50 protein-coding genes and 3 pseudogenes (2 of these 53 running past the window's edge) are annotated in these 57671 nt (G+C 59.4%); 33 read left to right on the top strand and 20 right to left on the bottom strand.

From position 1 onward, the window contains the following. The 3 genes from dgcA to ACUN0G_RS15605 all read right to left on the bottom strand — a co-directional run. Window positions 1–1045, bottom strand: the 5' portion of a protein-coding gene (gene dgcA, locus ACUN0G_RS15615) for a dimethylglycine demethylation protein DgcA (RefSeq protein WP_258342549.1). Its footprint begins 1016 nt before the window's first position; only the first 1045 of its 2061 coding nucleotides appear in the window; it begins with the start codon at window positions 1043–1045; its stop codon lies beyond the left edge, outside the window. 15 nt (window positions 1046–1060) lie between these two features. Continuing rightward, window positions 1061–1591 (bottom strand): DUF5943 domain-containing protein, encoded by a 531-nt coding sequence (locus ACUN0G_RS15610; protein WP_445573777.1) that lies wholly within the window; start codon window positions 1589–1591, stop codon window positions 1061–1063. Between the two features lie 76 nt (window positions 1592–1667). Continuing rightward, complete coding sequence (locus tag ACUN0G_RS15605) at window positions 1668–2645, bottom strand: dipeptidase (RefSeq protein WP_003216932.1); 978 nt, start codon at window positions 2643–2645, stop codon at window positions 1668–1670. A gap of 219 nt (window positions 2646–2864) precedes the next feature. Here ACUN0G_RS15605 and ACUN0G_RS15600 point away from each other — a divergent pair, with 219 nt between their 5' ends. Continuing rightward, window positions 2865–3266 carry a lysozyme inhibitor LprI family protein gene (locus ACUN0G_RS15600; RefSeq protein ID WP_258342550.1) on the top strand — a complete coding sequence of 134 codons (402 nt, stop codon included), beginning with the start codon at window positions 2865–2867 and terminating at the stop codon, window positions 3264–3266. A gap of 42 nt (window positions 3267–3308) precedes the next feature. Further along, complete coding sequence (locus tag ACUN0G_RS15595; RefSeq protein WP_445573776.1) at window positions 3309–3725, top strand: DUF3010 family protein; 417 nt, start codon at window positions 3309–3311, stop codon at window positions 3723–3725. A gap of 137 nt (window positions 3726–3862) precedes the next feature. On the opposite strand, the gene ACUN0G_RS15590 is transcribed toward ACUN0G_RS15595, so the two are convergent. Next, a complete protein-coding gene (locus ACUN0G_RS15590; protein ID WP_003216927.1) occupies window positions 3863–4807 on the bottom strand; it encodes a GlxA family transcriptional regulator in 945 nt (314 codons plus the stop codon). 193 nt (window positions 4808–5000) lie between these two features. Here ACUN0G_RS15590 and ACUN0G_RS15585 point away from each other — a divergent pair, with 193 nt between their 5' ends. The 6 genes from ACUN0G_RS15585 to ACUN0G_RS15560 all read left to right on the top strand — a co-directional run bounded on the left by ACUN0G_RS15585 (window position 5001) and on the right by ACUN0G_RS15560 (window position 10468). Further along, window positions 5001–5945, top strand: coding sequence for a choline ABC transporter substrate-binding protein (locus ACUN0G_RS15585; protein WP_063026634.1), 945 nt, complete (start codon window positions 5001–5003; stop codon window positions 5943–5945). Between the two features lie 87 nt (window positions 5946–6032). Then, a complete protein-coding gene (locus ACUN0G_RS15580; protein ID WP_003216924.1) occupies window positions 6033–6920 on the top strand; it encodes a BKACE family enzyme in 888 nt (295 codons plus the stop codon). A gap of 177 nt (window positions 6921–7097) precedes the next feature. Further along, window positions 7098–8063, top strand: a complete 966-nt coding sequence (locus ACUN0G_RS15575) for an L-carnitine dehydrogenase (protein ID WP_017476440.1) — start codon at window positions 7098–7100, stop codon at window positions 8061–8063. A gap of 135 nt (window positions 8064–8198) precedes the next feature. Beyond that, window positions 8199–8675 (top strand): thioesterase family protein, encoded by a 477-nt coding sequence (locus ACUN0G_RS15570; RefSeq protein WP_421526018.1) that lies wholly within the window; start codon window positions 8199–8201, stop codon window positions 8673–8675. A gap of 9 nt (window positions 8676–8684) precedes the next feature. Beyond that, complete coding sequence (locus ACUN0G_RS15565; RefSeq protein ID WP_445573775.1) at window positions 8685–9845, top strand: gamma-butyrobetaine dioxygenase; 1161 nt, start codon at window positions 8685–8687, stop codon at window positions 9843–9845. A gap of 359 nt (window positions 9846–10204) precedes the next feature. After that, a complete protein-coding gene (locus tag ACUN0G_RS15560; RefSeq protein ID WP_017476443.1) occupies window positions 10205–10468 on the top strand; it encodes a hypothetical protein in 264 nt (87 codons plus the stop codon). Window positions 10469–10588: 120 nt separating this feature from the next. Here ACUN0G_RS15560 and ACUN0G_RS15555 read toward each other — a convergent pair whose 3' ends face one another. Both ACUN0G_RS15555 and ACUN0G_RS15550 read right to left on the bottom strand, forming a co-directional pair. Continuing rightward, the gene (locus ACUN0G_RS15555; RefSeq protein ID WP_258342559.1) at window positions 10589–11692 is read right to left on the bottom strand and encodes a choline metabolism transcriptional regulator GbdR; all 1104 of its coding nucleotides are present in this window, start codon (window positions 11690–11692) and stop codon (window positions 10589–10591) included. Window positions 11693–12222: 530 nt separating this feature from the next. After that, complete coding sequence (locus tag ACUN0G_RS15550; RefSeq protein ID WP_258342560.1) at window positions 12223–13599, bottom strand: L-serine ammonia-lyase; 1377 nt, start codon at window positions 13597–13599, stop codon at window positions 12223–12225. 436 nt (window positions 13600–14035) lie between these two features. Between ACUN0G_RS15550 and ACUN0G_RS15545 the strand changes: the two genes are divergently transcribed. From ACUN0G_RS15545 to choV, 3 genes are all read left to right on the top strand, one after another. Then, window positions 14036–14983, top strand: coding sequence for a choline ABC transporter substrate-binding protein (locus ACUN0G_RS15545; protein ID WP_017476446.1), 948 nt, complete (start codon window positions 14036–14038; stop codon window positions 14981–14983). A gap of 67 nt (window positions 14984–15050) precedes the next feature. Continuing rightward, window positions 15051–15896, top strand: a complete 846-nt coding sequence (gene choW, locus ACUN0G_RS15540) for a choline ABC transporter permease subunit (protein ID WP_003216909.1) — start codon at window positions 15051–15053, stop codon at window positions 15894–15896. Beyond that, window positions 15893–17071: a choline ABC transporter ATP-binding protein gene (gene choV, locus ACUN0G_RS15535; protein ID WP_258342561.1), complete on the top strand. Its 1179-nt coding sequence runs from the start codon at window positions 15893–15895 to the stop codon at window positions 17069–17071. Before choW ends, choV begins: the two co-directional genes overlap by 4 nt. A gap of 274 nt (window positions 17072–17345) precedes the next feature. Here the strand turns inward: choV and ACUN0G_RS15530 are convergent, their stop codons facing one another. Continuing rightward, window positions 17346–19280, bottom strand: coding sequence for a BCCT family transporter (locus tag ACUN0G_RS15530; RefSeq protein WP_421526023.1), 1935 nt, complete (start codon window positions 19278–19280; stop codon window positions 17346–17348). A 375-nt stretch (window positions 19281–19655) separates the two neighbouring features. Between ACUN0G_RS15530 and betI the strand changes: the two genes are divergently transcribed. The 10 genes from betI (at window position 19656) to yccS (ending at window position 34531) form a co-directional block, all read left to right on the top strand. Beyond that, the gene (gene betI / locus ACUN0G_RS15525; protein ID WP_177043168.1) at window positions 19656–20249 is read left to right on the top strand and encodes a transcriptional regulator BetI; all 594 of its coding nucleotides are present in this window, start codon (window positions 19656–19658) and stop codon (window positions 20247–20249) included. Between the two features lie 61 nt (window positions 20250–20310). Beyond that, window positions 20311–21783 carry a betaine-aldehyde dehydrogenase gene (betB, locus tag ACUN0G_RS15520; RefSeq protein WP_076017806.1) on the top strand — a complete coding sequence of 491 codons (1473 nt, stop codon included), beginning with the start codon at window positions 20311–20313 and terminating at the stop codon, window positions 21781–21783. Window positions 21784–21940: 157 nt separating this feature from the next. After that, entirely contained in the window at window positions 21941–23644 is a 1704-nt protein-coding gene (gene betA / locus ACUN0G_RS15515; RefSeq protein ID WP_017476450.1) for a choline dehydrogenase, read from the top strand. A gap of 215 nt (window positions 23645–23859) precedes the next feature. Continuing rightward, entirely contained in the window at window positions 23860–25302 is a 1443-nt protein-coding gene (locus ACUN0G_RS15510) for a TldD/PmbA family protein (protein ID WP_421526021.1), read from the top strand. Further along, complete coding sequence (locus ACUN0G_RS15505) at window positions 25302–26618, top strand: TldD/PmbA family protein (protein WP_445573774.1); 1317 nt, start codon at window positions 25302–25304, stop codon at window positions 26616–26618. Before ACUN0G_RS15510 ends, ACUN0G_RS15505 begins: the two co-directional genes overlap by 1 nt. 329 nt (window positions 26619–26947) lie before the next feature. Continuing rightward, on the top strand, window positions 26948–27838 hold the full coding sequence (locus ACUN0G_RS15500; RefSeq protein WP_445573773.1) for an alpha/beta fold hydrolase: 891 nt from the start codon (window positions 26948–26950) through the stop codon (window positions 27836–27838). A gap of 36 nt (window positions 27839–27874) precedes the next feature. Continuing rightward, window positions 27875–29302 carry a multidrug transporter subunit MdtD gene (gene mdtD / locus ACUN0G_RS15495; protein WP_177035277.1) on the top strand — a complete coding sequence of 476 codons (1428 nt, stop codon included), beginning with the start codon at window positions 27875–27877 and terminating at the stop codon, window positions 29300–29302. A gap of 130 nt (window positions 29303–29432) precedes the next feature. Beyond that, entirely contained in the window at window positions 29433–30770 is a 1338-nt protein-coding gene (dbpA, locus tag ACUN0G_RS15490; protein ID WP_236260841.1) for an ATP-dependent RNA helicase DbpA, read from the top strand. 160 nt (window positions 30771–30930) lie between these two features. Then, window positions 30931–32109 carry a BaiN/RdsA family NAD(P)/FAD-dependent oxidoreductase gene (locus tag ACUN0G_RS15485; RefSeq protein WP_218263017.1) on the top strand — a complete coding sequence of 393 codons (1179 nt, stop codon included), beginning with the start codon at window positions 30931–30933 and terminating at the stop codon, window positions 32107–32109. A gap of 238 nt (window positions 32110–32347) precedes the next feature. Beyond that, complete coding sequence (gene yccS, locus ACUN0G_RS15480; protein WP_177025585.1) at window positions 32348–34531, top strand: YccS family putative transporter; 2184 nt, start codon at window positions 32348–32350, stop codon at window positions 34529–34531. A gap of 88 nt (window positions 34532–34619) precedes the next feature. Here the strand turns inward: yccS and ACUN0G_RS15475 are convergent, their stop codons facing one another. Further along, on the bottom strand, window positions 34620–35357 hold the full coding sequence (locus tag ACUN0G_RS15475; RefSeq protein WP_445573772.1) for a substrate-binding periplasmic protein: 738 nt from the start codon (window positions 35355–35357) through the stop codon (window positions 34620–34622). A 221-nt stretch (window positions 35358–35578) separates the two neighbouring features. Between ACUN0G_RS15475 and ACUN0G_RS15470 the strand changes: the two genes are divergently transcribed. Then, complete coding sequence (locus tag ACUN0G_RS15470; protein WP_258342572.1) at window positions 35579–36031, top strand: GNAT family N-acetyltransferase; 453 nt, start codon at window positions 35579–35581, stop codon at window positions 36029–36031. A 132-nt stretch (window positions 36032–36163) separates the two neighbouring features. On the opposite strand, the gene ACUN0G_RS15465 is transcribed toward ACUN0G_RS15470, so the two are convergent. From ACUN0G_RS15465 to ACUN0G_RS15455, 3 genes are read right to left on the bottom strand one after another with little or no spacing between them, the layout of a single operon-like run. Further along, window positions 36164–36460: a winged helix-turn-helix domain-containing protein gene (locus tag ACUN0G_RS15465; RefSeq protein ID WP_008434063.1), complete on the bottom strand. Its 297-nt coding sequence runs from the start codon at window positions 36458–36460 to the stop codon at window positions 36164–36166. A gap of 19 nt (window positions 36461–36479) precedes the next feature. Then, window positions 36480–36980: a M48 metallopeptidase family protein gene (locus ACUN0G_RS15460; protein ID WP_010167569.1), complete on the bottom strand. Its 501-nt coding sequence runs from the start codon at window positions 36978–36980 to the stop codon at window positions 36480–36482. Between the two features lie 43 nt (window positions 36981–37023). After that, a complete protein-coding gene (locus tag ACUN0G_RS15455; protein ID WP_258342577.1) occupies window positions 37024–39135 on the bottom strand; it encodes a putative bifunctional diguanylate cyclase/phosphodiesterase in 2112 nt (703 codons plus the stop codon). 308 nt (window positions 39136–39443) lie between these two features. Here ACUN0G_RS15455 and ACUN0G_RS15450 point away from each other — a divergent pair, with 308 nt between their 5' ends. Both ACUN0G_RS15450 and ACUN0G_RS15445 read left to right on the top strand, forming a co-directional pair. Beyond that, complete coding sequence (locus tag ACUN0G_RS15450) at window positions 39444–40109, top strand: polysaccharide lyase family 7 protein (RefSeq protein ID WP_258342578.1); 666 nt, start codon at window positions 39444–39446, stop codon at window positions 40107–40109. 484 nt (window positions 40110–40593) lie between these two features. Then, window positions 40594–40887: a fructose-bisphosphate aldolase gene (locus ACUN0G_RS15445; protein ID WP_445573771.1), complete on the top strand. Its 294-nt coding sequence runs from the start codon at window positions 40594–40596 to the stop codon at window positions 40885–40887. Window positions 40888–41010: 123 nt separating this feature from the next. On the opposite strand, the gene ACUN0G_RS15440 is transcribed toward ACUN0G_RS15445, so the two are convergent. Both ACUN0G_RS15440 and ACUN0G_RS15435 read right to left on the bottom strand, forming a co-directional pair. Further along, window positions 41011–41346, bottom strand: coding sequence for a hypothetical protein (locus tag ACUN0G_RS15440; protein WP_445573770.1), 336 nt, complete (start codon window positions 41344–41346; stop codon window positions 41011–41013). Between the two features lie 220 nt (window positions 41347–41566). Beyond that, entirely contained in the window at window positions 41567–41902 is a 336-nt protein-coding gene (locus ACUN0G_RS15435; RefSeq protein ID WP_445573769.1) for a hypothetical protein, read from the bottom strand. 181 nt (window positions 41903–42083) lie between these two features. On the opposite strand from ACUN0G_RS15435, the pseudogene ACUN0G_RS15430 reads away from it, so the two are divergent. The 4 genes and pseudogenes from ACUN0G_RS15430 to ACUN0G_RS15415 form a co-directional block, all read left to right on the top strand. Continuing rightward, window positions 42084–42206, top strand: a pseudogene (locus tag ACUN0G_RS15430) (transposase); the annotation flags it as partial. A gap of 282 nt (window positions 42207–42488) precedes the next feature. After that, complete coding sequence (locus ACUN0G_RS15425) at window positions 42489–43010, top strand: hypothetical protein (protein ID WP_445573768.1); 522 nt, start codon at window positions 42489–42491, stop codon at window positions 43008–43010. A gap of 505 nt (window positions 43011–43515) precedes the next feature. Further along, complete coding sequence (locus ACUN0G_RS15420; RefSeq protein WP_445573767.1) at window positions 43516–44193, top strand: transposase; 678 nt, start codon at window positions 43516–43518, stop codon at window positions 44191–44193. Window positions 44194–44401: 208 nt separating this feature from the next. After that, window positions 44402–44962, top strand: a complete 561-nt coding sequence (locus ACUN0G_RS15415; RefSeq protein ID WP_445573766.1) for a hypothetical protein — start codon at window positions 44402–44404, stop codon at window positions 44960–44962. A gap of 209 nt (window positions 44963–45171) precedes the next feature. On the opposite strand, the gene ACUN0G_RS15410 is transcribed toward ACUN0G_RS15415, so the two are convergent. Then, complete coding sequence (locus tag ACUN0G_RS15410) at window positions 45172–45255, bottom strand: hypothetical protein (protein WP_445575558.1); 84 nt, start codon at window positions 45253–45255, stop codon at window positions 45172–45174. A 95-nt stretch (window positions 45256–45350) separates the two neighbouring features. Between ACUN0G_RS15410 and ACUN0G_RS15405 the strand changes: the two are divergent. Next, a pseudogene (locus ACUN0G_RS15405) lies at window positions 45351–46582 on the top strand (IS1182 family transposase); the annotation flags it as partial. A gap of 135 nt (window positions 46583–46717) precedes the next feature. Here ACUN0G_RS15405 and fba read toward each other — a convergent pair. The 6 genes from fba to tkt all read right to left on the bottom strand — a co-directional run bounded on the left by fba (window position 46718) and on the right by tkt (window position 52961). Beyond that, complete coding sequence (gene fba / locus ACUN0G_RS15400; RefSeq protein ID WP_003177554.1) at window positions 46718–47782, bottom strand: class II fructose-bisphosphate aldolase; 1065 nt, start codon at window positions 47780–47782, stop codon at window positions 46718–46720. A gap of 125 nt (window positions 47783–47907) precedes the next feature. After that, entirely contained in the window at window positions 47908–48243 is a 336-nt protein-coding gene (locus tag ACUN0G_RS15395) for an MliC family protein (RefSeq protein WP_017476464.1), read from the bottom strand. A 60-nt stretch (window positions 48244–48303) separates the two neighbouring features. After that, window positions 48304–48531, bottom strand: coding sequence for a hypothetical protein (locus ACUN0G_RS15390; RefSeq protein ID WP_445573765.1), 228 nt, complete (start codon window positions 48529–48531; stop codon window positions 48304–48306). A gap of 29 nt (window positions 48532–48560) precedes the next feature. Then, window positions 48561–49724 carry a phosphoglycerate kinase gene (locus tag ACUN0G_RS15385; protein WP_102605030.1) on the bottom strand — a complete coding sequence of 388 codons (1164 nt, stop codon included), beginning with the start codon at window positions 49722–49724 and terminating at the stop codon, window positions 48561–48563. A 19-nt stretch (window positions 49725–49743) separates the two neighbouring features. Beyond that, window positions 49744–50793: an erythrose-4-phosphate dehydrogenase gene (epd, locus tag ACUN0G_RS15380; protein ID WP_063026588.1), complete on the bottom strand. Its 1050-nt coding sequence runs from the start codon at window positions 50791–50793 to the stop codon at window positions 49744–49746. Between the two features lie 170 nt (window positions 50794–50963). Beyond that, window positions 50964–52961, bottom strand: a complete 1998-nt coding sequence (tkt, locus tag ACUN0G_RS15375) for a transketolase (RefSeq protein WP_421551480.1) — start codon at window positions 52959–52961, stop codon at window positions 50964–50966. Window positions 52962–53210: 249 nt separating this feature from the next. Here tkt and ACUN0G_RS15370 point away from each other — a divergent pair. The 4 genes and pseudogenes from ACUN0G_RS15370 to ACUN0G_RS15355 all read left to right on the top strand — a co-directional run. After that, a pseudogene (locus ACUN0G_RS15370) lies at window positions 53211–54205 on the top strand (ArsR/SmtB family transcription factor). Between the two features lie 19 nt (window positions 54206–54224). After that, a complete protein-coding gene (gene metK / locus ACUN0G_RS15365; RefSeq protein ID WP_017476470.1) occupies window positions 54225–55415 on the top strand; it encodes a methionine adenosyltransferase in 1191 nt (396 codons plus the stop codon). 156 nt (window positions 55416–55571) lie between these two features. After that, entirely contained in the window at window positions 55572–57245 is a 1674-nt protein-coding gene (gene ligB, locus ACUN0G_RS15360; protein WP_445575557.1) for an NAD-dependent DNA ligase LigB, read from the top strand. Window positions 57246–57326: 81 nt separating this feature from the next. Beyond that, window positions 57327–57671, top strand: partial view of a DUF1090 domain-containing protein gene (locus tag ACUN0G_RS15355; RefSeq protein WP_445573764.1) — the 5' portion only. 51 nt of this gene lie beyond the right edge of the window; the window shows 345 of its 396 coding nt (coding positions 1–345); it begins with the start codon at window positions 57327–57329; its stop codon lies off the right edge, out of view.

The following is a 57671-nucleotide window of genomic DNA, read 5'->3' as shown; positions in this document are numbered from 1 at the left end:
CGCACTGTTTGATCTGGTCGATCTGGCCCATCTTGATCTTGGCGATCAGGTGCGGGTCGGCGATGTGGGCGCGGGTCATGCCGACCATGTCCACGTAGCCGCCTTCAAGGATGCGTGTGGCCTGGTTCGGGTCCTTGATGTTCTGTGCGTGCAGCACCGGGACCTTGACCACTTCCTTGATACCGGCCGCCAGGTGCAGGAACGGCTCCGGTGGATAACTCATGTTGGGGATAACGTTGGCCAGGGTATTGTGGGTGTCGCAGCCCGAGCCGACGACGCCGATGAAATCGAGCATGCCGGTGTCGTCGTAGTACTTGGCAATCTGCTTCATGTCCTCGTGGGACAGGCCGTCCGGATGGAACTCATCGCCGCACAGGCGCATGCCCACGCAGAAGTCGTCACCGACCTCGGCGCGCACCGCTTTCAACACTTCCAGGCCGAACTTCATGCGGCCTTCGAAGGTACCACCCCATTCGTCGGTACGTTTGTTGACCCGTGGGCTCCAGAACTGGTCGATCATGTGCTGGTGCACGGCGGACAGCTCCACACCGTCCAGGCCACCCGCCTTGGCGCGCTTGGCGGCGCTGGCGTAGTTGCCGATCACACGCCAGATCTCTTCTGGCTCGATGGTCTTGCAGGTGGCACGGTGCACCGGTTCACGCACGCCGGACGGCGACATCAGGGTCGGCCAGTTAAAGCCATCCCAACGCGAACGACGGCCCATGTGGGTAATCTGGATCATGATCTTGGCGCCATGCTTGTGCATGGCGTCGGCCAGGTTCTGGAAGTGCGGGATGATGCGGTCGGTGGACAGGTTCACCGAACTCCACCATTCCTGGGGGCTGTCGATGGCGACCACCGAGGAACCGCCACAGATCGCCAGGCCAATGCCGCCCTTGGCTTTCTCTTCGTAGTACTTCACATAGCGGTCGGTGGTCATCCCGCCGTCGGTGGCATACACCTCGGCGTGGGCGGTACTGAGCACGCGGTTGCGGATGGTCAGTTTGCCGATCTGGATCGGCGCAAACATTGCTTCGAAAGCCATGGCTGGGTCCTCGACTTACAACGGCTTGACGGTGAACAGGCCGTCGTCGTGGCCCTCTTCGGAGCCGCCGTAGACCTGTTGCGCAATGGTGCGGATCTTGCTGCCGCGGGCTTCGAGAATCTGGTCCATCGCACCGGCAAACCAGCCGGTGAACATGTAGTCGACCTTGCGCCCGACCTTGCCGTACACGTAGACGAATGCCGAGTGCTCGAGCTTGACGCTGGCCGTGCCTTTATCGAGGTCGATGTCCTGGATCTTGAACAGGCCCCAACCGCGCTGCGACAGGCGCTTCATGTAGTGCTCGAACACCGCGACGCCTTCCAGGCCGTGGCATTCAGCTTCTTTTTCACACCAGTGCCAGGCGGATTTGTAGCCGGCCTTGTAGAGGATCTCGGCGTAGGCGTCGGCGCCCAGGACTTCTTCGATCCCCATGTGGTTGTTGACGAAGAAATGGCGCGGCACGTACAGCATCGGCAAGGCGTCGGACGTCCAGACACCGGTTTCGCTGTCGACTTCGATAGGCAATTGAGGGGCGATCTTGGCCATGGAAACTTAACTCCGGAAAATTCTTTGGTAAGCCCCCGACGCATAAGGTTGGGGGAAAAGATGCGTGAGTGGTGGCTTATTCGCCCCAAACGTCCTTCAAGACGTTGACCCAGTTCTCGCCCATGATCTTGCGCACCACGCGCTCGGGATGGCCGCGCTTGAGCAGGGTCTCGGTCAGGTTGGGGAACTCGCCCACGGTGCGGATGCCCAGCGGGTTGATGATCTTGCCGAAGCTGGTCAGGCGGCGGGCGTAGCCCTTGTCGTGGGTCAGCATTTCGAAGAAATCCTGGCCATGGCCCTGGGTGAAGTCGGTGCCGATGCCGATGGCGTCTTCGCCCACGATGTTCATGGTGTATTCGATGGCTTCGGCGTAGTCGTCGATGGTCGAGTCGATGCCCTTGGCGAGGAACGGCGCAAACATGGTCACGCCGACAAAGCCGCCGTGGTCGGCGATGAACTTCAGCTCTTCATCGGACTTGTTACGCGGGTGCTCTTTCAGGCCCGACGGCAGGCAGTGGGAGTAGCACACCGGCTTTTTCGATTCGAGGATGACTTCTTCGCTGGTTTTGGAGCCGACGTGGGACAGGTCGCACATGATGCCGACGCGGTTCATCTCGGCGACGACCTCGCGACCGAAGCCCGACAGGCCGCCGTCACGCTCATAGCAGCCGGTGCCCACCAGGTTCTGGGTGTTGTAGCACATCTGCACCACGCCAACCCCGAGCTGCTTGAAGATCTCGACGTAGCCGAGCTGGTCTTCAAAGGCGTGGGCGTTCTGGAAGCCGAAGATGATGCCGGTCTTGCCTTGCTCCTTGGCGCGACGGATATCGGCGGTGGTTTTCACCGGGATCACCAGGTCGCTGTTTTCGCGAATCAGGGTCTGGCTGGCCACGATATTGTTAATGGTGGCCTGGAACCCTTCCCATACCGACACCGTGCAGTTGGCCGCTGTGAGGCCACCCTTGCGCATGTCTTCGAACAGGTCGCGGTTCCACTTGGCAATGATCAGCCCGTCGATAACGATGCTGTCGGCGTGCAATTCGGCTGGGCTCATCAGGCGTCCCCTTATTGGCGATTCATGCGCCGAATCGTCTGCCGGCGCTTTGGGGCCAGCATATGCCCCGGGGCAGAAGGAGCCGGGTGCAAAAACGACAAGGGAATTGCCGAAAGCGTCAATCCGCGACAAAGGCCAACATGACATCTCTGACGGGTGTCTGTTCTTTGTCTTACGCTTAAGCCAGAATTTGCTTATCAACTGATATGAGACGGCGCAATGAAATCGATTTTCCTGGCTTTGGCACTCATCGCAACCGGCGTACACGCGGCTGAAGACACCGATAACACGCCTTGCGATGGCATCGAGAACGACAAGCAAACCCTGGAATGCGCCACCTATAACAAAACCACCGCCGAGCAACTGCTCAAGGATAACTACCAGGGCTTGCTGGAACGCATGGGTTCGACCTATGGCAGCAACAAGACGCAGCTGGCGGACATTACCGCTCGTCTGAAGGATGCCCAGCAGAAGTGGGAAAAGTTACGTGATGCGGATTGCGCTGTAGATACCTTCCCGGCAGTGGCGGGCAGCAAGGCATATGCGATCCAGCAGAATGATTGCCTGGCGCGGATGAGTGATGAACGGTCGGAGTTTTTGGAGTCGATTGGCCAGGAATAAGCGACAATCCCGTCCACTCTTTACTCAGCACCAAGGCTATTCATGACAATCTGCGGCATCGAAATCAAAGGCAGCGAAGCCATTATCGCTGTCGCCTCGCTCGACGGTCAGGCATTGGGCCACGTTGCCCTGGCCACCAAGAAAATCGCCCTTGAAGACGATGATGAGGCGGCCAATGTCAAAGCCTTTGCCGCTCAGGTGAGTGCGTTTGTGCAGGAAAACGCGATCACTCGGATCGCGATCAAGAAGCGCAGCAAGAAAGGCGAATTCGCCGGTGGCCCGACCACGTTCAAGATTGAAGGTGTTTTTCAGTTGCTGGAGGGCGTTGAAGTGACGCTGCTGTCGCCGCAGACCATCAATGCGCAGAACAAGAAACACGACTTTGCCCTGCCGGCGACGCTGAACAAGTATCAGCATGAGGCTTACAAGGCCGCGTGTTCAGCCCTGATGAAGAAGTAAGCCACACCACATATCTACTGTGGGAGCTGGCTTGCCTGCGATAGCGGTGTATCAGACAGTACATTCGGCACTGAAAGACCGCTATCGCAGGCAAGCCAGCTCCCACATTTGATCTCTGTTGTTCTCGGGAGCGGTGTTCATACCGCTTCCCGCCGCCGATCCTCCCTTGGGCACTTGGCAAACCTTGCCCGGTAACTGCGGGTGAAATACGACGGCGACTCAAACCCGCACGCAATACTCACTTCCAGCACACTCAGGTCGCTCTGGCGCAATAGCTGCCGGGCCTTCTCCAGGCGCAAGCCCAGGTAGAAATTGCTCGGCGTGTCGTTCAGGTGCAGCCGAAACAGTCGCTCCAACTGCCGCCGCGTGACCTTGATCGCCTCCGCCAGCGCCAAGGTGCTCAGCGGCGGCTCGGTGTGCTGTTCCATCTCGCCAATCACCTGCACCAACTTCTTGTTGTTGATGCCGTAGCGCGTGGCGATTTGCATGCGTTGGTGATCTTTGCGCGGGCGGATGCGGCCGAGCACGAACTGTTCGGACACCTGGATCGCCAATTCGGGCCCGTGGGCCTGGCTGATCAGGTCCAGCATCAGGTCGATGGAGGCGGTGCCGCCCGCCGAGGTGATGCGCCGGCGGTCGATCTCGAACAGCTCCTGGGTCACTGTCAGCTGTGGATAAGACTCCTTGAAGGCGTCGATGGCTTCCCAGTGCAAGGTCAGGCGGTGGCCGTCGAGCAGGCCGGCTTCTGCGAGGACGCAAGCCCCGGTGTCGATGGCGCCGAGGGTCACGCCGTCGTGATCGAGTCGGCGCAGCCAGTGCTCCAGTGCCGGCGTGGCGAACTTCAGCGGTTCGAAGCCGGCCACCACCAATAAGGTCGAGCCTTTCTTCAGCGGCTCCAGCGCGGCGTCGGCGTTGACCGACATGCCATTGCTCGCCAGCACCGCGCCGCCGTCGGCGCTCAAGACGTGCCAGCGGTACAGCTCGCCACGAAAACGATTGGCGACACGTAAAGGTTCGATCGCGGAAATAAAGCCGATGGCGGAGAAGCCCGGCATCAGCAGAAAGTAGAAATCCTGGGACATGGAGCGCTCTCGTAGGACGGACAGCGTGGTCACTGTGATACGCCAGTTCATTCGGTCATTCAAGGGGGCAGGTCGCTGCAGTGCAAGAGCTGGTCGCCGCCGTGCGTTTTGTCGCACTGCAAGCTGCGTAACTTGATCGCACGGTGCACAAAGACGCCGGAACCCACAATAACAACCTGCCGAGGGAACCACCATGAACCGACTGATCAGCCGCTGCGTGCTCGCACTCAGCGCCAGCGCCATTTTGAGCACCAACGTCATGGCAGCCGATGCGGCTTCTTGCCAGAACGTGCGCATGGGCGTGGTGAACTGGACCGACGTAATCGCCACCAGCGCCATGACTCAAGTGTTGCTCGATGGCCTCGGCTACAAGACCAAACAGACCAGCGCGTCCCAGCAAATCATCTTTGCCGGGATCCGCGACCAGCGCCTGGACATGTTCCTGGGCTACTGGAACCCGTTGATGACCCAGACCATCACCCCGTTTGTCGAGGCCAAGCAGGTCAAGGTGCTCGACAAACCGTCGCTGGAAGACGCCCGCGCTACGTTGGCGGTGCCGACTTACCTGGCCGACAAGGGCCTGAAGACCTTCGCCGACATCGCCAAGTTTGAAAAAGAACTGGGCGGCAAGATCTACGGCATTGAACCAGGCTCGGGCGCCAACACCCAGATCAAGGCGATGATCGCCAAGAATCAGTTCGGTCTCGGCAAGTTCCAACTGGTGGAATCCAGCGAGGCCGGCATGCTCGCCGCCGTCGACCGCGCCGTGCGCCGCAAGGAAGCCGTGGTGTTCTTCGGCTGGGCGCCGCACCCGATGAACGTCAACGTGGCGATGACTTATCTCACCGGCAGCGATGATGCTCTGGGCCCGAACGAAGGCATGGCCACCGTGTGGTCCGTCACCTCGCCGACCTACGCCGAGCAATGCCCCAACGTGCACAAGTTGCTCAGCAACCTGACCTTCACCGCCGCCGACGAGAGCCGGATGATGCAGCCGCTGCTGGATCACAAGGACGCTTTCGAATCGGCCAAGCAATGGCTCAAGGATCACCCGCAAGACCAGCAGCGCTGGCTGGAAGGCGTGACCACCTTCGACGGCAAACCCGCCGCGGCCAACCTGCAATTGACCAGCAAATAACCTGTCTTGAATCACCGTTTCGCAGCCACTCCTGGCTGCGAACGGTATGACTACGCCTGAAAATCACGCCTGTAAGGAACCTGCCCCATGAACCACGACGTCATCATCACCTGCGCACTCACCGGTGCTGGCGACACGACCGCCAGAAGCCCTCACGTGCCGGTCACCCCCAAACAAATCGCCGCCGCCGCAGTAGAAGCTGCCAAGGCCGGTGCCACCGTGGTGCATTGCCACGTACGTGACCCCGAAACCGGCAAGTTCAGCCGCGACGTCGCGCTGTACCGCGAAGTGATGGAGCGCATCCGCGAGGCGGACGTCGACATCATCGTCAACCTCACCGCCGGCATGGGTGGCGACCTGGAAATCGGTGGCGGCGAGAACCCCATGGAGTTCGGCCCCAACACCGACCTGGTGGGCCCGCTGACCCGCCTGGCCCACGTGGAAGAGCTACTGCCGGAAATCTGCACCCTCGATTGCGGCACCCTGAACTTCGGCGATGGCGACACCATTTACGTCTCCACCCCGGCCCAGCTGCGGGCTGGCGCTAAACGTATTCAAGAGCTGGGCGTAAAAGCCGAGCTGGAAATTTTCGACACCGGTCACCTGTGGTTCGCCAAGCAGATGATCAAGGAAGGCTTGCTCGACAACCCGCTGTTCCAGCTGTGCCTGGGCATCCCGTGGGGCGCCCCGGCCGACACCACCACCATGAAGGCGATGGTCGACAACCTGCCGGCAGACGCGGTGTGGGCCGGTTTCGGGATTGGTCGCATGCAGATGCCGATGGCGGCCCAAGCGGTACTGCTGGGCGGCAACGTGCGGGTCGGCCTGGAAGACAACCTGTGGCTGGACAAGGGCGTGCTGGCGACCAACGGCCAACTGGTGGAACGCGCCAGCGAAATCCTCAGCCGCCTGGGTGCGCGGGTCATGACCCCGGCTGAAGGCCGCGTGAAGATGGGCCTGACCAAGCGCGGCTAAGGCGCACCGCACGACTCCCAGCAGGAACCGAATCAAATGTGGGAGCGGGCTTGCTCGCGAAAGAGGTGTGTCAGTTGATGCATTCGGTGGCTGATCCACCGCTTTCGCGAGCAAGCCCGCTCCCACATTTTGATCTTGGCTCTCACACAGAATCACCGAACTCTTTAGGAATTTGCCATGAGCTTTATCACTGAAATCAAAACCTTCGCAGCGCTGGGCAGCGGCGTTATCGGCAGCGGCTGGGTATCCCGCGCCCTGGCTCACGGCCTGGATGTGGTGGCCTGGGACCCGGCGCCTGGTGCCGAGGCGGCCCTGCGCAAACGTGTCGCGAATGCCTGGGGCGCACTCGAGAAACAAGGCCTTGCACCCGGCGCCTCCCAAGATCGCCTGCGCTTCGTGGCAACGATTGAAGAGTGCGTGAAAGACGCCGACTTCATCCAGGAAAGTGCCCCGGAACGCCTGGAATTGAAGCTGGAATTGCACAGCAAGATCAGCGCGGCGGCCAAGCCGAATGCCTTGATTGGCTCGAGTACTTCGGGGCTGTTGCCGAGCGAATTTTATGAAGGTTCCACGCACCCGGAACGCTGCGTGGTTGGCCATCCATTCAACCCGGTTTACCTGTTGCCATTGGTTGAGGTGGTTGGCGGAAAGAACACCGCACCAGAAGCCATTCAGGCAGCGATCAAGGTGTATGAATCCCTCGGCATGCGCCCGTTGCATGTGCGTAAGGAAGTGCCTGGGTTTATCGCTGACCGACTGCTGGAAGCCTTGTGGCGTGAGGCGTTGCACCTGGTGAATGATGGCGTGGCAACCACCGGCGAAATTGACGACGCGATTCGCTTTGGCGCCGGTTTGCGCTGGTCGTTCATGGGGACGTTCCTGACCTATACGCTGGCCGGCGGTGATGCCGGGATGCGGCACTTCATGGCGCAGTTCGGCCCGGCGTTGCAGTTGCCGTGGACCTATTTGCCGGCCCCGGAACTGACCGACAAGTTGATTGACGACGTGGTGGACGGCACCAGCGATCAGTTGGGCAAACACAGCATTTCGGCCCTGGAGCGCTATCGTGATGATTGCCTGCTGGCGGTGCTGGAGGCGGTGAAGACGACCAAGGAAAAACACGGTATGACCTTCGCCGAATAACCGCTGTAAAGATCGTTCCCACGCTCTGCGTGGGAATGCAGCCCAGGACGCTCTGCGTCCCAACGCGTGACGCAGAGCGTCACAGGAGGCGTTCCCACGCAGAGCGTGGGAACGATCACCACTGGAAAATCAACCATGCCCGCACTCACTGGCTACACCACCAAAATCCTCCCCGAGTGGGTCGACTACAACGGCCACCTGCGCGATGCGTTCTACCTGCTGATCTTCAGCTACGCCACCGATGCGCTGATGGACACCCTGGGCCTGGACAGCGAAAACCGCGAAGCCAGCGGCAACTCGCTGTTCACCCTGGAGTTGCACCTCAACTACCTGCACGAAGTGAAGCTGGGCGCCGAGGTCGAAGTGCGCACCCAGCTCATTGCCCACGACCGCAAGCGCCTGCACCTGTATCACAGCCTGCATCTGGTGGGCGACGAAAAGGAGCTGGCCGGCAACGAGCAAATGTTGCTCCACGTCGACCTCGCCGGCCCGCATTCGGCGCCGTTCAGCGAGGCGGTGCTGGGCAAGCTTGCAAGCATCAGTGCCGAACAGACCGACCTGCCGAAGCCCGCCCTGCTCGGCCGCGTGATTGGACTGCCACCCCAAAAATAAGGAATCGCCATGCAAACCGCCGCTGCTGTTGCCGACTTCCGTACTTACCCACTGATCAGCGACCTGGCCGAGGTTCAGGTGCACAACGACCACCTCAGTGTGCAATGGGCCGATGGGCGGGTCAGCCCGTTCCATCACCAGTGGCTGCGGGACAACTGCCCCTGCCCGATCTGCGTCTACAGCGTGACCCGTGAGCAGGTGCTGGAAATCGTCGATGTGGACGAAAACCTCACGGCTGTCAGCGCGCGTATCGACCAGGGTTTGCTGACGGTTGAATGGAGTGGCGGGCATCGCAGCAAGTACGATCCCGGCTGGCTGCGTGCGCACGCCTACGACGATGAGTCCCGCGCTGAACGCCGGGCGGCCAAGCCGAAATCCAGACTGTGGGACCGTAGTTTCGAGCTGCCCGTCTTCGACTATGCGGCTCTGATGGAAGACCCGAAAGCCCTGCTGCAATGGTTGCTGGCCCTGCGTGACAGCGGCCTTACGCAAGTGCGTGGCGTGCCCACCGAACCTGGCTCCCTGGCACTGATCGCCAAGCGCATTTCGTTCATTCGCGAGAGCAACTTCGGCGTGTTGTTCAACGTGCAATCCAAGGCCGATGCCGACAGCAACGCCTACACCGCTTTCAACCTGCCGCTGCACAGCGACTTGCCCACTCGCGAGCTGCAACCGGGACTGCAATTTTTGCATTGCCTGGTGAACGACGCCGACGGTGGCGAGAGTATTTTTGTCGATGGTTTTGCCATCGCCCGGGCATTGCGCGATGAAGACCCCGAAGCCTTTCGCGCGCTGTGCGAGATCCCCGTGGAATTTCGCAACAAGGACCGTCACAGCGACTATCGCCGGCTGGCGCCGATCATTGCGCTGGATGCTCTGGGTGAAGTCGCCGAGATTCGCATGGCCAACTTTCTGCGCGGGCCGTTTGAGGCGCCGGCAGAGCAGATGCCCTTGCTGTATCGCGCCTATCGGCGGTTTATTGCGATGACCCGGGAGGAGCGTTTTCGGCTGGTCAAACGCCTGAATCCGGGCGAGCTGTGGTGCTTCGATAACCGCCGCACCTTGCATGCGCGCAATGCGTTTGATCCGGCGTCCGGTGCCCGGCATTTCCAGGGCTGCTATGTCGATAGGGATGAGTTGTTGTCCCGGATACTGGTGTTGCAGCGGTAGACCGCTATCGCAGGCAAGCCAGCTCCCACATTTTGATTTGTGAACACTTTCAAGGTGGGAGCTGGCTTGCCTGCGATGAGGCCAGTTGCAACCCCACAAAACCCAGCCAAAAAAAAGCCCCGATCAAGCCGTGACAGGATCGGGGCAGAGTGCTTTGTGTGAGCTGCGCATCCCGAGGGTGACCAAACCTTCAAGCTGCTGGCTGGATTCCAGTGTGCACACTCCCCTCTCTTGCGAGTTAGCCGAAAACGACCTGTTCATAGGTGTGCCGGACATTCGCGAATTCAGGCCTTGCCGACTCGGTGATGGCCTACCAGAATCGACCTCAATCCCCCGCTCCACTAACAAGGATAAACGTCATGATGCACGCGGATTTGATTGACCAGGATGACCTGCTGGGCCAACTGCGGTCGTTGGGTTTCGAAGTGTCCAGCGGCGCTACCGCCGAGCAGGCGTGTGAGTGTGCGGTGCGCGGTTTGAGTGAAGCGCGGGCCAAGGCGCTGAAGAACATGGTTGAGCAGATGTACACCGGCAGCGCGACGATCTTGCCGGCGGTGAGGCAGGCGATCGATAAGCAGTTGTTGCCGGCTTTGGTGCAGTTTCGGCAGAACTCTGGCGCCTGAACACATACCTTGTGGCGAGGGAGCTTGCTCCCGCTGGAGTGCGAAGCGCTCCCAAAGATTTTGGGGCCGCTGCGCAGCCCAGCGGGAGCAAGCTCCCTCGCCACAAAAGCTCTGGTGGTGTTAGAGCCTTACACTGGCGAAAGTCGACTCATTCCTGGCCTGGCTCAACGCCGACAACGGCCCGGACAACGGTGACAACACCAGCGCTTGCGGAATCGGCATCATCGCCACCTGCTGCGTGGTGTTGGAACCCACACGCTCATCCCGCGGCGGAATGCCGAAGTATTCGCGGTAGCACTTGGAGAAGTGCGGCGTGGAAACAAAACCGCACACCGACGCCACTTCGATGATCGACATCGGCGTTTGCTTGAGCAACTGCCGCGCACGGATCAGGCGCAGCTTGAGGTAGTAGCGCGACGGCGAACAGTGCAGGTATTTCTGGAACAGCCGCTCCAGCTGACGCCGGGAAACCGCGACGTACACCGCCAGTTCATCGAGGTCGATCGGCTCTTCCAGGTTGGCTTCCATCAGCGCGACGATTTCCTGCAGTTTCGGCTGGTTGGTGCCGAGCATGTGCTTGAGCGGCACACGCTGGTGATCCTGTTCGTTGCGGATGCGTTCGTACACAAACATCTCGGAGATCGCCGCCGACAATTCACGGCCGTGGTCGCGGCTGATCAGGTGCAGCATCATGTCCAGCGGCGCGGTGCCGCCGGAGCTGGTGAAGCGGTTGCGGTCGAGGGTGAACAGGCGCGTGCTCATGGCCACGCGAGGGAAAGCTTCCTGCATCGACGCCAGGCATTCCCAGTGCACGCTGCAATCAAAACCGTCCAGCAGGCCGGCGCAGGCCAGGGCCCAGCTGCCGGTGCACACGGCGCCAAGGCGACGGGACTGGCGCGCCTGGCTTTGCAGCCACGACACGTGTTCACGGGTCACGGTGCGCTGAATACCCACACCGCCGCAGACGATCACAGTGTCCAGGGCCGGGGCTTTGTGCATGGAGGCATCGGGGGTGATTTGCAGACCGTCGCTGGCCCACACCTGGTTTCCGTCCACACTCAACGTCGTCCAGCGATACAGCTCGCGGCCGGAGAGTTGGTTGGCCATGCGCAGGGGTTCGACTGCGGAGGCCAGGGAAATCAGCGTGAAATTGTCCAGCAGCAAAAAGCCGATGGATTGAGGCGCACGGTTCTGGGTTTGAGCCCCTGAGTTGAACGACGTCATCGCGGTATCTCCTCACACAAAGCGGGTGATGGCCTCAGGCGAGGCTCTTGTTATTGCGCTCATCGCCTTAAGGAAATTCCTATGGCGAGAGGCTTTGTATTGATAGAGCAAATGCCATGCCTAAAATTGAATACGTATTCAATAACTCCTGAAAACGACCTCCTGACGCGTCTATATAAGCCCGAGCGTGCAGGGGAAATATGACCCGAAAAAGGCGTTAAAGGACGCAGGCTCAATGTGTGTGAGCAGTTCGGTAGCACTTGTGGGAAGGGAGAGAATCGACGTAGGAAAAGTCTGTCACCACACGCACGGGTGACAGAGGGTCATGGCGGGAAATCGTTCGGGAGCTACTTATCTAATTACGACGCGCTAAAAGGTGGCGTGAAGAGTTGGTGATGCTCAATGTAGGAGCGAGGGGGACGCCTAGTTCTTGCTCGCGAAAAACCTGAGAGCGCCGCGCTGATTCAGGATGAGCGCGTTATCGTTCACGACCTTCGCGAGCAAGCTCGCTCCTACAGGGGGGACTTACTTCAACACTCCACCGCACTCACCGCCAACCCACCCCGCGATGTTTCCTTGTACTTGTCATGCATATCCGCCCCGGTATCCCGCATGGTGCGGATCACCCGGTCCAGGGAGATGAAGTGCTGGCCATCACCCCGCAGCGCCATCTGTGCCGCGTTGATCGCCTTCACCGCTGCAATCGCATTACGCTCGATGCACGGCACCTGCACCAGGCCGCCTACCGGGTCGCAGGTCAGGCCGAGGTTGTGTTCCAGGCCGATCTCCGCCGCGTTGCACAATTGCTCCGGTGTAGCACCGAGGATTTCCGCCAGCCCCGCCGCCGCCATGGCGCACGCCGAACCGACTTCACCCTGGCAACCGACTTCGGCACCCGAAATCGACGCGTTCTTTTTACACAGGATGCCCACCGCCGCCGCGCCGAGGAAATAGTCGACGACGTTGGCCTCGGTCACCTCTTCGCTGAACTTCATGAAGTAGTGCAGCACCGCCGGGATGATCCCCGCCGCACCGTTGGTCGGTGCCGTGACCATGCGCCCGCCGGCGGCGTTTTCTTCATTCACCGCCAGGGCGAACAGGTTGACCCATTCCATCGCGCTCAAGGTCGAGCCGATCACATTCGGCTTGCCCAGCTCCTGCAAGCTGCGGTGCAACTTGGCTGCACGCCGCCTTACATTGAGGCCGCCGGGAAGAATGCCTTCGTGCTTGAGGCCTTGCTCCACGCAATCCTGCATGGCACGCCACAGCTTCATCAGGCCGCTGCGGATCTCGTCTTCCGAGCGCCAGGTTTTTTCGTTCGCCAACATCAATTCAGCGACCCGCAGGTTGTGGGTCTTGCACAGCTGCAGCAACTCCACCGCACTGGAAAAATCATAGGGCAATTCGGTGCGGTCCATGTCCGCCACGCCGCTGGTGGCCTGGGCTTCATCCACCACAAATCCGCCGCCCACCGAGTAGTAGGTGTCGCGGTGCAGCTCGCCGTTATCACCGAACACCACCAGGGTCATGGCATTGGGGTGGAACGGCAGGTTTTCGTCGATCAGGCGCATGTCCCGTGCCCATAAGAAAGGCACCGGCAAATGTCCGTCCAGCAGCAGTGTGTGGGTCTCGCGCAGGGTTTCGATGCGGATGCCGATCTGCGACGGATCGATCGCGTCGGGCCACTCGCCCATCAGGCCCATGATCACGGCGTTATCACTGCCGTGGCCGATGCCGGTGGCCGATAAGGAGCCAAACAGCTGAACTTCGACGCGCCTGACTTGTTCCAACACATCACGTTCACGTAATCCTTGAACGAACAACGCCGCGGCGCGCATGGGGCCGACGGTGTGAGAACTCGAAGGCCCAATGCCGATCTTGAACAGGTCGAAAACGCTGATAGCCATTGACGTGAAACTCCTCGATGAGCACAGGCCAGGCGCACATAACGCCTGGTGACGGAGCTGCTACGCTCATGTCGCAATCCGCCCAGATGCGGCCATCATCAAGCTTTTGTTGGCGCTCACGGCGTCTCACACCGACGTACCCATGCTCATCAGCGCCGCTGTTGTGGAAGGCGACGTTTTGGCCGTTTTTTGCGGTTCAGATCGGTAAAAAGTGCAGTTTTGCCGTTGAAAAAATCTGTAAGCGACGTCACCGACACTGGATACGACCATCCCTGTACTGGATACGACGCCCCCTGTAGGCGTCAGATTTTCACTGGTACATGATCAGTCTCGACTCGTTTGCACAGTTGCGTGGCAGAGCTGTGCCGCACGCCCAACCGCAACACCTATAAGCGCGGTGTTATTGCCGCCAGAAAAACACCAGGAGTCCACCCCCATGAAAGGTTCACCGTCGTTGTTGTTGGCCGCCATGCTGAGTCTGCCAGTCCTGGCTCACGCTGCAGAACCGGCGCAATGCCAGACCGTCAACTTCTCCGATGTCGGCTGGACCGACATCACCGTCACCACCGCCACCACCAGCGAAGTTCTCAAGGGCCTCGGCTACAAACCCCGCACCACGATGATTTCCGTACCAGTGACCTACAAGTCCCTGGCCGATGGCAAGAACATGGACATCTTCCTCGGCAACTGGATGCCGACCATGGAAAACGACATCAAGCAGTACCGTGATGCCGGCACCGTGGAAACCGTGCGCGCCAACCTGGAAAACGCCAAGTACACCCTGGCCGTACCGGAAGCGCTGTACAACAAGGGCCTGAAAGACTTCGCCGACATCGTCAAATTCAAGGACGAGCTGGGCGGCAAGATCTACGGCATCGAGCCGGGCAACGACGGCAACCGCACCATCCAGACCCTTATCGACAAAGACGCTTTCGGCCTGAAAACCGCAGGTTTCAAAGTGGTTGAATCCAGCGAAGCCGGAATGCTCTCTCAGGTGGAACGCGCCACCAAACGCGACCAGGCCATCGTGTTCCTCGGCTGGGAACCGCACCCGATGAACACCCGCTTCAAGATGAAGTACCTGACCGGGGGTGATGATTCATTCGGCCCCAACTACGGCCAGGCCACCATCTACACCAACGTCCGCAAGGGCTACACCCAGGAATGCAGCAACGTAGGCCAGTTGCTGAAAAACCTGTCGTTCACCCTGAACATGGAAAGCACCCTGATGGGTAACGTCCTGGACGACAAAATGAAGCCTGACGCCGCCGCCAAGGCGTGGCTGAAGAAGAACCCGCAAGTGCTCGACACCTGGCTCGCCGGTGTCACCACGGTCGATGGCAAACCAGGATTGGAGGCCGTCAAAGCTTACCTCGCCAAGTAACCGCTGACCCCGGGCCGGTACGCTGGCCCGGGATGTTTTTCCTCTTCGCATGTGGACATTCACTACCATGCTGACTGAACATAAAATCCCGCTAGGCCAGTACATCGCTGCCTTCGTTGAATGGTTGACCCAACACGGGGCCGCCTACTTCGACGCAATCGCATCGACCCTGGAAACGATGATCCACGGCGTGACGTTCGCGCTGACCTGGTTCAATCCACTGGCATTGATCGGTCTGATTGCGCTGCTCGCTCACTTCATTCAACGCAAATGGGGCCTGACGGTGTTTGTCATCGCCTCCTTCCTGCTGATCCTGAATCTTGGGTACTGGCAGGAAACCATGGAGACCCTGGCGCAGGTGCTGTTCGCCACCCTGGTCTGCGTGGTGATCGGCGTGCCGCTGGGCATCGTTGCCGCGCACAAACCGATGTTCTACACCCTGATGCGGCCGGTGCTCGATCTGATGCAGACCGTACCGACCTTCGTCTACCTCATCCCTACCCTGACCCTCTTCGGGCTGGGTGTGGTGCCCGGGCTGATTTCCACGGTGGTGTTTGCGATTGCCGCGCCTATCCGTCTGACTTACCTGGGTATCCGTGATGTCCCGCAAGAATTGATGGACGCTGGCAAGGCCTTTGGCTGCTCGCGCCGTCAGTTGCTCTCGCGGATTGAACTGCCCCACGCCATGCCGAGCATCGCCGCCGGCATTACCCAATGCATCATGCTGTCGTTGTCGATGGTGGTTATCGCAGCCCTGGTGGGCGCCGACGGCCTCGGCAAGCCGGTGGTCAACGCACTGAACACCGCCGACATCGCCCTGGGCTTTGAAGCGGGCCTGGCGATCGTACTGCTGGCCATCATGCTCGACCGCATCTGCAAACAACCCGACGCCAAAGTAGGGGGTGATGCATGAGCATTATCCGATTCGAAAATGTCGACGTGATCTTCTCCAAAGACCCACGCGAGGCGCTCAAGCTGCTGGACCAGGGCATGACGCGCAACGAGATCCTGAAAAAGACCGGGCAGATTGTCGGCGTTGAAAACGCCAGCCTGGATGTCGAGAAAGGCGAGATCTGCGTGCTGATGGGCCTGTCCGGCTCGGGCAAGTCGAGCTTGCTGCGCTGCATCAATGGCTTGAACACCGTCAGCCGCGGCAAGCTGTTTGTGGAGCATGAAGGTCGGCAGATCGACATCGCGTCCTGCACCCCCGCCGAGCTGAAAATGATGCGCACCCAGCGCATCGCCATGGTCTTCCAGAAATTCGCCCTGATGCCTTGGCTGACGGTGCGCGAAAACATCAGCTTCGGCCTGGAGATGCAGGGCCGCCCGGAGAAAGAGCGGCGCAAGCTGGTGGACGACAAGCTGGAACTGGTGGGCCTGTCGCAGTGGCGCAACAAGAAGCCCGACGAGCTTTCCGGCGGCATGCAGCAACGTGTCGGCCTCGCCCGCGCGTTGGCGATGGACGCCGATATCCTGCTGATGGACGAACCCTTCTCCGCACTCGACCCGCTGATCCGCCAGGGTTTGCAGGATGAGTTGCTGGAGCTGCAACGCAAGCTGAGCAAGACCATCGTATTTGTGAGCCACGACCTGGATGAGGCGCTGAAACTCGGCAGCCGCATCGCGATCATGAAAGACGGGCGGATCATCCAGTACAGCGTGCCGGAAGAGATCGTGCTGAACCCGGCGGATGACTATGTGCGGACCTTCGTGGCCCACACCAACCCGCTGAATGTACTGTGTGGCCGCAGCCTGATGCGCACGGTGGACAACTGCACCCACGTCAACGGCTCCATCAGCCTGGACCCGGGTGGTGACTCGTGGCTGGACCTGGCGGAAGGCAACACCATCAAGGGTGCGCGGCAGAACGGCGCGGTGCTGAACTTGCAGAACTGGGCACCGGGGCAAGCGGTGGAAGGTTTGGGGCGGATGCCGACGCTGGTGGATTCCAATATCGGAATGCGCGATGCGTTGCAGATTCGGTACCAGACAGGCAACAAGCTGGTGCTGCAGGACGACAACAAGGTGGTGGGGATTCTGGGTGACAGCGAGCTCTATCATGCGCTGCTAGGCAAGAACCTGGGGTGACCCCTTCTGAAGGAACTGGGTCAATGTGGGAGCTGGCTTGCCTGCGATAGCTGCAGTGAATTCACCACTGCTATCGCAGGCAAGCCAGCTCCCACATTTGACCCCATTCCAACTTTGGAACAGCGGCGCCAGTAAAGGCGCCGCATTGATCGTTCCCACGCTCTGCGTGGGAACGCCGCAATGGACGCTCTGCGTCCGCTCTTGAAATCGTGACGCGGAGCGTCACAGGATGCGTTCCCACGCGGAGCGTGGGAACGATCATCACCACCCACTCTTAGCTATAGACACGGCCAAGGAGCTGCCGATGGCTTTCAAACTGATCGAGCACGTCCCGGGTGATCTGTTCCTGGGTGAAGCCCATCAGGTCGTACTCTTGAGGCCCGTTGTGCAGGTAAACCTCGGCGCGGTAGTAACGCGTGCGCTCTTCCTCGGGCAAGTCGCTCGGTGCCGACGAATAAGCATCCAGGCTCACCTCGTAGACAAACGGATTACCCTCTTCCATCTCGATGCGCACACCAATGCAGCGCTTGGATTTACCCAGCAGGGTCTGCACTTCCAGCCCCTGATCACGCAACGCAGTCGCCGCTTCTTCCAGCGCCGGCGTGACGTGCTTGTCCATAAAGCGCTGCACGGTACCCTGGCTCGGTTGCAGGTCCAGGGCAGTCAAACGCTCGCTGAAACCACGCCGACCACGTTCAGCCAATTGCGCCTGCTCCAGCTCGATCGCCACGTCCTGGCGCATTGCCTTGTGCAGGCCGAACATGAACAGGATCAGCACCACCGAGAACGGCAGGCCGGCCAGCACCACCATGGTTTGCATGGCTTCAAAGTTACCGGCGAACAGCAGGCCGATGGTCACCAGCGTGATGACGACCGACCAGAAAATCCGCAGCCAGTGCGGCGCATCTTCGTCAACGTTGCCGCCCTTGCAGGACAGGTTCGCCATCATCACCGCGCCGGAATCCGCCGGGGTCAGGAACAGTACGAAGCCGACAAAGATCGACACACCGATGACGATTTTCGACGCCGGGTAATGCTCAAGCAGCTGGTAGATCGCCATGGACGGCTGTTCCAGTGCGGTCTTGCCCAACTCCACCGCACCATGGTTCAACACCAGGTCCAGGGCCGAGTTGCCGAAGATCGACAACCACGCCAGGGTGAAGCCCAGCGGGATCAGCAGCACACCGGCCACCAGTTCACGCACGGTACGACCACGGGAAATACGTGCGATGAACATGCCCACGAATGGCGCCCAGGAAATCCACCAGGCCCAGTAGAACAGGGTCCACAGGCCCATCCAGCGTTCGGTCTTGCCGGCGTCGCCTTCATACACGTACAGGTCGAAGGTTTTCAGCACGATACCGTTCAGGTAGTCGCCGGTGTTTTGCACCAGGCCGTTGAGCAAGTGCAGGGTCGGGCCAAACAGCAGCACGAAAATCAGCAGGCCGCTGAACAGCACGATGTTCAGGTTGGACAGGCGGCGAATGCCGTTTTCCACACCCGACACTGCAGCAATAGTCGCCACGGTGCTCATCACGATGATCACGATCAGCAGGTTGGTGTTGCTGTGTTCCATGCCGAACAGGTTTTCCAACCCGGAGGACACTTGCATCGAACCAATCCCCAGGTTCGTCACCAGGCCCAGCAGCGTTACGAACATGCCGAAGCCGTCTACCGCGTGACCGGCCGCGCCTTTGACCCAACGCTCGCCCACCAGCGGGTACAGCGCCGAGCGCAAGGCCAGCGGCTGGTTATGACGGTAGGCAAAGTACGCCACGGCCAGGCCGACCAGTGCGTAGATCGCCCAGCCGTGCAGGCCCCAGTGCAGGAACGTCAACTGCAACGCCTGACGCGCAGCGTCGCCAGTGGCCGATGCGCCTTCAGGCGGGTTGAAGTAGTGGTCCAGCGGCTCGGACGCGCCGAAGTACAACAGCGAGATGCCGATACCCGACGAAAAGAGCATGCCGGCCCAGGCGCCGTAGCTGAAGTCCGGGGTGTCGTCCTTGCTGCCCAGTTTCAATTTGCCGTAGGACGAAAACGCCAGGCCCACCACAAACACCAGGTAGGCGGCGATCACAACCATGTAGTACCAGCCAAAGCTTTTCGACAACCAGGCTTGGGCCACACCGAGCATCCTGCCGGCTTCCTGCGGGGCGATGATCAAAATCGCGGTCAACAACAGAATCAGCGCGGTGGAGGTGTAGAACACCCAACCGTTGACCCGCACCTTTTCCGGCGGGGTCTTTATAAGAGAGGCAGAACTCATGGCACAGATGCTCCGGGCAGTGCAGAGAAACACAAGGCAACGCATGACCCGAGCCATCGATTTTTCGGCAGTCGACGGACGGGTGTATAAAGACACCCCGAAAAACCATGAACCCCGGCGAACCGCTGTGCCGGGCTGTTTCATGGGGTTTCCCGATGTCAGGTGGTGCCACTTGCACGTAGGAAATACCTGTAGGCAGCGACCATTTGTCGCAGATCTTATTCTTTGTTGATTGAACGTTCAATCAAAACAAAATAGACTGGCCCACAAGCCGACGGACGTTTATCGCCCGTTGGCAGGCCTAAGGAGAGGTTCACGATGCCCAAGGTCGGTATGCAACCCATACGCCGCCAGCAGTTGATCGAAGCCACATTGACTGCGGTCGATCAGGTCGGAATGGGGGATGCCAGCATTGCGCTGATCGCCCGTCTGGCCGGTGTCTCGAACGGCATCATCAGTCACTATTTTCAGGACAAGAATGGCCTGATCGCCGCCACGATGCGGTACCTGATGAACGTGCTGATCGAGAACGTCACCGAGCGCCGGTTGGCGCTGAAAGATGACAGCCCGCGGGCTCATCTTCAGGTGATCATCGAAGGCAACTTCGACGCCAGCCAAGTCAACGGCCCGGCGATGAAAACCTGGCTGGCCTTCTGGGCCACCAGCATGCACCACCCGTCATTGCACAGGTTGCAGCGGATCAACGATCACCGTCTGTATTCCAACCTGTGTTGCCAGTTCCGCCGAGCGTTGCCGTTGTCCGACGCACGCAGCGCAGCCCGAGGCCTGGCGGCCCTGATCGACGGTTTGTGGTTGCGCGGCGCCCTGTCGGGAGACGCTTTCGACACGGAGCAGGCGCAACGGATCGCTTACGAATACATGGATTTCCAATTGGCCAAGCAGGTGAGTTAGAGCACACATAACCGCTCAACTCCCGAACCGCGCCAACCACTTATGCACTTGCGAGGACTTTATGGCCCGTTTCGAACTGCAAAAACTCTACATTGACGGCGGCTACTCCGACGCTGGCAGCGATGCCACTTTCGAAGCCATCAACCCGGCTAACGGTGAAGTTCTCGCCAATGTGCAACGCGCCACCAAAGAAGACGTTGAGCGCGCTGTAGTCAGCGCCGAAAAAGGCCAGAAAATCTGGGCCGCCATGACCGCCATGGAGCGTTCGCGCATCCTGCGTCGCGCCGTCGACATCCTGCGCGAGCGCAACGATGAGCTGGCCGCCCTGGAAACCCTGGACACCGGCAAGCCGTACTCCGAAACCCAATACGTCGACATCGTCACCGGCGCCGACGTGCTGGAATACTACGCAGGCCTGGTGCCCGCCATCGAAGGCGAGCAGATCCCGCTGCGTGACACTTCTTTCGTCTACACCCGTCGCGAGCCGCTGGGCGTCGTGGCCGGTATCGGCGCATGGAACTACCCGATCCAGATCGCCCTGTGGAAATCCGCACCTGCCCTGGCGGCCGGTAACGCGATGATCTTCAAGCCAAGCGAAGTCACCTCGCTGACCACCCTGAAACTGGCTGAAATCTACACCGCAGCCGGCGTTCCGGACGGTGTGTTCAACGTTCTGACCGGCAGCGGCCGTGAAGTCGGCACCTGGCTGACCGAGCACCCGCGCATCGAGAAAGTCTCCTTCACCGGCGGCACCGACACCGGCAAGAAAGTCATGGCCAGCGCTTCGAGCTCCTCGCTCAAAGAAGTCACCATGGAACTGGGCGGCAAATCCCCGCTGATCATTTTCGACGACGCCGACCTCGACCGCGCCGCCGACATCGCGATGATGGCCAACTTCTACAGCTCGGGCCAGGTCTGCACCAACGGCACTCGCGTATTCGTTCCGACCGCCCTCAAAGGTGCGTTCGAAGCCAAGATCGCCGAGCGCGTTGCCCGCATCCGCATCGGCAACCCGGAAGATGAAAACACCAACTTCGGCCCGCTGGTCAGCTTCGCCCACATGGAAAGCGTGCTCGGCTACATCGCCAAAGGTAAAGAGCAAGGCGCGCGCCTGCTGTGCGGCGGCGACCGCCTGACCGACGGCGAATTCGCCAAGGGTGCCTACGTGGCCCCGACCGTGTTCACCGACTGCACCGACGAAATGACCATCGTCCGTGAAGAAATCTTCGGCCCGGTGATGAGCATCCTCACCTACGACACCGAAGAAGAAGTGATCCGTCGCGCCAACGACACCGACTTCGGCCTGGCCGCTGGCCTGGTGACCAAAGACCTGAACCGCGCGCACCGCGTGATTCATCAGCTGGAAGCCGGTATCTGCTGGATCAACGCCTGGGGCGAGTCCGACGCGAAGATGCCGGTGGGCGGCTACAAGCAGTCGGGCGTTGGCCGTGAAAACGGGATCAGCTCGCTGAACAACTTCACTCGCATCAAATCGGTACAGGTTGAGCTGGGCGACTACGCCTCGGTGTTCTAACCCCTGGGTTTTGTATTGCCCGCGAGGCCGCCATCGCGGGCAAGCCCGGCTCCCACATATTGACCGTGTGAACCCGATCAACTGTGGGAGCTGGCTTGCCTGCGATGAGTGCGAAGCACTCGCCTGACCTGACCATATCTAAATGAGGGTGCATTTAATGTCCCAAGAATACGACTACATCATTGTGGGTGCCGGCTCCGCCGGTAACACCCTGGCGACCCGTCTGACCGAAGACGAAGGCGTCACCGTCCTGCTGCTGGAAGCCGGCGGCCCGGACTACCGTCTCGATTTCCGTACCCAAATGCCAGCCGCCCTGGCGTTCCCGCTGCAAGGCCGCCGCTACAACTGGGCCTACGAAACCGATCCAGAGCCACACATGGACGGTCGCCGGATGGAATGCGGTCGCGGCAAAGGCCTCGGCGGTTCTTCGCTGATCAACGGCATGTGCTACATCCGCGGCAACGCGATGGACTACGACAACTGGTCGAAACTGCCGGGCCTGGAAGACTGGACCTACCTGGACTGCCTGCCGTATTTCCGTAAAGCCGAAACCCGCGACATCGGCCCGAACGACTACCACGGTGGCGACGGCCCGGTCAGCGTGACCACGCCAAAAGCCGGCAACAACCCGCTGTTCCACGCGATGGTTGAAGCAGGCGTACAGGCCGGTTACCCACGCACCGAAGACTTGAACGGCTACCAGCAGGAAGGCTTCGGCCCGATGGACCGTACCGTGACGCCAAACGGTCGTCGCGCCAGCACCGCTCGCGGTTACCTGGACACGGCCAAGAAGCGCTCGACGCTGACCATCGTCACCCACGCCCTGACCGACAAAGTCCTGTTCGAAGGCAAGCGTGCCGTCGGCGTGCGTTACCTGATCGGTGCTGCCGAAGAGCGCGTTGAAGCCCGTGCCCGCAAGGAAGTCCTGGTGTGCAGCGGCGCAATCGCTTCGCCGCAACTGCTGCAACGTTCCGGCGTCGGCCCGGCGAAACTGCTGGAAAGCCTCGACATCCCGGTGGTCCACGACCTGCCAGGCGTCGGCGAAAACCTGCAGGATCACCTCGAGCTGTACCTGCAATACGCCTGCACCCAACCGGTCTCGCTGTACCCGTCGCTGCTCTGGTACAACCAGCCGGCCATTGGTGCCGAGTGGCTGTTCAACGGCACCGGCATCGGCGCCAGCAACCAGTTCGAAGCGGGCGGTTTCATCCGTACCCGTGAAGACTTCGATTGGCCGAACATCCAGTACCACTTCCTGCCGGTGGCGATTAACTACAACGGCAGCAACGGTGTGAAAGAGCACGGTTTCCAGGCACACATGGGCTCCATGCGTTCGCCGAGCCGTGGTCGCGTGCAGTTGAAGTCGAAGAACCCGCGGGAATACCCGAGCATCCTCTTCAACTACATGTCTACCGAGCAGGACTGGCAGGAATTCCGCGACGGCATCCGCCTGACCCGTGAAATCATGCAGCAGCCGGCACTGGATCAATACCGTGGCCGCGAAATCAGCCCGGGCATTGACGTACAGACCGACGAGCAACTGGACAAGTTTATCCGTGAGCACGCCGAGACCGCGTTCCACCCGTCCTGCTCGTGCAAGATGGGCACCGACGAGATGGCCGTGGTTGACGCCGAAGGCCGTGTGCATGGCATGCAAGGTCTGCGCGTGGTTGACGCGTCGATCATGCCGATCATCACCACCGGTAACCTGAACGCGCCGACGATCATGATCGCCGAGAAAATCGCCGACAAGATCCGTGGCCGCCAGCCACTGCCGCGCAGCACTGCGGATTACTACGTAGCGGGCGATGCGCCGGTGCGTGGCAAGCCGATGCGTGAAGTAGGTCCTACTGCGCAGTAACTGATAGACCGCGGCGCCTGCATCGCAGGCAAGCCAGCTCCCACATTTGACCTCGTTCGCCAGAACAACTCGGTCAAATGTGGGAGCCGGGCTTGCCCGCGATGAGGCCCGACCAGACACTGCAAAACCCCTCCCCTACACTTTCCTTGATCAGCTCCCAGCCCAGGCCTACTCTATTTGCCTGCCCGCGCCGAGCCGCCCACAAGGAAGGCCCCATGTTCGACCACCACGCCACACTCAAAAAGCACTTCGGTGCCCTGCGCACCACCGCCGAATTCTTTTCCCTGCGCTATGTCCGCGAGTCCGGCCAGTACCTGTCGGTACGCAAGAACGTCGCCGAGCCGCCACACCTCAGCCAGGACGAAGGCGCGATGCTCACCGTGCGCCTCAACGGCGTCGAAGCCTACGCCGCCACTCACGACATTTCCCTGCCCGGCCTGCAAGCCGCCCTTGAGCGTGCCGAACAGCAAGCCCGGCTCATCAAGCCTCACGCCCTGCTCGACCTGCGCGACCAGCCGGTGTCCAGCGACATTGCCGACTACCTGTCGCCGAACCTCGACCAGCCCTTCCCGTCCCTGAGCGACTGCTACCAACTGCTCGGCGCCGAATCGGCCGCCGTGCCCAAGGACGAGCGCCTGGTGAACTGGGAAGTCAGCCTGGGCACCACCCACGTCGAACAGATCTACCTCAACAGCGCCGGCGCCGAACTGCGCCAGGCCCAGCGGTTTGTGTTCCCGGGCGTCAACGTCACGGCCTACGACGGCAATGACAGCCAGACCCGCACCCTCGGCGGCACCAACTTCGGCCAGCAAGGCGGCTTTGACGTGATCAGCCGCTTCGGCCTGGTGGGCGCGGCCCCAAAAGTCGCAGACAGTGCCCTGCAATTACTGTTGGCGCCAAACACGCCCAACGGCAAACGCGACCTGCTGCTGACGCCCGACCAGATGATCCTGCAGATCCACGAATCCATCGGCCACCCGCTGGAACTGGACCGCATCCTCGGCGACGAGCGCAATTACGCCGGCACCAGCTTCGTCAAGGCCAGCGATTTCGGCCATTTGCAATATGGCTCCAACCTGTTGAACGTGACCTTTGACCCGGACATTCCCGAGCAGCTTGCCAGCTATGGCCATGATGACGACGGTACCAAAGCCAGCAAGCAATTCCTGATCCGTGAGGGTCTGCTGCTCAAACCGTTGGGCGGGGCGCTGTCTCAATACCGTTCTGGCATGGACGGCGTGGCCAACAGCCGTGCCTGCAGCTGGAATCGCGCGCCGATCGACCGCATGGCCAACCTCAACATCGAGCCCGGCAACAAAAGCATGGCGCAGCTGATTGGCGGTATCGAGAACGGCATCCTGATGTCCACCAACCGTTCGTGGTCGATTGACGACGCGCGCAACAAATTCCAGTTCGGTTGCGAATGGGGCCAGTTGATTGAAAACGGTGAACTCAAAGGCGTGGTAAAGAACCCCAACTACCGGGCGATCTCCGCACAGTTCTGGCGCAACCTCAGCGCTGTAGGCGACGCCGGCACCTCCAGGGTCCTGGGTACGCCAAACTGTGGCAAGGGCGAACCGAACCAGGTGATCCGCGTCGGCCATGCATCGCCGGCCTGTGTGTTCAGCAATATTGATGTATTTGGGGGAGATGCCTGATGAACAACTTCAAGGCATTGGTCGATTGGCTCAAGCAGGCCATCACCGAGACAGAACAATTCCACCTCGGCTACGCCGACGAGTCCTCCGAGTTTGTGCGTTTCAACCACGGCAAAGTGCGCCAGGCCGGCCAGGTGCAACAGGCCAGCCTGAACCTGAAGCTGATCAACGACGGGCGCCACGCCGACCTCGGTATCACCCTGGCGGGCGAGCCTGAACTGGATCGTCAGCGCCTGGCCAACGGCCTGCAACAACTGCGCGAGACCTTGCCGTTGCTGCCGCAGGATCCGTACCTGCTGCTCAACCACAACGCTTGGCAAAACAAGGACCAGCAGGACCGACCACTGCCGGACCTGGCCCAGGTGCTGGAAGCAATCAGCGCGGCCGCCGAGGGCGTGGACATGGTCGGCTTCTACGCCGCCGGCCCTATCAGCCGCGGTTTCGCCAGTTCATCAGGCGCCTTCGGCTGGCACCAGGCCAACAGTTTCAACTTCGACTTCAGCCTGTTCCACGCCAACGGCGAAGCGGTGAAAGCCAGCTACGCCGGCAACGATTGGGACAGCGCGGCCTTCGCCCAACGTTTCCAGCAGGCCCGCGAGCAACTGGAATTCCTCGGCCGCCCGCTGCACCCGCTGGCACCGGGGCAATACCGCGCCTACCTGGCCCCGGCGGCCATGGAAGAGATCATCAGCATGCTGACCTGGGGCGGGTTTTCCGCCCAGTCCATCGCCAGCAAGGGCAGCCCGTTGCAACGCTTGTACAACGGTGATCAAACCTTGAGCCCGCTGGTGACCCTGGACGAACAGGTCAGCGGCTCCCTGAGCTCGGCGTTTTCCCGTGACGGCTATCCACGCAGCGACGTGAAGCTGATCAGTGCCGGCAAGGCTGAAGGCCAACTGGTCAACTCCCGCAGCGCGGCCGAATATGGCTTGAGCACCAACGGCGCCAGCGCCGATGAATCGCCCAGCGCCTTGCAGATGGCCGCTGGCAACCTGGCCCAGGCCGATATCCTCAAGCAATTGGGCACCGGCTTGTACATCAGCAACCTGTGGTACTTGAACTACTCCGACCAGCCCGCCGCGCGCCTGACCGGCATGACCCGCTTCGCCACGTTCTGGGTCGAGGACGGCGAGATCAAGGCGCCGGTCAGCACCATGCGTTTTGATGACAGCGTGTACAGCCTGCTGGGCTCGCAACTGGAAGCGCTGACCGCTGATCGGGAGTTGCTGCTGTCGGCGAGTACGTACAGCCAGCGTAATACCTCGTCCAATCTATTGCCGGGGGCATTGGTAAAACGCCTGACCCTGACCTTATAAGCAACGCAAAACCCATGTGGGAGCGGGCTTGCTCGCGAATGCGGTGCCTCAGTCACAGATGTAGTGGCTGACATGCCGCATTCGCGAGCAAGCCCGCTCCCACAGTTGATCGCATTCCACATTTTGATTCGCTTCATCCTTAAAACCCCACTCCAGACACCTGGCCGTCCGGCCAGTTGTCGCTCGCGAAAAACCTCGTTATAAAGGTTAGTGGCATCTAGCCACGTCCGCGCGGTAAAAAAACTCAAACAACACCCCGCCGTCCTCAACCCACTTGATTTCAAGTGATGCATGACCTTGCCCGGGATAGGGCAAGCTGGAGCGTTGACATGAACCATGGAAGTTTTGTCATTGAAAAGCTGTTCAAGCACTACAACGTTCACGTAGAGCAGCTTGGTAACAACCCAGAGAAGAAAACCGTGCTGTTGGTCAATGGTGCGCTGTCCACCACCCGCTCGTTTGCCCGCACCAGCAAGTGCCTGTCCGAGCACTTCAATGTGCTGATGTTCGACTTGCCGTTCTCCGGCTATTCGCGCCCCCACAACACCGACCTGGACCTTGTGACCAAGGACGATGAAGTGCAGATCCTGCGGGCATTGGTGGAACGCTTTCAGGTCAACCACCTGGTGTCCGCCTCTTGGGGCGGGATTTCCACGCTGCTGACCCTCGCGCATAACCCGCCGTCGATTGAAAGCTCGGTGGTGATGGCGCTGGCGCCCAACCTCAATCAGGCGATGCTCGAGTACGTGGAACGGGTGCGGGTGTTGATCGAGGCCGATGACAAATCCGCCGTCGGCCATCTGCTGAATGAAACCGTGGGCAAATACCTGTCGCCCCGGCTCAAGCGCAATAACCACCGGCACCTGTCGACCATGGCCAGCACTGAGTATCGCCAGGCGCGTTTCCATATCCATCAGGTGCTGGCCCTGGGTGACGGCAACTACCTGCCGCAATTGACCCGGATCGAAACCCCGGTGCACTTCCTCAACGGCGTGCTGGACGAGTACACCCCCGCAGACGAAGCCCAACTGTTCAAAAAATACGTAGGCCGCAGCAGCTTCGCCACCGCCGAACACACCGGCCATTTGCTCGACCTGGAATCCCGCGAAGCGGCCCTCGCTGTGCACCGGGCGCTGATTGATTTCCTGGTGGGCAAAGACGTGGCGTTGTCAGATATAGACGAAGCGCCAGTGGGAAAAGGAGCTGCCGATGGCGCATAATCGCCGACACATAGGCTGCTAACAAAAAGGTAACTCATGCCGAATCGCGCCCCTCTCGATGCCAAGACCGCCCGCTGGCTACCCTGGGTGGTAGCGATTGCCTTCTTCATGCAATCGTTGGATGGGACGATTCTCAACACCGCGTTGCCGGCCATGGCCCGAGATCTGGCGGAGAACCCGCTGCGCATGCAAGGCGTGGTGATCGCCTACATGCTGACCGTGGCGTTGCTGATCCCGGCCTCCGGTTGGGTGGCCGACCGCTTCGGCACCAAGAAGATTTTCTTCGGCGCGATCATGCTGTTCAGCATTGGCTCGTTGCTCTGCGCGCTCTCCAGTACGCTGACCATGCTGGTGGGCGCCCGGGTGATCCAGGGCCTGGGTGGTGCCTTGATGTTGCCGGTGGGCAGGCTGGTGGTGTTGCGCGCCTACCCGCGTTCGGAGCTGGTGCGCATCATGGGTTTCATCACCATTCCCGGGCTGCTGGGCCCACTGCTCGGCCCGACCATGGGCGGCTGGATGGTGCAATACCTGACCTGGCACTGGATCTTCCTGATCAACCTGCCGGTGGGCATCATCGGCTGCTACGCCGTCTGGAAATTCATCCCCGACCTGCGCGGCAGCGAACGCACGCGTTTCGACGGCGTGGGTTTCCTGCTGTTCGGCGCGGCGATGGTGCTGATCACCATCGCCATGGAAGGCCTCGGCGAATTGCACCTGCCACACCTGCGGGTGATGTTGCTGCTGTTCGGCGGCCTCGCGTGCCTGGCGGCGTATTGGCTACGGGCCGGGCATATCGACAACCCACTGTTCTCGCCGGTGCTGTTCAAGACCCGGACCTTTGCCGTGGGCATCCTCGGCAACCTGTTCGCCCGCCTGGGCAGCGGCGCATTGCCGTTCCTGGTGCCGCTGCTGTTGCAGGTGGCGCTGGGTTATTCGCCGTCGGAAGCGGGGATGAGCATGCTGCCCCTGGCGGCGGCGGCGATGTTTGCCAAGTCCATCGCCCGGCCGCTGATCGAGCGCTTGGGCTACCGCGTGGTGCTCACCGGCAACACCCTGGCGCTGGGGATCATGCTGGCGAGCATGGGCCTGGTCAGCGAACACACGCCCTACCCGTTGCTGCTGGGCATGCTGGCGATCCTCGGGGCAATCAACTCGCTGCAATTTACCGCGATGAACACCGTGACCCTGATCGACCTCGACGACGCTCAGGCCAGCAGCGGCAATAGTTTGCTGTCGGTGGTGGCGCAGTTGTCCCTGAGCCTGGGGGTGGCCTGCGCCGGTGCGCTGCTGGGTGGTTTTACCGCCGAAGTGGGCAACGACGGGGTCGACACCGTACTCGGCGCGTTCCAGTTGACCTTCGTCACCGTGGGCATCATGGCGATGCTGGCGGCGGCGATCTTCCTGCAATTGTCGCCAAAAGACGGCAAACGCGTGGTCAGCCGTGAGCACGACATTGAGCATTAACAGGCTTCTCGTCTAGAACTTGCAGGGAAAATCCCACGAGGCTGGTACACTGCGCGACATTTTGTTTTGCAGAGCCAGTCCCGTGACTACCATCGCCACCGCTTTTAATACTTTGCCCCTGTCCGCCGCCATGCTGGCTAACCTCGACTCGCTGGGTTATGTCGAGATGACGCAGATCCAGGCGCAAAGCTTGCCGGTGATCCTCAAAGGGCTGGACCTGATTGCCCAGGCCAAGACCGGCAGCGGCAAGACCGCAGCCTTTGGCATCGGCCTGTTGAACCCGATCAACCCGCGCTACTTCGGCTGCCAGGCACTGGTCATGTGCCCGACCCGCGAGCTGGCTGACCAGGTGGCCAAGGAAATCCGCCGCCTGGCCCGCGCCGAAGACAACATCAAGGTGCTGACCCTGTGCGGCGGCGTGTCCCTCGGCCCGCAGATCGCTTCCCTGGAGCACGGCGCCCACGTCATCGTCGGTACCCCGGGCCGTATCCAGCAGCACCTGCGCAAGGGTTCGCTGGTCCTGGACGGCTTGAACACACTGATCCTCGATGAAGCCGACCGCATGCTCGACATGGGCTTCTACGACGCCATCGAAGACATCATCAGCAAGACCCCGGCCCGCCGCCAGACCCTGCTGTTTTCGGCCACCTACCCGGTGAGCATCAAGCAGTTGGCCTCGAAATTCATGCGCGCGCCGCAGCAGGTCAAGGCCGAAGCGTTCCACTCGGACGATCAGATCGAGCAGCGCTTCTACGAGATTTCTCCGGAAGAGCGCATGGACGCGGTGACCAAGGTCCTGGCGCATTTCCGTCCGGCTTCTTGCGTAGCCTTCTGCTTCACCAAGCAGCAAGTGCAGGAAACCGTGGACCACCTGACCGCCAAGGGCATCTCCGCCGTCGGCCTGCATGGCGACCTGGAACAGCGCGACCGTGACCAGGTGCTGGCGATGTTCGCCAACCGCAGTACATCGGTACTGGTGGCCACCGACGTCGCCGCCCGTGGCTTGGACATTGATGCGCTGGACATGGTGATCAACGTCGAACTGGCCCGCGACTCGGAAATCCACATTCACCGCGTGGGCCGTACCGGTCGTGCGGGTGAGACGGGCATTGCTATCAGCCTCGTCGCACCGTCCGAAGCCCATCGCGCCCAGGCCATCGAGCAACTGCAGAAGTCGCCGCTGAACTGGGACCAACTGGACAACCTCAAGCCTCAGAGCGGCGGCCCGTTGCTGCCGGTGATGAGCACCCTGTGCATTGCCGCCGGCCGTAAAGACAAGGTTCGCCCGGGCGATATCCTTGGCGCACTGACCGGTGAAGCCGGGATTCCGGGGGCCCAGGTCGGCAAGATCGCGATCTTTGATTTCCAGGCCTTTGTGGCCGTGGAACGTGGGATCGCCAAACAGGCGCTGCAGCGTTTGAATGACGGCAAGATCAAAGGCCGTTCGTTGCGCGTGCGTATCCTGTAAAGATCTCAAGCTATACCGAGATCAAAAATGTGGGAGCGGGCTTGCTCGCGAATGCGGTATATCAGTCGACAGATTCGGTGACTGACACTCCGCATTCGCGAGCAAGCCCGCTCCCACATTTGACTGTATTCCAATTCAGAATTTGTATGAGGACATGGCTGTGCGCTCGACCGAAGTTGTGATCATTGGCGCCGGCGCCGCAGGCTTGATGTGTGCGCTGACCGCCGCCGGGCGTGGGCGCAAGGTGATGTTGATCGACCACGCGAACAAGGCCGGCAAAAAGATCCTGATGTCCGGCGGTGGCCGCTGCAACTTCACCAATATGTACACGGAGCCTGCCAACTTCCTCTCCCACAACGCGCACTTCTGCAAGTCCGCCCTGGCCCGCTACACCCAGTGGGATTTCATCGCGCTGGTGGCCAAGCACGGCGTGCCGTACCACGAGAAGAAACTCGGCCAGCTGTTCTGCGACAACAAGTCCAGCGACATCCTCGGGATGCTGCTGGATGAGTGCATCCAGGTCGGCGTGAGCATGCACCTGGACACCTCGGTACAAGAGATTGCCAAGGTCGATGGCGGCTATCAGTTGCAAACCACCCTGGGTGAGTTGCGCTGCGAGTCGCTGGTGATCGCCACTGGCGGGCTGTCGATCCCGACCCTGGGCGCCACCGGCTTTGGTTATCAAGTGGCCAAGCAGTTCGGCCATGAACTGCTGCCAACCCGCGCCGGGCTGGTGCCGTTCACCATCACCGATCAGCTCAAGGAATTGTGCGGCGAGCTGTCCGGTACGTCCGTGGATTGCCTGGTGAGCTGCAATGACCAGAGCTTTCGCGAGAACATCCTGTTTACCCACCGCGGCCTGAGCGGGCCGGCGATCCTGCAGATTTCCTCGTACTGGGAATCCGGCGACACCGTGGAAATCAACCTGCTGCCCGATCACGACGCCCACACCTGGCTGCAAGCGCAACAGGTGGAGCGCCCGAACAGCGAGCTGAAAACCCTGCTGGGTGAGATCTTCACCAAGAAGATGGCCAACCTGCTGGCCGAAACCTGGTTCGTTTCCAAGCCAATGAAGCAGTACACCCACGCCGAGATTGCCGACATCGCCAGCAAACTGGGGAGCTGGCAGTTGGTGCCGGCGGGCACTGAAGGCTATCGCACCGCCGAGGTCACCCTGGGTGGCGTGGACACCCGGGAGGTGTCGTCCAAGACCATGGAATCCCTGAAAAGCCCCGGTTTGTACTTCATCGGCGAAGTGTTGGATGTGACCGGTCACCTGGGCGGGTTCAATTTCCAGTGGGCGTGGGCTTCCGGTTATGCCGCTGCCCAATTTGCCTGATTCAAGGATGTACTCGGTCAAACTGTGGGAGCTGGCTTGCCTGCGATGAGGCCGGCACCTTCAACACCTTGATTGACTGACACACCGCCATCGCAGGCAAGCCAGCTCCCACATTGGTTTGGGGTGTTCTTGAGAGAGTGCCTGTAATAAATTTTGCTGTTGGATGTGATCGCCACGCTTGCCGTGGCGTCATTACTGGCTCAATTTAGCGGCATCGTCCCGGAAGACCCCAGACTTCATGTCATCGACCTCCTTCAAGCAGTCCATGCGGCGCCTTTGGGCACTGGATAAGTTCAGTTACAGCGTACGGGTATTCATCGCCCTGACCGGCAGCATGGCGCTGTGCTGGTACCAGAATGAAATGGCGCTGCTGATCCCGCTGTTCCTGGGGATTATCGCCAGCGCCCTGGCCGAGACCGATGACAACTGGCAAGGCCGGCTCAACGCCCTGGCCGTGACACTGGTGTGCTTCAGCACCGCCGCGCTTTCTGTCGAACTGCTCTTCCCCTACCCCTGGATCTTCGCGATCTTCCTGGCGCTCTCCAGCTTCGGCCTGACCATGCTCGGTGCCCTCGGCGAGCGTTATGGGGCGATCGCTTCGGCCACCCTGATTCTCTCGGTCTACACCATGATCGGCGTGGACCAGCGCGGTGGTGCGGTCACGGACTTCTGGCATGAACCCTTGCTGCTGGTGGCCGGCGCCGCGTGGTATGGCGCGCTGTCGGTGCTGTGGCAGGTGCTGTTTTCCAACCAGCCGGTGCAGCAGAGCCTGGCGCGGTTGTTTCGTGAGCTGGGGCGTTACCTCAAGCTCAAGTCCTCATTGTTCGAACCGATCCGCCAACTGGATGTGGAAGCGCGGCGCCTGGAACTGGCGCAGCAAAATGGCCGGGTGGTGGCAGCATTGAACGCGGCTAAAGAGATCATCCTGCACCGGGTCGGCAATGGCCGCCCGGGCTCCAAGGTCAGCCGCTACCTCAAGCTGTATTTCCTGGCCCAGGACATCCACGAACGCGCCAGCTCCTCGCACTACCCTTACAACGCACTCGCCGAGGCCTTCTTCCACAGCGATGTGCTGTTCCGCTGCCAGCGCCTGCTGCGCCAGCAAGGCAAGGCCTGCCAGACCCTCGCCGAATCGATCCAGATGCGCCAGCCCTTCGTCTATGACGACAGCTTTGCCGAAGCCCTGGGCGACCTGAATGCCTCCCTGGAACACCTGCGCATCCAGAGCAACCCGGCCTGGCGCGGCCTGCTGCGCTCCCTGCGTGCCCTGGCCGCCAACCTGTCGACCCTGGACCGCCTGCTCGGCGACGCCGCCAACCCCGACAGCCTGGCCGATGCCACCGACAGCAGCCTGCTGGACCGTGCACCGCGCAACCTCAAAGAGATGTGGACCCGCCTGCGCACGCAGCTGACACCAACCTCCTTGCTGTTCCGCCACGCCCTGCGCCTGCCCCTGGCACTGAGCATCGGCTATTGGATGGTGCACTTGATTCACCCATCCCAGGGCTACTGGATCATCCTCACCACCCTGTTCGTGTGCCAGCCGAACTACGGTGCCACCCGGCGCAAACTGGGCCAGCGGATCATCGGCACCGCCATCGGGCTGACCATCGCCTGGGCGCTGTTCGACCTGTTCCCCAACCCGCTGATCCAGTCAATGTTCGCCATCGCTGCCGGCCTGGTGTTCTTTATCAACCGCACCACGCGCTACACCCTGGCAACCGCTGCGATCACGCTGATGGTGCTGTTCTGCTTCAACCAGGTGGGCGATGGCTACGGGCTGTTCCTGCCACGGCTGTTCGATACCTTGCTCGGCAGCCTGATCGCCGGGCTGGCGGTGTTCCTGTTCCTGCCGGACTGGCAGGGCCGACGCCTGAACAAGGTGCTGGCCAACACCCTGACCTGCAACAGCATCTACCTGCGCCAGATCATGCAGCAGTACGCCGCCGGCAAGAGCGACGACCTGGCTTACCGCCTGGCCCGGCGCAACGCCCACAACGCCGACGCCGCACTGTCCACCACCCTGGCGAATATGCTGATGGAGCCGGGGCATTTCCGTAAGGAAGCGGATGTGGGGTTCAGGTTCCTGGTGCTGTCCCACACGCTGCTCAGCTACCTGTCAGGGCTGGGTGCGCACCGGGAAACCCAATTGCCGGCGGAGGTGCGCGAGCACTTGATCGAAGGCGCCGGGAAGACGCTGGCGGCGAGCATCGACGAGATCGCCACAGGACTGGCCAACAAGCAGCCGATCGCGATTCAAAGTGATGCGGAAGAAGCCTTGGCGGTCGACCTGGAGCAGATGCCGGACGAGATTGATGAAGGACAGCGGTTGGTGCAGACGCAGTTGGCGTTGATCTGCCGGCAACTGGGGCCGTTGCGCACGTTGGCGGCGCACCTGATCAAAGACACCAGCGCGGATTAAATCGCTATCGCGGGCAAGCCCAGCTCCCACAGGAGTACTCGGTCAACTGTGGGAGCCGGGCTTGCCCGCGATGGGGCCCTCCAAAACACTACATCCCGTGCTGTTTCATCAACCGCGCATAACTGCCATCCACTTTCATCCTGGCAATCTCCCGATCAAACCCGGCAACAATCTGCTCATGCTGCGGATTTTTCAGGCTGACCAGAATGTGCAGGCTGTTTTCGCTCAACGGTACCGGCAAAAACTCCACCGCATTGCGCACCGTGGCGGACTCCCGCGCCAGGTAGTAACGGGCGACGAATTCATCTTCCACCGTCAGCCGGACCCGCCGCGCCGCCAACATCCGCACGGCCATGGCGAAGTTATGCACCGGGACTTTCTGCAATTGCACATCGGCGTCGAACGCCGCCGAATAGGCGTACCCACGCACCACCGCGACGGGATAATCGTGCAATTGCTCCAGGTTCTGGTACTCGATGGGGTCATCCCGACGTTTTAGAAACAGCACCCGATTGAGCAGGTATTCGCCGGAAAACTGCCCCAACTGAGTTCGCGCGTCGTCGTACCAGGCGTTGATGAGTACGTCGTAACGCCCGTCGCCCACCCCCATTAGCGCGCGGGCCCAGGGCACCTGTTCAAAGTCACTGGCGAAGCCGGCGCGGGCCAGGGCGGTGGTGACGATATCGGTGGCCAACCCACCATTGATCAGGGTGGCATCGGTAAACGGCGGCCAGGCATCCGCTACCAGGCGCAAACGTTCTGCCGCCGCCGTCTGGGCCAGCAACAACAAACCGATCAAAGCAACGGCACGAGAAAATCGCGGCATGCTCAAGTCCTTGGCGGGCGTTCTATGGCCTGACCTCAGGGTTGAACCCGAGGGTTTAACAGTAGCTCATCAATGAGCCTGTACTGCAGATTACACAAAGACGACAGCGGCGCACGCACAGAATGATGGCAAATTGATCTCACTCACAAAAACGGCGTAATTTAGACACCCGCCCCCCACGCGCTTACTATCCTGACCAGACAATCAGCCGAGAAAACACCATGACAGTCGAATGGGTCTGCAAACACCACAGTGATCTGGGCAAGGAGCAGCTGTACGCCATTTTGCGCCTGCGCTCGGAGGTCTTCGTGGTCGAGCAGAAATGCGTCTACCAGGACATCGATGGCCAGGACCTGGACGGTGACACCCATCACCTGATGGCCTGGAGCGACGGTCAACTGCAGGCCTACCTGCGCCTGCTGGATCCAGAATCCCAGGGCGGCGATGTGGTGATCGGCCGGGTGATCGTTGCACCGAGTGCACGGGGCACCGGGCTGGGCCACCAGATGATGGATGAAGCCCTCAGGCAGGCGGAGAAACAGTGGCCCGACGTGCCGATCTATCTGTCGGCCCAGGCGCATTTGCAGGGGTATTACGGGCGGTACGGGTTTGTGGTGGCGGGTGAGGAATACCTGGAGGATGACATTCCACATATAGGCATGCGCCGTCCCTAGGCACTGGGCTTTTGTGGCGAGGGGGCTTGTCCCCCGTTGGGCTGCGAAGCGGCCCCAAAAAAAGCGGGAGCGCTACGCACTCCAACGGGGGACAAGCCCCCTCGCCACAGGAAAAGCCTCCTCGCCGCAGGCTCAGGGGTAACCCAACACCTGTTTAATGCTCGCCAGGTTCGCCTCGATCCAGCGCCGATCAATCGCGCCCCAATCACGAATCCGATAGCGCCCGGCATGGTTGCGGGCGCCGTCTTCCTGCTCAAACTCACACACAATGTCCAGGTCCGCCAACGCCGCAATCGTGTCCTGGGCGGTGCGCCGGGGCATGCCCGTGACTTCGGTCAATGCCGGGACGCTGCTGGCCAACTGGCTGTCGATCAGATACGCCACATACAGGCGCCGGTAGAAGCTGCTTTTGGTCTTGCTCACATCCATGCTCGATCGCCTTTGAAGATTAGGGCTTGCCCTGCAGGTCCCGCCAGGTCAGGTATACCCGCAGGTCGAATTCCACCTGATGGTAGCCCGGCAGCATGTATTCACAGAGTTTGTAGAACGCCTTGTTGTGGTCCGACTCTTTGAAGTGCGCCAGCTCGTGTACCACGATCATGCGCAGAAACTCCGGCGCGGCTTCCTTGAACAGCGAGGCGATGCGGATTTCTTTCTTCGACTTGAGGTTGCCACCCTGCACCCGGGAGATGGTGGTGTGCAGGCCGAGGGCGCGGTGGGTCAGGTCCAGGCGGTTATCGAACAGCACTTTGTCGATGGCCGGGGCATTGCGCAGGTGTTCCTGCTTCAGGGCTTGGGCGTAGCTGTACAGGGCTTTGTCGCTCTGCACGCCATGACGCTCGGGGTAACGCTGGGTCAGGTAGTCGCCGAGTTGGTCCTTGGCAATCAACTGGCGCACTTGCTCCTGCAATGCTGCGGGGTAGGCCTGGAGGTATTTCAGCGCAGTCATGGGGTCAACAACGGGGATTTGAATGGGCGCCAGTGTAGCGAATTCAGCGCAGTGCTGCGCGTTGGTGCCAGTCGGCAATTTCATCGGCCATCAACGGTGGCGCTATCTGCGGCCCCTGGATGAACTGGCAACCATTGGCCTTTAGCCACTCCGCTTGCTCCTGGGTCTCGACGCCCTCGGCAATCACCAGCAGGTCGAAGTGCCGGCACAGTTCGATAATGCTCCGCGTCATCGCCGCATCCCGGGATGAGCCTGGCAGGCGGGCGACCAGCTTAGGGTCGAGCTTGAGGGTGTCGAACTCCAGGTCCCGCAGGTGCGCCAGGGAGCAGTTACCCGCGCCGAAGTCATCGAGGGCGATCCGCACCCCTGCCCGGCGCAACAGCTTGAGCTGCTTGGTGGACTCGTCCAGGTTGTGCATCAGGCTTTCTTCGCTGATCTCCACCTCAAGCTGCCGGCCTTGCAGCCCATGTCGCTCGAGTACCTGCTGCAGCTGGCTGGCCAGGTTCGGCATATTGAACTGGCTGCTGCTCAAACTCACGCTCAGCACCAGCCCGTCGCTGAACACCGCTTTCCATTCCTGCCGCTGGGCGGCCACCTGCTGATAGATCCACGAGCTTAATTGGCTGATCAGCCGCGCTTCTTCCAGCAACGGCAGAAACAGCCCCGGCGGCACATCGCCGACACTCGGATGCTGCCAGCGCAATAGCGCTTCGACGCCCCGCAAGTGACCGTCGTGCAGCGAGACCTGCGGCTGGTACACCAGGGTGAAATCCTTGCTGTCGATGGCGTTGCGCACGCTGTCTTCGAGCATCAGCCGCGAGCGGGCCCGGCCGTTCATTTCCTGGTCGTAATAGCGATATTGCTGACGCCCGGCGCGCTTGGCCTCGTACATGGCAACGTCGGCAGCCCGCAGCAGGCCGTTGAGGTCCGAGCCGCAGTCCGGAAAGGTGGCGATGCCGATACTGACGCCCAGCATCACATCCAAACCGTCGACCTGCTGACAGATCGACACCCGCTCGATCAGTTTTTCCGCAATCTTGGCCGCCTGCTCCGGGAATTCCAGCTCCAGCAGCGCGGTGAATTCATCCCCGCCCATGCGGCCAAGAATGTCGTAGGAGCGCAGGCACGCTTTCAACTGCTCCGAGACCCAGCGCAGCACCCGGTCACCGGCGTCGTGCCCCAGGGAATCATTGACCCGCTTGAACCCGTCGAGGTCCAGGTACAGCAGCACCAGCGACTGTTCGCTACGCTCACTGCGCAACAGCACATTCTCCACCGCCTGGTGAAACCCGCGCCGGTTGAGCAAGCCGGTCAGCGGGTCGGTAACCGCCTGGAACTCCAGCTGCTGATGCAGATGACGCACCTCGGACATGTCCAGCACCGTGACCACCATGGCTTTCTGCTCGGCCGGCAGCGGCGCACACGACATCGCCACCGGCAGCTGCTGGCCGGGCGCGGTACGCAAGATCGCGTCGTGCAGGCGCCAGGTTTCGCCGCGCTTGTAGCCTTCGTACAAGGCCGAATCAGGCCAGCCAGGCACGTGGGGCTTTTGCAGAAAAGCGAGGAACTCGGCGCCCTGCAACTCGGCGACCGGCGCATTCAGCAGCCGCGAAATCGCCGGGTTGGCGTAGCTGATCACGCCGTCCTCGCCCACCACCAGGATGCCTTCGGCGGCGTTGTCGAGCACCGAAGCATTGAAGGCGCGGGCGGACTCCAGGTCATGACTCAGGCGCTGCAAGGCCCGGCGATTACGCTGGTGCTCCAGCAGGGCCTGGACCTTGGGCTTGAGGATATTGGGATCGAAGGGTTTGAGCAGGTAGTCGATCGCGCCGCTGGCATACCCTTCCAGCACCGCCGCCGGCGATTGGGCGTGGGCGCTGAGAAAGATGATCGGGGTCATTTGCGTGCGCTGGCTGCCGCGCATCAGCCGGGCGACTTCAAAACCGTCCATGCCGGGCATCATCACATCCAGCAACACCAGGTCGACGTCATGCTCCAACAGTAATCCCAGGGCTTCAATCCCGGACGCCGCCGTCACCACATGCCAGTCTTCACGCTGCAATAGTGCACGCATGCTGATCAGGTTCTCGGGATAGTCATCGACCACCAAAAGCACTGAACAACCATCGCGAGGCTTGATTGGAGCGCATTCCATTGCTGCTTCTCTTTCGTCGGCGTCACTCCGGTCATTTTTGCGACAAAACCGGATAAACAATAAGGGCTCACTCTATCCCTGGATCCCATAAAGCAGAAGCCACGGCGGTGCCATCATTGCGCCAAAGTCCAGCCAACCGACTAACGGTCAGTGTCTACAGCCCCCGGTTTATGGGAAACATGGCTTTTTGACATTTGTCTGACGCCAACAAACCGCCACAAAATCATTAACAATCCATTTCGAGCCACCTATAAAGAAAGTGCCGGCCCCCGAGCCAAGGCCTTCTCTCCCCGTTAAAGGCGTATTCAATGATTGATCTGTCCACCTGGAACTTGAGCATCCCCGTCGGCTCCCCGCCCTCGACCATCGACACCCCGAAACTGCTCAGCGGGTTCAAGGACCAATACTTCCAGGCCGAAGGCAGCAGCGTGCAATTCTGGACGCCGGTCACCGGCACGCGTACCGAAAACGCCGTCTACCCCCGTAGCGAACTGCGGGAAACCTACGCCGACGGCCGCCTGCGCAACTGGCTGTACAGCGACGCCGACAACTACCTGCGCGCCACGTTGGCGGTCAACAAGGTGCCGTCCTCCGGCAAGGTGGTGATCGGTCAAATCCACGCCTACGAAAGCCAGAAGCCACTGATCAAGGTCGAGTACCAATACAAGGAAAAAACCCAGACCGGCAACATCGTCGCCAAGGTACGCATGCGCCCCGACGAGTCGGAAGGCCGGGTGATCATCGTCGCCGAGAACGTACCGCTGGACCGCGACTTCACCTATGTCATCCACCTGAACAAGGCCGGATTGTTGAGCGTCGACGCTGCCAATGGGCAATGGAACGAACGCATCGGCGCTGCGTGGGGCAAACAACCGCTGTACTTCAAGGCCGGTGCCTACGTGCAGGACAACAGCGGCAATAGCAAGGAAGGGGCTCGGGTGACGTTTGCGAAGCTGGATATTGATCACGAGTGAGACTGGCGGCTCGTAGGCACAGTCCTAAAGACTTAAGGATCATTCGGCGCTCAACAACAATCCATTAAACACCACTGATCCCTGTGGAAGCTGGCGGTGCGACGATTCGACTTGCCCGCGATGGCGGTGTATCAGCCAAGTTATTCTTCGACTGGCACACCGCCATCGCGGGCAAGCCCGGCTCCCCACAAGGGTTCCGCGTCCTACGGGGCCGTTGCGGTGAATCGGAGCGCCGCTTATAGTTCGCCCCGTCGCCGGCATTGAACGGCGATAGGGTTTCGCAGCCCTACAGAGTTAATACCGTACCCGTCAAAATACGGCATAGGCAGCCCTGCCAATGCTCGGCTTTTTATGGCGGTTGTACGTGGGAGACCTTCGGGTCTGCCGGGTCTTAACTCCTCGGTCTGCGAACCCGCGTACAGCTGCCACCCTATTTGTTTCGCAGCAAACGGTGGCCAATTTTCTTTTGAGTTAAGGATTTGCCATGAAGCCACAACTCCCGCCCCGCCGTTTCACCCCTTGCACCGAAACAGCCACCGAATACCCCGTACTCCTGATCGACAGCGAAGCTCCGCTACCGGACCTGCACGCCTGCCTGCGTGAACGCCTCAACGCCGCCCTCGAACACCTCAACCTGATGGCCTGCTCCAGCCTGCCCGATTTTGCGGAGCGTGACCTGAACCACGTAGCCAACACCGCCCGCATCCTGCTGCAGGATGTAAGCGACGTATTCCGCGTCATCGAACATCGCGGCTTCGACACGCCCACAGCCGCCTGATCAAATTTCAGCCACAAACGCCCGCATCGCTGCGGGCGTTTTTCAGCATTGTTCAATGCCTTTCCAAAAAATGCCCGCTACAAACACAGAGAGCGGGCAATCCTCTGCATTAGATCAAGATAGTCATCCTTGAACGATTTCATCTTTGGCCTTATTAAACACAATTGTATGCCCTTCAGATTCATAAACACCCTGAACTGTTCCGTACAGTCTGTTAAAGTTTTTATCATCACACCTTAAGGTGCACTTATCGAAGATCATATCCAGCCAGATGTTACTTGACTCGCCGGTCCAGTGCAGCGAACCACTATACAGACTGTGCCCCAACCACTGCCCTTTACCATAACGCCCAATGATAGTGCCTTCATCCCAATCAGCGGACTTAATAAAAAGCGTGTAGTAGGTATTATTCACGGGCTCACTAAAATAAGAGCCTTGAAGATTAGTAATTTCTTTCATGATGCAGACCTCACCTTGATTAATGTTCGAAACAATCAAATAGTCTTTCAGCCATATCGCTCTCAACACTCAACACTGTTTACCCACCGGCGTTAAAACTCACACGAGGCTTGGTAGGACCTGAGCCCCTTGGTAAACGTCGTCATCGCAGTTAACAAGCACAGGGAAGGGGCTCAAATCCAGCTATCCCGGGTGAGGCCCATTGTTTACACTGCACGAATCACTCCTTATGAAAAACCACTTCACTTAGAATGCCGGTCTGTTTATCGTAAAGCTGGCCGGATAGTTTTTTGTACGTTTGATCAGCGGATAATAAAGTACATGCCACATTACTATCAAACGTCAGGTTCAAAACTGATTCATTGCTGGCCGGAAGCCGCTTGAACCCGCTCTTAACCATGGCAGTTTGTGGAGATTGATTTTTGCCCCAAGAAGCTTCGATGGCACCCGTCCAATTATCAGCATAAATAATCATAAAGCTATAGTAATCATTTTGCGGAGTAACATCTGAACGATAGACACCTTGCACTTCCAAACATGGATTTGAATTTGCCATAATCACACCCTCAGCGCTGAATTAGAAAAACGCACACTCACAAAAATTATATTCATATGGACTTTGACGTCACCTGTGAAACCTCACAGTTTTTTATACCTTTTTGCACTTGGCACTATAGCGAGAAAAAAGCCCGCATCGCTGCGGGCCTATTCTTAAGGGGACAGATCTATTTGTCGAACTATCTGACGCACTACAACGAGGGCAGTTGACGGGCAATTCAGTTTTTGTAGATGAGATTGAGAAAATCACGGGGTTGCGTATCACCAATCGCGGGCTGGGTAGGCCATGGCAATTTAAATAAATCCGCCCCTTTATCGGCTGCCCCTTTATTTACCCTTTAATCCTTTATCCCTTTAATTCTGAATGCAACGGGCTGATGGGCACCGACTTTAACGAAAAATAGAACAAATAATTCTATCTATTATAACGAAAACATCCTAAAAACTGTCAAATTTCACAGGTTCCGCTAAAGCTGAAACTAGCTAAGATAAACATGTAACAAGAAGAAAGTGAAAAGCCGAGGTAAATAAATCTGACTCATTTTTCACTTGCATATTCAAAACCATTAAAAAGGATATCTAAAATGCCCTTATTTGGAGTAGGAAAATTCGTAGACAACTCCCGCCGGACAGACTGGTCTATTCCACCACGTGTAGAGGGTCCTGTTAGCGGAGATACCAGACCTACAGAGTGGCATCCACAAGGTTGTGAATGCGATCATTGCAAAAGAACTGGCTCCAATAGATGGCAGCCGGGCCCTCCAGGCAAAACTTCAACGACAGTAAAAACTTCTTCATTTGGTACAGTAAATATCTATAGTTTAACTAACGCAGGGGAAACGCTGAAAGACATGATACGTCAGGCGGGCAATGAAGTTAAACAGGTGGTGGGTTACATCCAGACCCAGAACCCAGGTAAAAAATTTGAAGTAAGCGTCCTTTTGAACTACTACGAAAACGCAGATATTTACGATCCTGATTTTTTTATGATCACGGCAGACCAAATGTTCGGTGATTCAACAGAACTTGAATGCACAGAAGGTCGAGTTCAGTTTTCAGACAGCGGCACCCAATATAATTTATGGGTAAAATGCAGAAAACTATAAAAAAGATGACACCCGATGTCGTTTTTAAACATAATTGCGTCGCGGGCCATAATGAAATTATTAGAATGGAAACAAATCATTGAAAGTTTCAACTCAATGGTGAGTCTATACCGGTGCAAATACATCGGGGGGGACACCCTCAACAACAGAATAAGACTGACCATCGCCGAGAGAGACTCGACGAAAAATCAGTTCATTGATAACTTATTCAGTAGTCGGTGCGCTACAGGTAATGCTCAATAAAAAAGCCCGCATCGCTGCGGGCTTCTTTTTTAAACGCCTAAGGCTTAGTTCACCTTTGGCTTAAGGGGACTGTCTTATGGGGACAGATTTATTTGTCGAATTAACTGACACTTTCCTGCCACCCGTACCACGCCCCATCAGCTCTCCAAACACTTGAAGGAGCATTTTCCCAATCAAATTGCGACACGTTGTTCTCAGATCACTGTTTTTCCGCTGCTATACTTTCATCTCTCTACACGGACGTAGGAGGTCAAATGCCAGAATGGCGCGACTGGTACTGCCTAATTACCCACCCCATGTGGTTCAACGTGGTCATAACAAGCAGGTCGTCTTTGCTGATGCAGCAGATTTCGAAAACTACCTCGCAAAACTGCGGGAGCTGAAACAAGCATTAGCAGTGAAGGTGTACGCCTTTTGCCTGACGACTAATCATGTACACCTCTTGCTAGATCCGGGTGATGACCCTACTGCGTTAGCCAAGCTAATGAAGGTCTTAGGCGCACGTACCACGCGTTACCGCAACCGACTGGAAGGTCGCACGGGCACGCTTTGGGAAAGTCGATACCGTTCAAGCATTGTTCAGAACGGAACCCATCTGCTCGCGTGTACCCGATACATTGAACTCAATCCAATCCGAGCCAGGATGGTGGCACACCCACGCAACTATCCGTGGTCCAGCTTCAATACACGTTTCGACACAACGCCCGGGGCCGACTGGCTGGATGAGGTCCCTTGTTTTGAATCGGCGGGTCTAGTGCCTGATGAAAAGCGAGCACGCTACGCCACCCTTATTGAGCAGGGGGTTCCAACATCTGAAATTCAGTTGATCAGGGACGCATTACAACGAGGGCAGTTGACGAGCAATTCAGTTTTTGTATATGAGATTGAGAAAATTACAGGGTTGCGTATCACCAATCGCGGTCGGGGTAGGCCATGGTGATTTAAATAAATCCGCCCCCTTTATCGCTATTTCTTAGTTATTACCACCATAACAAAAAATTCTTAAAAACTGTCATATTTTACAGGTGCCGATAAAGCTAACGCTATTTACTATTGAACACGCCACAAGCAAAAAGTGAAGAAGCAAAGATAAATTAATATGTTTCATTATTTACTTCCCCCCAAATTTTTCACTCAGGAAAAATACCATGACGGAATATAATCAAGCTGAATCATTCAAAGGGGTACTTTACGTATCTGGCAGCAAACCCGAAGCTTTTATGTGTTTCCAAGACATAAAAATTGGCAGTTACTACTCTGGCAACCGAGTCACAGCAACATCCGTACCAACAGCGGAACTTGTCGACGTAAGCAATTTGTTTGTAAACTCCTGCAATGGAGTTAAAGTTACATATTTCCTATTCAAAAGGCTACAGGATAAGTCCTATCATATTCAATGCTGCAACGGGCCGTATGCAGGTAAATACCTAAGCACTGACCTGAACAGTGGAAAAATTTATACAAGCGACAACCCTGACTATGCTTTCAAGCTGCAATATAACGGGGTAAATATCGATGCTAGTACCTCATCAAATGACGGCAATGACGTCGCCTTGGTCGCATGGTATGGGAGAGTTGAATTAGGTGCCAAAACGACAGTGTCTGGCACTAATCAATATACCGCTGAAGTTAATATAAGCTCAGGCGCACAGGGGGTAGGCGCATTCAAATTGCGCTTCACGAAGAAAAATACATTAGACATCAACTAAACATCAGGTAATTCAATAACAGAAACAAAGGGGACAGATTTATTTAATCTGCTCCCCTACTCGCTCCATGGAGTTACTCACTATATGCAGCCCTAAACTTTTTGGTTGACACAACTGACTGCTAATTACACTCAGCCAACTCGGCTAGGGATTTAACGTCGATTCGGTTATCAACTATTTCAGGCGCCATCCCTAAGGCCGCTGTGACTCTAGAAACCGTACATAACGCTACATTTTTCACCAGCCTCTAGCGCCACAATGGTCTTTCGACTGCAACTCGCCCTCTGCGCCAATTGCTGCTGGCTATAGCCTTTAGGCGCAATTGACGAAGCCTTTCAGCAAACACTGCCGGTTTGTACAGAACCATACCTGTCACCATAACGGACTTTTGAGGCCTACCCTATACGGCTATTTCCAACAGGTACGCTCCTCAAGACGGCTGGAAGCTGAGTGCCAGCGCAACGTTGAAGTTATGTGGCTGCTGGGTCGATTAGCTCCCGATTTTAAAACCATCGCCGATTTTCGCCGCGACAACAGCGCAGCGTTTGTTGCGACATGCCGCGCGTTTGTTCGGTTTTGTCGGGGAGCAGGCCTGATTGCTGGCGACTTGGTGGCTATCGATGGCAGCAAGTTCCCGGCCGTGGCTGCAAACCGAAAACACATCACCCCCAAAAAGCTGCAGCAGCATGAAACAAAGCTCGACAAGCAAATTGCTTACTATCTGGCTCAACTGGATGAAGCGGATCGTGGCGAGCAGGGAGAGGCCATTGAGCGATCTGCCGTGCAGGCTGCGCTTGAGGAGTTGAAGGTAAAAAAGGCCAATAGCCAGACCTGCCAAGTGCTGATGCAAGCTCAAGGTCTGGTACAGCACGTGGTAGGTGAGTCCGACGCGCAAAAAATGCGTACCCCGACAGGCTCACGCATTTCTTATAACGTACAAAGTGCGGTCGACGCGAAACACTGCTTGATCGGGCATCACGAAGTGACCCAGGACGGCGCCGATAACCGTCAGCTTGAGGCGATGGCCAAAGCGACCCAAGAAGCCCTGGAACAGAACAAACTCCGCGTCACAGCCGATGCAGGTTACTCCAACGGCGCCCAGTTTCAGGCGTGTGAAGACGCAGGTATCACGCCCTTTGTCCCGCCTAATCGGGCGGTAAATACCAAGGGGGTGAAGAACATAGCTTTAATCGCACGCTTTTCAATTACGACGAGGAAAGCGACCGCTACCAATGCCCAAACGGCAAGTTACTCACGCTTAAAGCCCCCAACAAAGGCGACCGGATTTATCACGCCGAAGTTGATGACTGCGCTGCCTGTCCGTTGAAAAGCCGATGTACCAAAGCTGAACGCCGATACGTCTCGCGTCATGCCCACGAAGCCGCATTTGAACGAATGGAACAACGTATGAAGGCTAACCCCGGCATGATGGCCAACCGCCGATCCATTGTCGAACACCCGTTTGGGAACTTGAAGCAATGGGTTTTCGGCAACGCCAGGTTTCTGCTGCGTCAACTGAAAGGCACTCGAACGGAAATGGCGCTTGCGATACAGGCATACAACCTGAAACGAGCCATAAACGTGCTGGGTATGCGGGGAATGATGGCGTTGATGGGCTGAGAAGCCCTTTTGTTTTCAAAACCCGGAAAAGCAATGCCCCGACGAGTCGGGGCATTTGCTTTCAACCGGTGCAGACTGCGTTTTCACACAACCTGTCTCGACGGTTTTTTATCAAAGCAGTTGAACGGCTTAGACTTAGTTCACCTTAGCGTTCAACTCACCTTTCAAATACCGCTGGTACATCGCTTCCAGGGAGATCGGCTTGATCTTCGAAGCATTGCCCGCAGTACCGAAGGCTTCATAACGCGCGATACATACGTCACGCATGGCCGTCACGGTAGCGCCGAAGAATTTACGTGGGTCAAATTCGCTCGGGTTGGTGGCCATCAGGCGACGCATCGCACCGGTGGAGGCCAGGCGCAGGTCGGTGTCGATGTTGACCTTGCGCACGCCGTACTTGATGCCTTCGACGATTTCTTCAACCGGCACGCCGTAGGTTTCTTTGATGTCGCCGCCGTACTGGTTGATGATCGCCAGCCACTCTTGCGGTACCGAGGAAGAACCGTGCATCACCAGGTGGGTGTTCGGGATGCGTTTGTGGATTTCCTTGATGCGGTCGATGGCCAACACGTCGCCGGTAGGTGGCTTGGTGAATTTGTAGGCGCCGTGGCTGGTGCCAATGGCGATAGCCAGGGCGTCAACTTGGGTCTTTTTCACGAAGTCAGCGGCTTCTTCCGGATCGGTCAGCATTTGGCTGTGATCCAGTACGCCTTCAGCGCCGATGCCGTCTTCTTCACCGGCCATGCCGGTTTCCAGGGAACCCAGGCAGCCCAGCTCGCCTTCAACCGAAACGCCGCAGGCGTGAGCCATGGCCACGGTTTGTTGGGTGACGCGTACGTTGTATTCGTAGTCGGTCGGGGTCTTGCCGTCTTCACCCAGGGAACCGTCCATCATCACCGAGCTGAAGCCCAACTGGATGGAGCGCTGGCACACGTCAGGGCTGGTGCCGTGGTCCTGGTGCATGCACACCGGGATGTGCGGGAATTCTTCGATCGCAGCGAGGATCAGGTGACGCAGGAACGGAGCGCCGGCGTATTTGCGTGCGCCGGCCGAAGCCTGGACGATCACTGGAGAGTCAGTCTTGTCAGCGGCTTCCATGATGGCGCGCATCTGCTCAAGGTTGTTGACGTTGAAGGCTGGAACGCCATAGCCGAATTCGGCTGCGTGGTCCAACATCTGGCGCATGCTGATAAGTGCCATTGTGAGTCTCTCTCCCGGTCGAGGGTCGTTAATCGTGCAAGCCTGCCGTAGCGGCGGCTGCTATTCAAGTTATTGAAGGTCAGGCTTTCAATGCCTGGCCTGCTGAATCGTTATTGCTGTCGGGGTTACTGCGCTTTACAGCCGCGCCCGATCAAATCGTCGGTGGCAACCCAGTAAACCAGGCCTTCCTCACCTTTTGTGTGAAACGCCAACTGGCCGTCGCTGTACAGCACGCCCGAAGCCGCCACGTCCTGCTTTAGGCGATACACCTGGTCTGAGCCGCCGAGGCGTACATCCACCTGGGTGCGGGCCTGGTCGGCAAAGCGCCAGTTGACTTGCGCCTGGCTGTCACACGTCCAGGTGGTCCACTTGTCTACCGGCTCTGCCTTCTTGTCGAACATGTTCAGGTTGGTGCATCCGGCCAATAACGCCAGTGCTGCCAGGGCGAAAACGCCTTTCATTGCCAATCCTCAAGCGGCGACCTGCGGCCACCGCTGCTGTCGGTTAGTGAATCAGACCCGTCAAGGGCAACCCTGTTCCTGACCGTTGGGCGCAGAGTCGTATTTCTCCAACCCGTCCGGCCCGATGCGCTTGCTGATCACCGGCATGGTTTCGGCCTGCCAGTCAGCCTGGTAGCAACTCTTGCGCGGCTCAGCCCCGGGCTTATCAGACTCGGGCGCCGCTTCAGGCGTGCTGCCGCAGCCGGCCAACACGCCCGCTGCTATCACCAGTGCCAACGACTTGATCATCGGAATGCTCCTTTTCCTCAGCAAGTGCTTCAGCCCTTCGCTCGGCTTTCCAGCACTTCAACAGCCGGCAGTACCTTGCCTTCGACGAATTCGAGGAACGCACCACCACCGGTAGAAATGTAGGAGATTTGGTCAGCAACGCCATATTTATCGATGGCTGCCAGGGTGTCGCCACCACCGGCGATGGAGAATGCCGAGCTTTCAGCGATGGCATGGGCCAGTACTTTGGTGCCGTTGCCGAACTGGTCGAACTCGAACACACCGACCGGACCGTTCCACAGGATGGTCTGGGACGACTTCAGCAGTTCAGCGAAGTTGGCTGCAGTTTGCGGGCCGATATCCAGGATCATGTCGTCGGCGGCCACATCAGCGATCAGCTTGACGGTGGCTTCGGCGCTTTCAGCGAATTCCTTGGCCACGACTACGTCCACCGGCAGCGGCACGCTGACCTTGGCGGCAATGGCGCGGGCGGTGTCCAGCAGGTCCGGCTCGTACAACGATTTGCCCACCGGGTGACCGGCAGCCGCCAGGAAGGTGTTGGCAATGCCGCCGCCAACGATCAACTGATTGCAGATCTGGCTCAGGCTGTTCAGTACGTCGAGCTTGGTGGAGACCTTGGAGCCGGCGACGATGGCGGCCATCGGTTGGGCCGGAGCGCCCAGCGCCTTGCCCAGTGCGTCCAATTCAGCGGCCAGCAACGGGCCAGCTGCGGCAACTTTGGCAAACTTGGCCACGCCGTGGGTCGAACCCTCGGCACGGTGAGCAGTACCGAAAGCATCCATCACGAACACGTCGCACAGGGCAGCGTATTGCTGGGCCAGTTCGTCGCTGTTCTTTTTCTCGCCCTTGTTGAAGCGCACGTTTTCGAACAGCACGATGTCGCCGGCCTTCACGTCCACGCCGTTCAGGTAGTCGGCAACCAGCGGCACGTCGCGGCCCAGGGCCTTGCTCAGGTACTCGGCTACAGGCTTGAGGCTGTTTTCTGCCGAGAATTCACCTTCGGTCGGACGACCCAGGTGGGAGCAGACCATCACGGCCGCGCCTTTTTCCAGGGCCAGCTTGATGGTCGGCAGCGAAGCCAGGATTCGCGCATCGCTGGTGACAACACCGTCCTTGACTGGGACGTTGAGGTCTTCGCGGATCAGTACGCGCTTACCTTGCAGATCGAGGTCGGTCATCTTCAACACGGTCATGGGTGGCAATTCCTGAGAGCTAAAGTTGTGGAGAGGCTGTTTGCAGATAGTGTTCTGCAACATCCAGCATACGGTTGGCAAAACCCCATTCGTTGTCGAACCACGCCAGGATGTTCACCAGCCGTGGGCCGGAAACGCGGGTCTGGCTGGCATCGACGATGGCCGAATGCGGGTCATGGTTGAAATCACAGCTGGCGTGAGGCAACTCGGTGTAGGCCAACAGGCCTTTGAGCGGGCCGCTGGTGGCGGCGTCGCGCAGGATCCGGTTGACCTCGCCGGCGTCGGTGTCGCTGACGGTTTGCATGGTGATGTCCAGGCAGGACACGTTCACCGTCGGTACCCGTACGGCTTTGGCCTGGATTCGCCCGGCAAGTTCCGGCAACAGTCGCTCGATACCGCGCGCCAGGCCGGTGGACACCGGAATCACTGACTGAAACGCCGAACGCGTACGGCGCAGGTCTTCATGGTGGTAGGCATCGATCACCGGCTGATCGTTCATCGCCGAGTGAATGGTGGTGATCGACACGTATTCCAGGCCGATCGCCTGGTCCAGCAGGCGCAACAGCGGCACACCGCAGTTGGTGGTGCAGGAGGCGTTGGACACCAGCAGTTCGGCGCCGGTCAGGCAATCCTGGTTCACGCCATACACGATGGTGGCGTCGACATCCGCCTCGCTGGCCATCGGCTGGGAGAACAGAACCCGCGGCGCGCCGGCATCGAGAAACCGCTGGCCATCGGCACGGGTGTGGTAAGCACCGGAGCACTCCAGCACCAGGTCGACGTCCAGCGCCGCCCAGTCGATGCCCTCGGGGGTGGCACTGCGCAACACCTTCACGCAGTTGCCATTAATATGCAGACAGTCGTCTTCAACTCGCACTTCGCCGGGGAACCGGCCGTGGGTGGAGTCAAAACGTGTCAGGTATTCGATGCTGGCCATGTCAGCCAGATCGTTGATCGCAACAATTTCAAACCCGGCCGCCGCCCCTCGCTCGAACAGAGCACGCAAGACGCAACGACCAATCCGGCCGTAGCCGTTGAGTGCAACTTTGTAGGGACGCGGTTGAGGCATGGGGTTCTCGCATTGTGGGCGACACAAACCATTGTAGGAGCGAGCTTGCTCGCGAAGAACCCGAGAGCGCCGCGTTAATCCAGAAACGCTGCGTTATCGTTGACGATCTTCGCGAGCAAGCTCGCTCCTACAGTGGGTGCGGCAACCAAAGGGTCACCGCGTTCGAGCTTTTAGTCTTCCAGCAGCTCTTCAGCCTGACCCAGGATGTTTTCCAGGGTGAAGCCGAACTCTTCGAACAACGCTGGCGCCGGCGCCGACTCACCATAGGTGGTCATACCGATCACGCGGCCTTCCAGGCCCACGTACTTGTACCAGTAGTCGGCGTGAGCCGCTTCAATGGCGATACGTGCGCTGACCTGCAACGGCAACACCGATTGCTTGTAGTCGGCATCCTGGGCTTCGAAGACGCTGGTGCACGGCATGGAAACCACACGCACGTTGCGACCGGCAGCGGTCAGCTTGTCGTACGCCTGAACCGCCAGGCCCACTTCGGAACCGGTGGAGATCAGGATCAGCTCAGGCTCGCCGATGCAGTCTTTCAGCACGTAGCCACCACGGCTGATGCCTTCGATCTGCGCCGCGTCGCGGGTTTGGTGCTGCAGGTTCTGACGGGAGAAGATCAGCGCCGAAGGGCCGTCTTTACGCTCGATCGCGTGCTTCCAGGCCACAGCCGATTCGACCGCGTCCGATGGGCGCCAGGTGTCGAGGTTCGGCGTGGTGCGCAGGCTGGTCAGTTGCTCGACCGGCTGGTGCGTCGGGCCGTCTTCGCCCAGGCCGATGGAGTCGTGGGTGTAGACGAAGATCACACGCTTCTTCATCAACGACGCCATGCGTACGGCGTTGCGGGCGTATTCCATGAACATCAGGAAGGTCGCGCCGTAAGGCACCAGGCCGCCGTGCAGGGCGACGCCGTTCATGATGGCGCTCATGCCGAACTCGCGCACGCCGTAGTACATGTAGTTACCGCTGGCGTCTTCCGCCGAGACACCTTTGCAACCTTTCCACAGGGTCAGGTTGGAACCGGCCAGGTCAGCCGAACCGCCGAGGAACTCGGGCAGCAGCGGGCCGAATGCGTTCAGGGTGTTCTGGCTGGCTTTACGGCTGGCGATGGTTTCGCCCTTGGCGGCCACTTCGGCGATGTAGGCCGAGGCTTTTTCCGAGAAGTCGGCAGGCAGGTCACCGGCCAGGCGGCGCACCAGTTCGTTGGCCAACTCCGGGAATTCAGCGGAGTAGGCAGCAAAACGCTGGTCCCACTCGGCTTCGGCAGCCAGGCCGGCTTCCTTGGCGTCCCACTCGGCGTAGATGTCAGCCGGGATTTCGAACGGGCCGTGGTTCCACTTCAGCGCAGCGCGGGTCAGGGCGATTTCCGCGTCACCCAGTGGGGCGCCGTGGCAGTCTTCTTTACCTTGCTTGTTCGGCGAACCGAAGCCGATGGTGGTCTTGCAGCAGATCAGGGTCGGCTGCTCGCTCTTGCGGGCGGTGTCGATGGCGATCTTGATCTCTTCAGGATCGTGGCCGTCGACGTTGCGGATCACTTGCCAGTTGTAGGCTTCGAAACGCTTCGGCGTGTCATCGGTGAACCAGCCTTCGACTTCGCCGTCGATGGAGATGCCGTTGTCATCGTAGAAGGCAATCAGCTTGCCCAGGCCCAGGGTACCGGCCAGGGAAGCGACTTCGTGGGAAATGCCTTCCATCATGCAGCCATCACCCAGGAACACGTAGGTGTGGTGGTCGACAACGTTGTGGTTTGGACGGTTGAACTGCGCAGCCAGCACTTTTTCAGCCAGGGCAAAACCCACGGCGTTGGCCAGGCCCTGGCCGAGTGGACCGGTGGTGGTCTCAACGCCAGGGGTGTAGCCGTATTCCGGGTGGCCCGGGGTGCGGCTGTGGATCTGGCGGAAGTTTTTCAGGTCGTCGATGGTGACGTCGTAGCCGGTCAGGTGCAGCAACGAGTAGATCAGCATCGAGCCATGGCCGTTGGACAGGATGAACCGGTCACGGTCGGCGAACGACGGGTTGCTCGGGTTGTGTTTCAGGTAGTCACGCCAAAGTACCTCGGCGATATCCGCCATGCCCATCGGGGCACCGGGATGGCCGCTGTTGGCTTTTTGCACGGCATCCATGCTGAGGGCACGAATGGCGTTGGCACGCTCACGACGGCTGGGCATCGCTGATCTCCTGGAGGTTGAATAAAAGAAACGGAAAAAAGGATCGGCATTTTCCCTCAGCCACCGCCCTCGGGGCAATGACAGATAGTCACTTGAGGGTGTTTTTCCTGCGGATAGGCTGGAGAAACCGCTGACCGCTTCGTCTATGGGTTATAGCGGCTGCTTATAACCACCGATTATCGACCAATATCAAAACTTTTTGATATTGCCCTTGCGGGGTTTTCCCACCGTCACTAGACTGCTGGCCTTATGAACCTGAGCGCATCTTCCATTCGCCCCGACGACAGCGACGAGCTGGCAGCCCTGTGCAAGGCCGGCGGTGATCCGTTGCGCCTGAATGTACTGCGCGCGCTGACCAACGATTCGTTCGGGGTGCTGGAGCTGGCGCAGATCTTTGCCATCGGCCAGTCCGGCATGAGCCATCACTTGAAGGTACTGGCCCAGGCCGACCTGGTGGCAACCCGCCGTGAAGGCAATGCGATTTTTTACCGTCGTGCCCTGCCCCACACTGAACAGTTGGGCGGCAAGCTTCACGCTGCGCTGCTGGAAGAAATAGACAGCCTGGCCCTCCGGCCGACGTGCAGTCGCGCATCAGCCAGGTGCACGGGCAACGCGCTGCGGCCAGCCAGGACTTTTTCTCACGGGTAGCCGAGAAATTTCGCGCCCAGCAGGATCTGATCGCCGGCTTGGCGCAATACCGCGAAAGCGTGCTGGCACTTTTGGACAAGCTGAGCTTCAGTGATGAGGCAACAGCGGTTGAAGTGGGCCCCGGTGACGGTGGTTTTCTGCCGGAGCTGGCGCGGCGCTTTCATCAGGTCACGGCGCTGGACAACAGCCCGGCGATGCTGGAGCTGGCCCGCCAACTGTGTGAGCGCGAGGCACTGGGCAATGTCCACCTGCAGTTGGCGGACGCCCTGAATGACACCAGCCTGCGGGCCGACTGCGTGGTGCTGAACATGGTCCTGCACCATTTCGCCGCCCCTGCAGACGCCCTCAGGCAGATGGCGAATTTGCTGCAACCAGGCGGCAGCCTGTTGGTCACGGATTTATGCAGCCACAACCAGAGTTGGGCCAGGGAAGCCTGCGGTGATCTCTGGCTGGGTTTTGAACAGGACGATCTGGCCCGTTGGGCCACCGCTGCGGGACTCGTTCCCGGGGAAAGCCTCTATGTAGGTTTACGTAATGGTTTCCAGATTCAGGTCCGCCATTTTCAGCGACCGACTGGCGACACTCACCATCGGTAAATATCAGGAAAACATCGAGATGAGCGAATACTCCCTTTTCACCTCCGAGTCCGTGTCTGAAGGGCATCCGGACAAAATCGCCGACCAGATCTCTGACGCGGTGCTGGACGCCATCATTGCTGAAGACAAGTTCGCCCGAGTGGCGTGCGAGACTCTGGTGAAAACGGGCGTGGCGATCATCGCCGGCGAAGTCACCACCTCTGCCTGGGTAGACCTGGAGCAGATCGTTCGTGACGTGATCATCGACATTGGCTACAACAGCTCCGACGTCGGATTCGACGGCGCGACCTGCGGCGTAATGAACATCATCGGCAAGCAGTCCCCGGACATCAACCAGGGTGTCGACCGTGCCAAGCCTGAAGATCAGGGCGCCGGCGACCAGGGCCTGATGTTCGGCTACGCCAGCAATGAAACCGACGTGCTGATGCCAGCACCGATCACCTTCTCCCACCAGTTGGTGAAGCGCCAGGCCGAAGCCCGTAAATCGGGGGCCTTGCCATGGCTGCGCCCGGACGCCAAGTCCCAGGTGACCTGCCGTTATGAAGGCGGCAAAGTCGTCGCCATCGACGCCGTCGTACTGTCGACCCAGCACAACCCGGACGTGTCCTACAGCGACCTGCGCGAAGGCGTCATGGAGCTGATCGTCAAGCACGTACTGCCTGCCGAACTGCTGACCAAAGACACCCAGTTCCACATCAACCCCACCGGCCAATTCATCATCGGTGGCCCGGTAGGCGACTGCGGCCTGACCGGTCGCAAGATCATCGTCGACAGCTACGGTGGCATGGCCCGTCACGGCGGCGGCGCGTTCTCCGGCAAGGATCCATCCAAGGTTGACCGTTCGGCGGCCTACGCCGGTCGTTACGTGGCCAAGAACATCGTGGCCGCCGGCCTGGCCGAGCGTTGCGAGATCCAGGTGTCCTACGCCATCGGTGTAGCCCAGCCTACGTCGATCTCGCTGAACACCTTCGGTACCGGCAAGATCAGCGACGACAAGATCGTCAAGCTGGTGCGTGAAATCTTCGACCTGCGTCCTTACGCAATCACCACCATGCTCGACCTGCTGCACCCGATGTACCAGGACACCGCGGCCTACGGCCACTTCGGTCGCACCCCAGAGCAGAAGACTGTTGGCAACGACACCTTCACCACGTTCACCTGGGAAAAGACCGACCGCGCCAACGACCTGCGGACCGCCGCCGGCCTGTAATCGCTTTACGGTGTGCACAAAGCCCCGGATGAGCTGTTCCAGGTAAGCCGAAACATCGGGTAAAAAGCCTCGCGGTTGCGGGGCTTTTTTATGCCCGCTGGGATGGCTTAGGCTGGGCGCCCTTTCAGAGCAAGGATGCTCATGATGACGTTGCCTATGCGCTTGCTGTTCTTCTTTTTACTCAACTTCTCACCGCTGATTGCGTGGGCGCGGGAGTGTCCCGACTGGGAGGCCGATCACGCCCGGGCCCAGATCGCCGACCTGGCGCAGCAAGTCCGCCTGTGGGATGACAGCTATCACCGACTCGGCCAGTCATTGATCAGCGATGAACTCTATGACCAGGCCCGCCAGCGTCTTACCCAATGGCGCAGTTGTTTCGCCTCCTCCGCGCCGGGCACGGACAAGCCGTTGGCCAGCGCACGAGGCACCATCGCTCACCCGACACCACACACCGGCCTGGAAAAACTGCTGGACGACAACGCCGTTCAAACCTGGCTGAGCACGCGCCAGGATGTGTGGATTCAGCCCAAGGTCGACGGCGTCGCCGTCACCCTGGTTTACCGCAAAGGCCGACTGAGCCGGGTCATCAGTCGTGGCGATGGCCGGCTGGGCCAGGATTGGTCAGCGTCCGCCCGCAGGATTCCCGGGATCGTCCAGCAACTGCCCGAGCCCGTAGACTTGTTGTTGCAGGGCGAACTCTATTGGCGACTGAATGACCACGTGCAGGCCACCAAAGGTGGCCTCGGCGCCCGCAGCAAAGTGGCTGGGCTGATGAACCGCCGGCAGTTGAGCGAAGCCGAAGCCGCCGGTATCGGCCTGTTTGTCTGGGCCTGGCCCCACGGTCCCGAGGATTTTCCCAAACGACTGAGCCAGCTTGCGCAATGGGGCTTCACCGACAGCGGGCGTTACAGCCACCCGATCAAGGACATTACCGAAGCGGCGCACTGGCGCAGTTACTGGCACAACCACCCACTGCCCTTCGCCAGCGATGGCGTGGTGTTGCATCAAAGCCAACGGGCGCCGGCCGAGCGCTGGCGGGTCAGTTCGCCCTATTGGGCGGTTGCCTGGAAATACCCGGTCGTCAAGGCACTGGCCCATGTGCGCAAGGTGCATTTCAAGATTGGTCGCACCGGGCGCATTACCTCCATCCTGGAGCTGGAGCCAGTACTGCTGGATGACCGAAAAATCAGCCGGGTCAGCGTTGGCTCCCTCAAACGCTGGCGGGAACTGGACATTCGCCCTGGTGACCAAGTGTCCATCAGCCTGGCTGGCCAGGTCATTCCGCGCCTTGACCACGTCGTGCTGCGCAGCCAGCCACGGGTCGAGCTGCAGATCCCCCAGGCCAACAACTTTCATCCGCTGAGTTGCTGGAAACTGTCCCCAGGCTGTGAGGAACAATTGCTCGCGCGCCTGACCTGGCTGAGCGGCGCCCAGGGGCTGGCCCTGCCACATATCGGCCGTGAAACCTGGAACACGTTGATTCAGGCCGGTCTAATCGGCGGGCTGCTCGATTGGTTAACCCTGGATGAGGCAGAGCTTGCTAACATTGATGGCTTAGGTGAACGCAGCAGCGCACGTTTACTCGACAGCTTGCGCAGCGCCCGGCAGCGACCGTTCGCGCAATGGCTGATGGCCCTGGGAGTACCGCCCACGGCCCGCAACAATCTACAAGGCGGCTGGCAAACCCTGGCCGCCAAAGACACTCAAGCCTGGCTGGCCGAAGACGGCATAGGCCCGGGCCGCGCGGCGCAACTGAGCGCTTTTTTTCGCGACCCGCAGGTGCTGGCCTTGGGTGAAACATTACGGGCTGCCGGGATAGATGGTTTTTGACCTTTGCCCCACAGCATTAACCGGTGCCGGCAGAATTCATCCTGCCCACCTGATTGCGACCTTGTTTGCCTTGGAGTCTTTATGAAGTTTCTCGCACCTTTTGCCCTGTTGACCGTCGCAACCTTTATGGCCACACCACTGCTGGCGGCCGAGGAAGCCCCGCAACTCACCGGCTGCGCCGCCAAGCGCCAGGCCATCAGCACCCAGATCGAACAAGCCAAGGCCCACGGCAACAGCGAGCAGCAAGCCGGCCTGGAAAAAGCCTTGAGTGAAGTCACTGCCAACTGCACCGACGCCTCCTTGAAAAAGGAGCGCGAAAACAAGGTGCTCGACGCCAAGCACGAGGTCAGCCGCCGTCAGGCCGACCTCGACAAGGCGATGAAAAAAGGTGATTCCGACAAGATCAACAAGCGCAAGGACAAGCTG

This window comes from Pseudomonas sp. 32A (assembly GCF_052682255.1).
The sequence above is the reverse complement of the archived record's forward strand: the minus strand, read 5'-3'. Positions and strand labels throughout refer to the sequence as shown.

What these genes read in the sequence shown, in the direction of transcription:
- ACUN0G_RS15610 (WP_445573777.1), bottom strand. Translation starts at nt 1,591, where the DNA reads ATGGCCAAGATCGCCCCTCAATTGCCTATCGAAGTCGACAGCGAAACC.
- ACUN0G_RS15605 (WP_003216932.1), bottom strand. Translation starts at nt 2,645, where the DNA reads ATGAGCCCAGCCGAATTGCACGCCGACAGCATCGTTATCGACGGGCTG.
- ACUN0G_RS15600 (WP_258342550.1), top strand. Translation starts at nt 2,865, where the DNA reads ATGAAATCGATTTTCCTGGCTTTGGCACTCATCGCAACCGGCGTACAC.
- ACUN0G_RS15595 (WP_445573776.1), top strand. Translation starts at nt 3,309, where the DNA reads ATGACAATCTGCGGCATCGAAATCAAAGGCAGCGAAGCCATTATCGCT.
- ACUN0G_RS15590 (WP_003216927.1), bottom strand. Translation starts at nt 4,807, where the DNA reads ATGTCCCAGGATTTCTACTTTCTGCTGATGCCGGGCTTCTCCGCCATC.
- ACUN0G_RS15585 (WP_063026634.1), top strand. Translation starts at nt 5,001, where the DNA reads ATGAACCGACTGATCAGCCGCTGCGTGCTCGCACTCAGCGCCAGCGCC.
- ACUN0G_RS15580 (WP_003216924.1), top strand. Translation starts at nt 6,033, where the DNA reads ATGAACCACGACGTCATCATCACCTGCGCACTCACCGGTGCTGGCGAC.
- ACUN0G_RS15575 (WP_017476440.1), top strand. Translation starts at nt 7,098, where the DNA reads ATGAGCTTTATCACTGAAATCAAAACCTTCGCAGCGCTGGGCAGCGGC.
- ACUN0G_RS15570 (WP_421526018.1), top strand. Translation starts at nt 8,199, where the DNA reads ATGCCCGCACTCACTGGCTACACCACCAAAATCCTCCCCGAGTGGGTC.
- ACUN0G_RS15565 (WP_445573775.1), top strand. Translation starts at nt 8,685, where the DNA reads ATGCAAACCGCCGCTGCTGTTGCCGACTTCCGTACTTACCCACTGATC.
- ACUN0G_RS15560 (WP_017476443.1), top strand. Translation starts at nt 10,205, where the DNA reads ATGATGCACGCGGATTTGATTGACCAGGATGACCTGCTGGGCCAACTG.
- ACUN0G_RS15555 (WP_258342559.1), bottom strand. Translation starts at nt 11,692, where the DNA reads ATGACGTCGTTCAACTCAGGGGCTCAAACCCAGAACCGTGCGCCTCAA.
- ACUN0G_RS15550 (WP_258342560.1), bottom strand. Translation starts at nt 13,599, where the DNA reads ATGGCTATCAGCGTTTTCGACCTGTTCAAGATCGGCATTGGGCCTTCG.
- ACUN0G_RS15545 (WP_017476446.1), top strand. Translation starts at nt 14,036, where the DNA reads ATGAAAGGTTCACCGTCGTTGTTGTTGGCCGCCATGCTGAGTCTGCCA.
- choW (WP_003216909.1), top strand. Translation starts at nt 15,051, where the DNA reads ATGCTGACTGAACATAAAATCCCGCTAGGCCAGTACATCGCTGCCTTC.
- choV (WP_258342561.1), top strand. Translation starts at nt 15,893, where the DNA reads ATGAGCATTATCCGATTCGAAAATGTCGACGTGATCTTCTCCAAAGAC.
- betI (WP_177043168.1), top strand. Translation starts at nt 19,656, where the DNA reads ATGCCCAAGGTCGGTATGCAACCCATACGCCGCCAGCAGTTGATCGAA.
- betB (WP_076017806.1), top strand. Translation starts at nt 20,311, where the DNA reads ATGGCCCGTTTCGAACTGCAAAAACTCTACATTGACGGCGGCTACTCC.
- betA (WP_017476450.1), top strand. Translation starts at nt 21,941, where the DNA reads ATGTCCCAAGAATACGACTACATCATTGTGGGTGCCGGCTCCGCCGGT.
- ACUN0G_RS15510 (WP_421526021.1), top strand. Translation starts at nt 23,860, where the DNA reads ATGTTCGACCACCACGCCACACTCAAAAAGCACTTCGGTGCCCTGCGC.
- ACUN0G_RS15505 (WP_445573774.1), top strand. Translation starts at nt 25,302, where the DNA reads ATGAACAACTTCAAGGCATTGGTCGATTGGCTCAAGCAGGCCATCACC.
- ACUN0G_RS15500 (WP_445573773.1), top strand. Translation starts at nt 26,948, where the DNA reads ATGAACCATGGAAGTTTTGTCATTGAAAAGCTGTTCAAGCACTACAAC.
- mdtD (WP_177035277.1), top strand. Translation starts at nt 27,875, where the DNA reads ATGCCGAATCGCGCCCCTCTCGATGCCAAGACCGCCCGCTGGCTACCC.
- dbpA (WP_236260841.1), top strand. Translation starts at nt 29,433, where the DNA reads ATGCTGGCTAACCTCGACTCGCTGGGTTATGTCGAGATGACGCAGATC.
- yccS (WP_177025585.1), top strand. Translation starts at nt 32,348, where the DNA reads ATGTCATCGACCTCCTTCAAGCAGTCCATGCGGCGCCTTTGGGCACTG.
- ACUN0G_RS15475 (WP_445573772.1), bottom strand. Translation starts at nt 35,357, where the DNA reads ATGCCGCGATTTTCTCGTGCCGTTGCTTTGATCGGTTTGTTGTTGCTG.
- ACUN0G_RS15470 (WP_258342572.1), top strand. Translation starts at nt 35,579, where the DNA reads ATGACAGTCGAATGGGTCTGCAAACACCACAGTGATCTGGGCAAGGAG.
- ACUN0G_RS15465 (WP_008434063.1), bottom strand. Translation starts at nt 36,460, where the DNA reads ATGGATGTGAGCAAGACCAAAAGCAGCTTCTACCGGCGCCTGTATGTG.
- ACUN0G_RS15460 (WP_010167569.1), bottom strand. Translation starts at nt 36,980, where the DNA reads ATGACTGCGCTGAAATACCTCCAGGCCTACCCCGCAGCATTGCAGGAG.
- ACUN0G_RS15455 (WP_258342577.1), bottom strand. Translation starts at nt 39,135, where the DNA reads ATGGAATGCGCTCCAATCAAGCCTCGCGATGGTTGTTCAGTGCTTTTG.
- ACUN0G_RS15450 (WP_258342578.1), top strand. Translation starts at nt 39,444, where the DNA reads ATGATTGATCTGTCCACCTGGAACTTGAGCATCCCCGTCGGCTCCCCG.
- ACUN0G_RS15445 (WP_445573771.1), top strand. Translation starts at nt 40,594, where the DNA reads ATGAAGCCACAACTCCCGCCCCGCCGTTTCACCCCTTGCACCGAAACA.
- ACUN0G_RS15440 (WP_445573770.1), bottom strand. Translation starts at nt 41,346, where the DNA reads ATGAAAGAAATTACTAATCTTCAAGGCTCTTATTTTAGTGAGCCCGTG.
- ACUN0G_RS15435 (WP_445573769.1), bottom strand. Translation starts at nt 41,902, where the DNA reads ATGGCAAATTCAAATCCATGTTTGGAAGTGCAAGGTGTCTATCGTTCA.
- ACUN0G_RS15425 (WP_445573768.1), top strand. Translation starts at nt 42,489, where the DNA reads ATGCCCTTATTTGGAGTAGGAAAATTCGTAGACAACTCCCGCCGGACA.
- ACUN0G_RS15420 (WP_445573767.1), top strand. Translation starts at nt 43,516, where the DNA reads ATGGCGCGACTGGTACTGCCTAATTACCCACCCCATGTGGTTCAACGT.
- ACUN0G_RS15415 (WP_445573766.1), top strand. Translation starts at nt 44,402, where the DNA reads ATGACGGAATATAATCAAGCTGAATCATTCAAAGGGGTACTTTACGTA.
- fba (WP_003177554.1), bottom strand. Translation starts at nt 47,782, where the DNA reads ATGGCACTTATCAGCATGCGCCAGATGTTGGACCACGCAGCCGAATTC.
- ACUN0G_RS15395 (WP_017476464.1), bottom strand. Translation starts at nt 48,243, where the DNA reads ATGAAAGGCGTTTTCGCCCTGGCAGCACTGGCGTTATTGGCCGGATGC.
- ACUN0G_RS15390 (WP_445573765.1), bottom strand. Translation starts at nt 48,531, where the DNA reads ATGATCAAGTCGTTGGCACTGGTGATAGCAGCGGGCGTGTTGGCCGGC.
- ACUN0G_RS15385 (WP_102605030.1), bottom strand. Translation starts at nt 49,724, where the DNA reads ATGACCGTGTTGAAGATGACCGACCTCGATCTGCAAGGTAAGCGCGTA.
- epd (WP_063026588.1), bottom strand. Translation starts at nt 50,793, where the DNA reads ATGCCTCAACCGCGTCCCTACAAAGTTGCACTCAACGGCTACGGCCGG.
- tkt (WP_421551480.1), bottom strand. Translation starts at nt 52,961, where the DNA reads ATGCCCAGCCGTCGTGAGCGTGCCAACGCCATTCGTGCCCTCAGCATG.
- metK (WP_017476470.1), top strand. Translation starts at nt 54,225, where the DNA reads ATGAGCGAATACTCCCTTTTCACCTCCGAGTCCGTGTCTGAAGGGCAT.
- ligB (WP_445575557.1), top strand. Translation starts at nt 55,572, where the DNA reads ATGCGCTTGCTGTTCTTCTTTTTACTCAACTTCTCACCGCTGATTGCG.